The organism is Comamonas avium, assembly GCF_014836675.1.
GTDB classification, from domain to species: Bacteria; Pseudomonadota; Gammaproteobacteria; order Burkholderiales; family Burkholderiaceae_C; genus Comamonas; species Comamonas avium.
The window spans coordinates 115201-172871 of sequence record NZ_JACSQK010000004.1; the positions used below are offsets into that span (position 1 = coordinate 115201).

General features: G+C 58.1%; 50 protein-coding genes and 1 pseudogene (2 of these 51 only partly in view). 27 read left to right on the forward strand and 24 right to left on the reverse strand.

The genetic code is table 11. The features are described 5' to 3' along the window. Together mog and H9646_RS08285 are read left to right on the forward strand one after the other, a co-directional pair. Positions 1-148, forward strand: partial view of a molybdopterin adenylyltransferase gene (mog, locus tag H9646_RS08280; RefSeq protein WP_191722894.1) — the 3' portion only. Its footprint begins 446 nt before the window's first position; only the last 148 of its 594 coding nucleotides appear in the window; its start codon lies beyond the left edge, outside the window; the stop codon is at positions 146-148. Positions 149-245: 97 nt separating this feature from the next. Next, a complete protein-coding gene (locus H9646_RS08285) occupies positions 246-1445 on the forward strand; it encodes a multidrug effflux MFS transporter (RefSeq protein ID WP_191722895.1) in 1200 nt (399 codons plus the stop codon). Between the two features lie 302 nt (positions 1446-1747). On the opposite strand, the gene H9646_RS08290 is transcribed toward H9646_RS08285, so the two are convergent. From H9646_RS08290 to xseB, 5 genes are all read right to left on the reverse strand, one after another. Then, a complete protein-coding gene (locus H9646_RS08290) occupies positions 1748-2827 on the reverse strand; it encodes a TRAP transporter substrate-binding protein (protein WP_191722896.1) in 1080 nt (359 codons plus the stop codon). A 175-nt stretch (positions 2828-3002) separates the two neighbouring features. Then, positions 3003-4085 carry a type 2 periplasmic-binding domain-containing protein gene (locus tag H9646_RS08295; protein ID WP_191722897.1) on the reverse strand — a complete coding sequence of 361 codons (1083 nt, stop codon included), beginning with the start codon at positions 4083-4085 and terminating at the stop codon, positions 3003-3005. Positions 4086-4268: 183 nt separating this feature from the next. Then, a complete protein-coding gene (gene dxs, locus H9646_RS08300) occupies positions 4269-6173 on the reverse strand; it encodes a 1-deoxy-D-xylulose-5-phosphate synthase (RefSeq protein WP_191722898.1) in 1905 nt (634 codons plus the stop codon). Positions 6174-6271: 98 nt separating this feature from the next. Beyond that, positions 6272-7207: a polyprenyl synthetase family protein gene (locus H9646_RS08305; protein WP_191722899.1), complete on the reverse strand. Its 936-nt coding sequence runs from the start codon at positions 7205-7207 to the stop codon at positions 6272-6274. A gap of 10 nt (positions 7208-7217) precedes the next feature. Then, a complete protein-coding gene (gene xseB, locus H9646_RS08310; RefSeq protein ID WP_191722900.1) occupies positions 7218-7466 on the reverse strand; it encodes an exodeoxyribonuclease VII small subunit in 249 nt (82 codons plus the stop codon). Positions 7467-7819: 353 nt separating this feature from the next. On the opposite strand from xseB, the gene H9646_RS08315 reads away from it, so the two are divergent. From H9646_RS08315 to rpoD, 6 genes are all read left to right on the forward strand, one after another. Further along, positions 7820-8731 (forward strand): DMT family transporter, encoded by a 912-nt coding sequence (locus H9646_RS08315; protein WP_191722901.1) that lies wholly within the window; start codon positions 7820-7822, stop codon positions 8729-8731. A gap of 46 nt (positions 8732-8777) precedes the next feature. Further along, positions 8778-9680, forward strand: a complete 903-nt coding sequence (locus tag H9646_RS08320; RefSeq protein ID WP_191722902.1) for a sulfurtransferase — start codon at positions 8778-8780, stop codon at positions 9678-9680. A gap of 415 nt (positions 9681-10095) precedes the next feature. Beyond that, on the forward strand, positions 10096-10422 hold the full coding sequence (flhD, locus tag H9646_RS08325) for a flagellar transcriptional regulator FlhD (RefSeq protein ID WP_191722903.1): 327 nt from the start codon (positions 10096-10098) through the stop codon (positions 10420-10422). A 36-nt stretch (positions 10423-10458) separates the two neighbouring features. Beyond that, complete coding sequence (flhC, locus tag H9646_RS08330) at positions 10459-11004, forward strand: flagellar transcriptional regulator FlhC (protein ID WP_191722904.1); 546 nt, start codon at positions 10459-10461, stop codon at positions 11002-11004. Between the two features lie 114 nt (positions 11005-11118). Further along, positions 11119-13128, forward strand: coding sequence for a DNA primase (gene dnaG / locus H9646_RS08335; RefSeq protein ID WP_191722905.1), 2010 nt, complete (start codon positions 11119-11121; stop codon positions 13126-13128). 435 nt (positions 13129-13563) lie between these two features. Beyond that, a complete protein-coding gene (gene rpoD / locus H9646_RS08340) occupies positions 13564-16038 on the forward strand; it encodes an RNA polymerase sigma factor RpoD (RefSeq protein ID WP_191722906.1) in 2475 nt (824 codons plus the stop codon). A 147-nt stretch (positions 16039-16185) separates the two neighbouring features. Here the strand turns inward: rpoD and H9646_RS08345 are convergent, their stop codons facing one another. After that, on the reverse strand, positions 16186-17415 hold the full coding sequence (locus H9646_RS08345) for a CaiB/BaiF CoA transferase family protein (RefSeq protein WP_191722907.1): 1230 nt from the start codon (positions 17413-17415) through the stop codon (positions 16186-16188). Between the two features lie 327 nt (positions 17416-17742). Between H9646_RS08345 and H9646_RS08350 the strand changes: the two genes are divergently transcribed. The 3 genes and pseudogenes from H9646_RS08350 to H9646_RS18415 all read left to right on the forward strand — a co-directional run bounded on the left by H9646_RS08350 (position 17743) and on the right by H9646_RS18415 (position 18842). Further along, positions 17743-18048: a winged helix-turn-helix transcriptional regulator gene (locus H9646_RS08350; RefSeq protein ID WP_191722908.1), complete on the forward strand. Its 306-nt coding sequence runs from the start codon at positions 17743-17745 to the stop codon at positions 18046-18048. Between the two features lie 101 nt (positions 18049-18149). Beyond that, positions 18150-18494 (forward strand): annotated as a pseudogene (locus H9646_RS18410) (FKBP-type peptidyl-prolyl cis-trans isomerase); the annotation flags it as partial. A gap of 27 nt (positions 18495-18521) precedes the next feature. Further along, positions 18522-18842 carry an FKBP-type peptidyl-prolyl cis-trans isomerase gene (locus H9646_RS18415; RefSeq protein WP_225214099.1) on the forward strand — a complete coding sequence of 107 codons (321 nt, stop codon included), beginning with the start codon at positions 18522-18524 and terminating at the stop codon, positions 18840-18842. 82 nt (positions 18843-18924) lie between these two features. Here H9646_RS18415 and H9646_RS08360 read toward each other — a convergent pair whose 3' ends face one another. The 4 genes from H9646_RS08360 to ppsA all read right to left on the reverse strand — a co-directional run bounded on the left by H9646_RS08360 (position 18925) and on the right by ppsA (position 24383). Beyond that, the gene (locus H9646_RS08360) at positions 18925-19374 is read right to left on the reverse strand and encodes a hypothetical protein (protein WP_191722910.1); all 450 of its coding nucleotides are present in this window, start codon (positions 19372-19374) and stop codon (positions 18925-18927) included. A gap of 178 nt (positions 19375-19552) precedes the next feature. After that, a complete protein-coding gene (locus tag H9646_RS08365) occupies positions 19553-21643 on the reverse strand; it encodes a VC_2705 family sodium/solute symporter (protein ID WP_191722911.1) in 2091 nt (696 codons plus the stop codon). Next, a complete protein-coding gene (locus tag H9646_RS08370) occupies positions 21621-21953 on the reverse strand; it encodes a DUF4212 domain-containing protein (RefSeq protein ID WP_225214100.1) in 333 nt (110 codons plus the stop codon). The genes H9646_RS08365 and H9646_RS08370 overlap by 23 nt, the downstream gene beginning before the upstream one ends. 39 nt (positions 21954-21992) lie before the next feature. Then, a complete protein-coding gene (gene ppsA, locus H9646_RS08375) occupies positions 21993-24383 on the reverse strand; it encodes a phosphoenolpyruvate synthase (protein ID WP_191722913.1) in 2391 nt (796 codons plus the stop codon). Positions 24384-24600: 217 nt separating this feature from the next. Here ppsA and ppsR point away from each other — a divergent pair, with 217 nt between their 5' ends. Next, positions 24601-25434: a posphoenolpyruvate synthetase regulatory kinase/phosphorylase PpsR gene (gene ppsR / locus H9646_RS08380; protein ID WP_191722914.1), complete on the forward strand. Its 834-nt coding sequence runs from the start codon at positions 24601-24603 to the stop codon at positions 25432-25434. Between the two features lie 108 nt (positions 25435-25542). Here ppsR and H9646_RS08385 read toward each other — a convergent pair whose 3' ends face one another. The 7 genes from H9646_RS08385 to H9646_RS08415 form a co-directional block, all read right to left on the reverse strand. After that, the gene (locus tag H9646_RS08385; RefSeq protein ID WP_191722915.1) at positions 25543-26364 is read right to left on the reverse strand and encodes a heme ABC transporter ATP-binding protein; all 822 of its coding nucleotides are present in this window, start codon (positions 26362-26364) and stop codon (positions 25543-25545) included. Next, positions 26361-27419 carry a FecCD family ABC transporter permease gene (locus H9646_RS08390; protein ID WP_191722916.1) on the reverse strand — a complete coding sequence of 353 codons (1059 nt, stop codon included), beginning with the start codon at positions 27417-27419 and terminating at the stop codon, positions 26361-26363. Before H9646_RS08390 ends, H9646_RS08385 begins: the two co-directional genes overlap by 4 nt. After that, complete coding sequence (locus H9646_RS08395) at positions 27416-28297, reverse strand: heme/hemin ABC transporter substrate-binding protein (protein WP_404813095.1); 882 nt, start codon at positions 28295-28297, stop codon at positions 27416-27418. The genes H9646_RS08390 and H9646_RS08395 overlap by 4 nt, the downstream gene beginning before the upstream one ends. A 7-nt stretch (positions 28298-28304) precedes the next feature. After that, positions 28305-29387 (reverse strand): hemin-degrading factor, encoded by a 1083-nt coding sequence (locus H9646_RS08400; RefSeq protein ID WP_191722918.1) that lies wholly within the window; start codon positions 29385-29387, stop codon positions 28305-28307. 81 nt (positions 29388-29468) lie between these two features. Further along, positions 29469-31652, reverse strand: coding sequence for a TonB-dependent hemoglobin/transferrin/lactoferrin family receptor (locus tag H9646_RS08405; RefSeq protein ID WP_191722919.1), 2184 nt, complete (start codon positions 31650-31652; stop codon positions 29469-29471). Between the two features lie 157 nt (positions 31653-31809). Next, a complete protein-coding gene (locus H9646_RS08410; RefSeq protein ID WP_191722920.1) occupies positions 31810-33009 on the reverse strand; it encodes a sugar transporter in 1200 nt (399 codons plus the stop codon). Positions 33010-33108: 99 nt separating this feature from the next. Beyond that, positions 33109-33771 carry an NAD(P)-dependent oxidoreductase gene (locus H9646_RS08415; protein ID WP_191722921.1) on the reverse strand — a complete coding sequence of 221 codons (663 nt, stop codon included), beginning with the start codon at positions 33769-33771 and terminating at the stop codon, positions 33109-33111. Between the two features lie 110 nt (positions 33772-33881). On the opposite strand from H9646_RS08415, the gene H9646_RS08420 reads away from it, so the two are divergent. Next, complete coding sequence (locus H9646_RS08420; protein WP_191722922.1) at positions 33882-34793, forward strand: LysR family transcriptional regulator; 912 nt, start codon at positions 33882-33884, stop codon at positions 34791-34793. A 123-nt stretch (positions 34794-34916) separates the two neighbouring features. On the opposite strand, the gene ppk2 is transcribed toward H9646_RS08420, so the two are convergent. Beyond that, a complete protein-coding gene (ppk2, locus tag H9646_RS08425) occupies positions 34917-36080 on the reverse strand; it encodes a polyphosphate kinase 2 (RefSeq protein ID WP_191722923.1) in 1164 nt (387 codons plus the stop codon). Positions 36081-36274: 194 nt separating this feature from the next. Here ppk2 and H9646_RS08430 point away from each other — a divergent pair, with 194 nt between their 5' ends. Further along, positions 36275-36787 (forward strand): DUF4124 domain-containing protein, encoded by a 513-nt coding sequence (locus H9646_RS08430; RefSeq protein ID WP_191722924.1) that lies wholly within the window; start codon positions 36275-36277, stop codon positions 36785-36787. 3 nt (positions 36788-36790) lie between these two features. On the opposite strand, the gene H9646_RS08435 is transcribed toward H9646_RS08430, so the two are convergent. Then, on the reverse strand, positions 36791-37729 hold the full coding sequence (locus H9646_RS08435) for an SDR family oxidoreductase (protein ID WP_191722925.1): 939 nt from the start codon (positions 37727-37729) through the stop codon (positions 36791-36793). Positions 37730-37853: 124 nt separating this feature from the next. Between H9646_RS08435 and H9646_RS08440 the strand changes: the two genes are divergently transcribed. From H9646_RS08440 to trhA, 7 genes are all read left to right on the forward strand, one after another. After that, the gene (locus H9646_RS08440; protein WP_191722926.1) at positions 37854-38891 is read left to right on the forward strand and encodes a CDP-6-deoxy-delta-3,4-glucoseen reductase; all 1038 of its coding nucleotides are present in this window, start codon (positions 37854-37856) and stop codon (positions 38889-38891) included. A 223-nt stretch (positions 38892-39114) separates the two neighbouring features. Continuing rightward, positions 39115-40086 carry a Bug family tripartite tricarboxylate transporter substrate binding protein gene (locus H9646_RS08445; protein ID WP_191722927.1) on the forward strand — a complete coding sequence of 324 codons (972 nt, stop codon included), beginning with the start codon at positions 39115-39117 and terminating at the stop codon, positions 40084-40086. A gap of 230 nt (positions 40087-40316) precedes the next feature. Further along, positions 40317-40937 carry a plasmid pRiA4b ORF-3 family protein gene (locus H9646_RS08450; protein WP_191722928.1) on the forward strand — a complete coding sequence of 207 codons (621 nt, stop codon included), beginning with the start codon at positions 40317-40319 and terminating at the stop codon, positions 40935-40937. A 327-nt stretch (positions 40938-41264) separates the two neighbouring features. Further along, positions 41265-41720 carry an azurin gene (gene azu, locus H9646_RS08455; protein ID WP_191722929.1) on the forward strand — a complete coding sequence of 152 codons (456 nt, stop codon included), beginning with the start codon at positions 41265-41267 and terminating at the stop codon, positions 41718-41720. Between the two features lie 200 nt (positions 41721-41920). Next, a complete protein-coding gene (locus tag H9646_RS08460; protein ID WP_191722930.1) occupies positions 41921-42307 on the forward strand; it encodes a nuclear transport factor 2 family protein in 387 nt (128 codons plus the stop codon). A gap of 143 nt (positions 42308-42450) precedes the next feature. Then, positions 42451-42804, forward strand: a complete 354-nt coding sequence (locus H9646_RS08465; RefSeq protein WP_191722931.1) for a hypothetical protein — start codon at positions 42451-42453, stop codon at positions 42802-42804. A 219-nt stretch (positions 42805-43023) separates the two neighbouring features. Next, complete coding sequence (trhA, locus tag H9646_RS08470; RefSeq protein WP_191722932.1) at positions 43024-43656, forward strand: PAQR family membrane homeostasis protein TrhA; 633 nt, start codon at positions 43024-43026, stop codon at positions 43654-43656. A 34-nt stretch (positions 43657-43690) separates the two neighbouring features. On the opposite strand, the gene H9646_RS08475 is transcribed toward trhA, so the two are convergent. Continuing rightward, positions 43691-44428, reverse strand: a complete 738-nt coding sequence (locus H9646_RS08475; RefSeq protein ID WP_191722933.1) for a P-loop NTPase family protein — start codon at positions 44426-44428, stop codon at positions 43691-43693. A gap of 201 nt (positions 44429-44629) precedes the next feature. On the opposite strand from H9646_RS08475, the gene H9646_RS08480 reads away from it, so the two are divergent. The 4 genes from H9646_RS08480 to H9646_RS08495 all read left to right on the forward strand — a co-directional run bounded on the left by H9646_RS08480 (position 44630) and on the right by H9646_RS08495 (position 49062). Continuing rightward, entirely contained in the window at positions 44630-45271 is a 642-nt protein-coding gene (locus H9646_RS08480; protein WP_225214068.1) for an OmpA family protein, read from the forward strand. 286 nt (positions 45272-45557) lie between these two features. Next, complete coding sequence (locus H9646_RS08485) at positions 45558-46745, forward strand: GGDEF domain-containing protein (protein ID WP_191722934.1); 1188 nt, start codon at positions 45558-45560, stop codon at positions 46743-46745. A gap of 210 nt (positions 46746-46955) precedes the next feature. Beyond that, a complete protein-coding gene (locus H9646_RS08490) occupies positions 46956-47708 on the forward strand; it encodes an SDR family NAD(P)-dependent oxidoreductase (protein ID WP_191722935.1) in 753 nt (250 codons plus the stop codon). Positions 47709-48153: 445 nt separating this feature from the next. Continuing rightward, on the forward strand, positions 48154-49062 hold the full coding sequence (locus H9646_RS08495) for a type 2 periplasmic-binding domain-containing protein (protein WP_191722936.1): 909 nt from the start codon (positions 48154-48156) through the stop codon (positions 49060-49062). Between the two features lie 26 nt (positions 49063-49088). On the opposite strand, the gene H9646_RS08500 is transcribed toward H9646_RS08495, so the two are convergent. Then, positions 49089-49469, reverse strand: coding sequence for a RidA family protein (locus H9646_RS08500; protein WP_191722937.1), 381 nt, complete (start codon positions 49467-49469; stop codon positions 49089-49091). Between the two features lie 262 nt (positions 49470-49731). Here H9646_RS08500 and H9646_RS08505 point away from each other — a divergent pair, with 262 nt between their 5' ends. Then, positions 49732-50697 (forward strand): ornithine cyclodeaminase family protein, encoded by a 966-nt coding sequence (locus H9646_RS08505; protein ID WP_191722938.1) that lies wholly within the window; start codon positions 49732-49734, stop codon positions 50695-50697. A gap of 882 nt (positions 50698-51579) precedes the next feature. Here H9646_RS08505 and parC read toward each other — a convergent pair. From parC to H9646_RS08520, 3 genes are all read right to left on the reverse strand, one after another. Further along, positions 51580-53964 (reverse strand): DNA topoisomerase IV subunit A, encoded by a 2385-nt coding sequence (gene parC / locus H9646_RS08510; protein ID WP_191722939.1) that lies wholly within the window; start codon positions 53962-53964, stop codon positions 51580-51582. Positions 53965-54044: 80 nt separating this feature from the next. Continuing rightward, positions 54045-54917 (reverse strand): lytic transglycosylase domain-containing protein, encoded by an 873-nt coding sequence (locus H9646_RS08515; RefSeq protein WP_191722940.1) that lies wholly within the window; start codon positions 54915-54917, stop codon positions 54045-54047. Positions 54918-55044: 127 nt separating this feature from the next. After that, positions 55045-57024, reverse strand: coding sequence for a DNA topoisomerase IV subunit B (locus H9646_RS08520; RefSeq protein WP_191722941.1), 1980 nt, complete (start codon positions 57022-57024; stop codon positions 55045-55047). 210 nt (positions 57025-57234) lie between these two features. Between H9646_RS08520 and H9646_RS08525 the strand changes: the two genes are divergently transcribed. Continuing rightward, positions 57235-57671: the 5' end (the start) of an MFS transporter gene (locus H9646_RS08525; RefSeq protein WP_191723258.1), read on the forward strand. It continues 760 nt past the right edge of the window; only the first 437 of its 1197 coding nucleotides appear in the window; its start codon is at positions 57235-57237; its stop codon lies beyond the right edge, outside the window.

Below are 57671 nucleotides of genomic sequence, written 5' to 3' on the forward strand. Positions count from 1 at the left end.
AGATGCCAGCGGCCAGCAAATCGTCAATGGCATCTTTGCCGCTGTGCCCTACTGCATTGATCTGATTGGCGGGCCTTATCTGGAAACGCAGGACGCAGTGTGCAAGGCCTTTCGCCCCAAAAATGCCATCCGTGCGCCCAGGGTGTAAAACGTCCCATATCTTTGCAAGGCACATGCACCCCATGTGCCTTTTTTCATTCGGCTGAAGCGAAGTATCGCCACCTAACGCCGCATTTCAGGACTTCATGAAAAGCAATATTTCCCTGACCTTGATTCTGGCACTGTGCACCATGATGGGCGCACTGGGCATTGACACGTATCTGCCCTCTTTTCACGCCATTGCCCAAGAGTTTGATGTCGGCCCTACGGCTGTGCAGCAAACCCTGAGCGTGTATGTACTGGCCATGGCCATCACCATGCTGTTTTACGGCACGCTCAGCGACACCTTTGGCCGCCGCCGTGTGCTGCTGTTCTCTGCAGCCGGCTATGCACTGACCTCATTTGCCGCGGCCTTTGTCACCAGCATTGAGGGCATGGTGGTCGTGCGCTTTGCCCAGGGTGCCATGGCAGGCTCTGGCATGGTGATTGCCCGTGCGGTGGTGCAAGACCGTTTTCAAGGTGCCGATGCCCAGCGCATGATGAGCATGGTCATGTTCTGCTTTGGCCTGGCACCAGCCATTGCGCCAGTGTTTGGTGGCTGGCTGCAAGCCCATGGCGGCTGGCGCTCCACGTTTTTCTTTCTGGCCGGTTTTGGTGTTTTACTGGCCCTGCTGTGCTGGCGCGCACTGCCAGAGACCTTGCCGCCCGCCAAGCGCATGCCTTTGAAGATGAGCGTGATTGCAGCCAACTACCTCAGTGCACTGCGCAATGGGCAGTTTCGCCTCATGGTGCTGGGCATGGGTCTGATGGCTGCGGGCACCGCCATCTACATCAGCTCGGCCGCTGAATTCATCATGGGCATTCTCAAGATGAGCGAAACCTCATTTGGCTGGCTGTTCATTCCAATGATTGGCGGCTCCATGGTGGGTTCTGCCATTTCAGGGGTGCTGGCCAAACGAATTGCCCAGCGCATACAGCTGCGCATTGGCTATGGCTGTATGGCACTGGGCTGCAGCGCCAACGTGCTCTACCACGCTCTGACGGACATGCCCGTGGTGCCCTGGGCCGTACTGCCCATTGCCTGCTACACGCTGGGTATTTCGCTGCTGACGCCAATTTTGTCGCTGCAAGTCATGGGCATGTTCCCGTACATGCGCGGTTTGGCGTCCTCGCTGCAGGGTTTCACGCAAATGGGAATTTTTGCCATCATGGCGGGGGCCGTGGTGCCCCAGCTGTTTCACAGCGGTCTGGCACTGGCGCTGGGCCAGATGGCCACCGTCGTGCTGGGCATGCTGATCTGGTGGTGGTCCACACATTACACGCCACTCAGGGCGGAGAAAAAATAATAAGAGCTATCAGCGTTTAGCAGTCAACGACTTCAGATAGCTTTCATACTGAAACGCTTATGTATAAAGCGCTAACAGCTATGCTTTATTAATCACCGTGTACCCATCACTGCGCGCACCAGCCAGTCACCCCAAGGCAAACGCTAGCAGCCAAGCCGCAACGTTGCAACGATTACGCGGGCTTGGCACAAGCAGCTAAACAATGGTGCATTGAAGACGCTCTGCATCGCTCGCAGTGCCTCTGAACTCATAAAAAAAAGGCAGTCAGATGACTGCCTTTTTGCTGCCTGAACCCAAGGGCTTCACAGCTTCTGGGTGGACATGAAGTTGTCGAAACGACCTTCGGCAAAGCGAAACCACAGCACCTGATCGCGCTGGAAGTTGCGATAGTCGGTGTAAACCTTTTTCCAGTCCGGATTGCTTTTGTCCAGACCCGCATAGACCTCCATCGATGCTTTGAACGATGCATCCATCACTTGCTGAGGGAAAGGCAGCACCTTGGCACCCGCAGCAACCAGCTGTTTCAAAGCGGCAGGGTTGCGGGCGTCATAGCGGCCCTGGCAGGTAACGTGTGCCTCGTGTGCAGCCGCCTTCACAATGGCTTTGTACTCATTGCTCAGGCTATTGAAAGCCTTGTCGTTGATGTAGAAAGACAGGTTCAGCGAGCCTTCCCACCAGCCTGGGTAGTAGTAGAAAGGCGCCACCTTGTTCAGACCCAGCTTCAGATCGTCGTAAGGGCCAATCCACTCTGCGGCATCGATCGTGCCTTTTTCCAGCGACTGGTAAATTTCACCCGCAGGAATGTTCTGGGGTACAGCGCCCATCTTCTCCAGCACCTTGCCCGCAAAACCACCCACACGGAATTTCAGGCCCTTGATGTCTTCGGTGGTCTTGACTTCCTTGCGGAACCAGCCACCCATCTGCGCACCCGTGTTCCCCCCCAGCATGGGAACAATGTTGTATTTGGCGTAGAACTCGGTCATCAGCTTGGTGCCGTTGCCGTCCACCATCCATGCGGTCAGTTGGCGTGAGTTCATGCCAAATGGAATGGCACCGCCAATGGCAAACACTTCATTTTTGCCAAAGAAGTAGTAAGGCGCTGTGTGGGCCATTTCCACCGTGCCGCTTTGTACGCCATCGACCACATTGAAAGCGGGCATCAGCTCGCCAGCCTGGTGCACCGACACGTCGAACTTACCACCCGTCATCGACTTGACCGCGTTGGCAAACACGTCAGCAGAGCCGTAAATGGTGTCCAGCGACTTGGGAAAGCTAGAGGCGATGCGCCAGCGAAGTGCAGGTTGTGCATGCACCGCCGGGGCTGCAGCAGCAGCCAGAACACCGGCGATACCGGCATTTTTAAGCATGGAACGACGATCCATTGAGGGTCTCCTTAGGGGTTTAAAAACTAACCTCTCCCTCCTGCCCCGCTTCGATGGCGGCTTGCAGGCACAAAAAAGCCGGTGCGCTGAGCGTTCACTGCTACACACCGGCCTTATCTGACGCTGTGCAAACATGGGGGTACATGTCCGCACAATGACTCCATTGACTTACAACTTACAGCTTGACTGAGCTCATGTACTGGTTGAAGCGCAGTTCAGAGAAACGCTCCCACAGCAGCTGGTCACGCTGGAAAGCACGCATGTCCTGGTGGATCTTCTTGAACTCTGGCGACTTGGCTTCGTGCTCGGCAAAAACTTCCATCGAAGCCTTGAACCCGGCATCCATCACATCTTTAGGGAATGCCTTCAGCTGGGTCTTGTCGGCCACCAGCTTCTTGAGTGCTACGGGGTTAAAGGCGTCGTACTTGGCCGTCATGTCGCGCGCGGCCACACGGGTCGCTGCATCCACAATGGCTTTGTTTTCTGCCGACAGTGCCGCGTAGGCCTTGGCATTGACGAAGAACTCCAGCTCAGCGCCACCTTCCCACCAGCCTGGGTAGTAATAGAAAGGCGCAACCTTGTTGAAGCCCAGCTTCTGGTCGTCGTGCGGGCCAACGAACTCGGTGGAGTCGAGCGTGCCTTTTTCCAGTGCCTGGTACACATCGCCAGCAGGCATGTTTTGCGAGACCACGCCCAGCTTGGCCATGGCTTCACCGAACAAGCCGCCGCCCAGACGCATCTTCAGGCCTTTGAGGTCAGCCACAGACTTGATCTCTTTGCGGTACCAGCCACCCATCTGGGTGCCGGTGTTGCCAGCGCTGTAGCTCTTGATGTTGTAGTTGGCGCAGAACGCGTCAAACAATTTACGGCCGTTGCCGTGTTCCATCCATGCATCCATCTGGCGTGCAGTCAGCCCAAAAGGAACCGCGCAGCCAAATGCGAAGATGGAGTTTTTGCCCGTGAAGTAGTAAGGCGCGGTCTGCGCCATTTCAACAGTACTGTTTTCCAGCGCATCGACCACGCCAAAAGCGGGCATCAGCTCGCCTGCGGCGTGCAGTGACACTTCAAACTTGCCGCCAGAAAGCGCCTTGACGGTTTGCGAAAATTTTTCGGCACTACCAAAAATGGTATCGAGGGATTTTGGAAAGCTCGAAGCCAGACGCCAACGCACGGCAGCTTGCGCATGAACTGCGGGTGCCACTGCAGCAGCCAGTACACCAGCAATGCCAGCATTTTTGATCAGGGAACGACGGTCCATTTTTTCTCCTTAAATATTCACACGCGGCGACCACCAGGTCAGCCTTGCCCCTCAGGAATAACACCCAGAGAGATTTGTAAAATTTTAGGAATGGAAGATGTAAAAACCGTCGGGGGTTTACCCCTGAAACCCGGCCGCCTTCAGCGAAATGTCAGACAGCCTTGCGGCTGCCTGAACCTCTGATCACTGCGATGGGTTCAAAAAACGCTGTCGAATGGAGCGTTCAATGCCTGCAGCATCCAAGCCCTCCAGAGCCATCAGCTTGGCGGGGTCTCCATGCTCAATAAACTTGTCTGGCAAACCCAGGTGCAGCACGGGCAATGTGATGGCCGCTTGTGACAGTGCTTCAGAAACAGCTGAACCCGCACCACCGGCGATGCAGCCATCTTCTACCGTCACGAATGCATCATGTGTGGCTGCCAATTCGCGCACCAGTGCTGCATCAAGCGGCTTGGCCCAGCGCATATTGGCAACTGTGGCATCCACAGCCTCGCCCACTTGCAGCGCGGGGTACAGCAAAGTGCCAAACGACAAGATCGCAATACGTGGCTTGGTGTTGCCGTTTTCGCCAGCACGCAGAGCCGTACTCTGGCGGCGCACTTCACCCTTGCCAAAAGGCAGGCTGGACAAATCTTGCAACGGCTCTACACCCACGCCTGCACCACGGGGGTAGCGCACGCACACAGGGTGATCTTGCTCATGGGCGGTCGTCAGCAACTGGCGGCACTCACGCTCATCTGCAGGTGTGGCCATGCTCATATTGGGAATGCAGCGCACAAAAGCGATGTCATACGCACCGGCGTGCGTTGCACCGTCTGCACCCACCAGCCCTGCACGGTCCAGCGCAAAAACCATGGGCAGGTTTTGCAGCGCAACGTCGTGAATCAGCTGGTCGTAGGCGCGTTGCAAAAAGGTGGAATAAATTGCCACCACAGGCTTGACGCCTTCACAAGCCATGCCAGCGGCAAAGGTTACGGCATGCTGCTCAGCAATACCGACGTCGTAGTAGCGATCTGGGAAACGCTTTTCAAACTCCACCATGCCCGAGCCTTCGCGCATGGCCGGTGTAATCGCCACCAGGCGCTTGTCCTGCACGGCCATGTCACACAGCCACTGGCCAAACACTTGTGTAAAGGTGGGTTTGCTTGGTGCGCTCGATTTCACGATACCAACAGCAGGGTCAAACTTTCCTGGGCCGTGGTATGTCACCGGATCAACTTCGGCCAGCTTGTAGCCATGGCCCTTTTTGGTCACCACATGCAAAAACTGCGGGCCTTCCAGGCTGCGGATGTTTTCCAGTGTGGGGATCAGCGAATCCAGATCATGCCCATCAATCGGGCCGATGTAGTTAAAGCCAAAGTTCTCGAACATGGTGGCAGGCACCACCATGCCCTTTGCATGTTGCTCCAGGCGCTTGGCCAGCTCCAGCAAAGGCGGCACTTGCTTGAGTACGTTCTTGCCCACATTGCGGGCAGTTGCATAAAACTGACCACTCATGAGCTGTGCCAGATAACGATTGAGTGCGCCCACAGGAGGGCTGATGCTCATATCGTTGTCATTCAAGATGACAAGCAAATTGCCATCGAGCACGCCCGCATTGTTCATGGCCTCAAACGCCATACCTGCGGTCATTGCGCCATCGCCAATCACAGCAATCGCGCGGCGTTCTTCACCTTTGCGCTTGGCCGCCATCGCCATGCCCAGTGCGGCGGAAATACTGGTCGATGAATGCCCCGCGCCAAAGGCATCGTGCTCACTCTCAGTGCGCAGCGGAAAGCCGGAGATACCGCCCAGCTGGCGCAGCGTTGCCATGCGCTCACGCCGGCCTGTGAGAATTTTGTGGGGGTAGGTCTGGTGTCCCACATCCCAGACCACACGGTCATAGGGTGTGTTGAAGACGTGGTGCAAAGCCACGGTCAGCTCCACCGTTCCCAAATTGGAACTCAGGTGACCGCCAGTCTTGGACACGCTGTCCAGCACGTAAGCACGCAATTGTTCAGACAGCGCTTTGAGGTCGCTGCGCGACAGATTACGCAGATCCGAAGGGGCATTGACTTTGTGCAGCAAAGGGTAAGCGTTCGTGGTCATCAGCAAATTATGGAAAGCGGGTTGGCAGTTGTGAACAGTGTGTATTCACAACTGCCAACCAAGCAATAGGAAAAATTCGACAGTCTTGCAAGCATTCATCAATGCGAGCGCGACACCACCATGTGTGCTAATGCAGACAAGGCACGAACATCGGGCAGATCACTGTCATCCAATGCCTGCAATGCTTGCTGCAACAAAACATTGGCATAGCTGCGGGCGCCATCCAGGCCCATCAAAGAGACGAACGTGGGCTTGTCATTGGCCGCATCCTTGCCCGGAGTTTTCCCCAGAGTGGCGGCATCGGCAATCACATCCAGTACATCGTCCACCACCTGGAATGCAACACCCAACGCTGTGGCATAGCGGCTCAGTGCCTGCTGCACGGGCGGTGTCACTGCGGCACATGCCACGCCCATGGCGACGCTGGCCTCCAGCAAAGCCCCTGTTTTCAGGCTGTGCATACGGCGCAGCTGCTGCTCATCCAAGGCCTTGCCAACGCTGGCCAGGTCAATGGCTTGCCCACCGGCCATGCCCTGTGCACCCGCAGCTTGCGCCAAAACGCGACAAAGCTTGGCTTGAATGGCGGGTGGCACCATGTCATCCGCTGGGGTGAGCAGCTCGAAAGCCAGCGCTTGCAAGGCATCGCCAGCCAGCAGCGCACGCGCCTCACCAAACTGCACATGCACGGTCGGCTTGCCACGGCGCAGCACATCGTTGTCCATGCAGGGCATATCGTCATGCACCAGGGAATACGCATGAATCAGCTCAACCGCACAACCAGCGCGCATGGCGGCATCGGGCAAGCCCTGCACAGCCTGTGCAGCCGCCAGTACCAGCAAAGGCCGAAGACGCTTGCCGCCATCCAATACGGCATACCGCATGGCCTCACCCAGATCAGCTGGTGCATTCACACCTACCCACAATGACAGCGACTGCTCGGTGCGTTGTAATTGCTCCTGCATCCATGCATTGAAATCAAACTGGGGGGCAGAAGGCGCGGAAGTATTCGGTGTCATCAAAATCTGAGATTCCATGTCGACCCACTTAATCCTGCGACCATTGCTTGATCTGCCCTTCATCCAGCGCACGAATTTGCGCTTCCACAGTGTCTAGCTGCTGACGACAGAACTCCAACAGGAAAGAGGCACGTCGGTAGCCATTCATCATGTCGGTCAATGGCAACTGGCCAGACTCCATCGCCACAGCCAGCTCCTCCAACTCTGCCAAAGCCAGCTCGTAGCTCTCTGGGGGTTGGGAAATGTCGGAGACGGCTTTGGTTTTGGCCTTAGGCATGCGAGTGCTCGTGGGGGTTGGGGAATCGATGATTTTAGGCTGTGCTGACCACCCGCTTGCTTAAGCGGCCTTGACTTAACCAGGCGTTACCTAATTTAGGGGCATATGCGCCCATTCATTGCAATGCATACCCAGCGCCGCCGCATCAGGCAATGCACACCCGGGACACATAAAAGAAGGCATTCAGCATTCCCATGGCGGGTATCGCCAGACAATAGGAGCAAGCCACGCTTGGCAACATGCTTGTTTGCTACGCTCTAGAGAGCTGTCAATGGCCGGTGAATGCGGGCTGCAAGCTCTTTTGTTTTGAAATACAAAAAAACCAGATAACAAAGTCAATCAGGGACAAAACCATGCAAGTGTTATGGATGGTGGTAGGCGCATTCTTGTTTGCCACCATGGGTATGTGCATCAAATATGCAGCCCCTTATTTCAATACCGCGGAAATCGTTTTCTATCGCGGCCTGATTGGCATGCTGGTGCTGTGGCTGCTGAGTGCATCGCAAGGCGTATCGCTGAAAACCGCACATCCATGGATGCATACCTGGCGCAGCTTGGTAGGCGTCACTGCCATGGGCTGCTGGTTTTATGCCATTACGCAAATGCCGCTGGCCAGCGCCATGACGCTCAATTACATGAGCAGTATCTGGATTGCGGTTTTCTTGCTGGCAGGCGCGCTGTGGTCGCTGCACCCCAAGAGCGGCAAACCCCGGCAAGCTCTCAACACCCCCCTGATTGCCACTATCTTGATTGGCTTTGCAGGTGTTGTGCTCATGCTGCAGCCCAGCTTTGCACAAGAAGAAAGTGCAGCTGCCTTCATCGGGCTGGCCTCAGGGCTGCTGTCGGCACTGGCATATATGCAGGTGGTTTCGCTCTCGCGCATTGGAGAGCCCGAATCGCGCACCGTCTTTTTCTTTGGTCTCGGCTGTACGCTGGTGGGGCTGATCGCCAGCTGCGTGACTGGTTTTTCTCAATGGCCGGGCTGGGAGGCCGCCTGGTGGCTCATTCCCATTGGCCTGCTTGCTGCAGGCGGCCAGTTGTGCATGACACGCTCTTACGCCAGCGCCAAAACTGCGCGAGGCACGCTGGTGGTGGCCAATCTGCAGTACTCGGGCATTGTGTTTGCGGGTCTGTACAGCCTCTTTCTGTTCAACGACCGCCTGGGATGGGAAGGCTGGCTGGGCATGACCTTGATTGTGGTGAGCGGGATTGCTGCCACCATCTTTCGCGCACGCGGCGCTGCAGCAGCCCCTGCCAAACCCTAGGTCACTGGTTCACAATGCAAGGAGATTGAACTCTCCTTGCATGGCCATGACTTACACCACCCTGATTTCTCCCGCGCAGCTGCAAGCACTCCAGTCCAGTGGACAGCCTTACATGGTGTTTGACTGCAGCTTTGATCTGGGCAACCCCTCTGCAGGTCGCCAGCAATATGCGCAAAGCCACATTGCAGGGGCCGTCTACGCCGACCTGGATCAGCATTTGAGTGCCCGCCACGGAGCCCCAAGCAAAGACGGTGTCGTGCTTACCGCGCAAACAGATCAACCAGCATCCGGAGGCCGTCACCCACTGCCCAGCCGCGAGCGCTTTGCACAATGGCTGTCTTCGGTCGGTTTTCGCAATGACATGCAAGCCGTGGTCTATGACCGCCAGGGCTGCAACTTTTGCGGTCGTCTGTGGTGGATGCTCAAGTGGGCTGGCCACGATGCCGTGGCAGTACTGGACGGCGGACTGCAAGCCTGGATGGCCTTCAATGGAGCTACCAGCGAGGGCGAAGAGGCGTCGCACTTCCAGTCGAACTTCGAATTGCACGACAGCTTGCGCCAGCTGGTCACAGTGTCGCAAGTCGAGGCACGCTTACAACAAGCAGATGCCCAGACCATTATTGATGCCCGCGCTCCCGCTCGTTACCGTGGTGAAGTGGAGCCGCTGGACCCTGTGGCAGGCCATATTCCCGGGGCGCTGAATCGTCCCTTCACCGAAAACATTGCCTTGGATGGACGATTCAAACCCCCAGCATTGCTGCGTGCAGAATTTGAAGCGCTCTTGCAAAACCGCAACCCATCCACCGTGGTGCACCAGTGCGGCAGCGGTGTCAGTGCCTTGCCTAACCTCATCGCCATGGAGGTTGCGGGTTTTGCACCTACACAGCTTTTTGCAGGCAGCTGGAGTGAATGGTGCAGCAACCCTGAACGGCCGGCCGTCAAAAGTTAACGATCTTTTCCGCCGAGAACAAAGGGGGTTTTGCACCTTTTTCAGGAGCATTAAGCGCCCTGATTTAAGGCATCATGCAGACCATGCACTGAAGAAGTGGCCTGTGCTGAACAAGCCGGGATAAGGCGGGTTTTTCACCCCTTTGACCGGCTGTTCAAATTGTTACAAAACGGTTACATTTAAAACCATGCAAGCAATGCAACGTTGCTTTTGTAGGTAAAAGCCTTACATGGTGTTAGAGGCTGCCAGACAAAACTGCGCGTGCGCACAGACAACACGCACCGGCGCACCCCGACTCAACTTTCTGCATCGTCCACCCCACAATCCATTCCATCAGATCGCCGCTTGCACTCCAAGCCACAGCGACACCCCACGAGCTAACGCTCGATTTAGGACACTGGAAAGGACGAGAACCATGAATGACGAACAACTGCTTGCTGAGATCCGTGAAGCCAATCTGACATACCTGATGCTGGCACAGACACTGATCCGCAAAGACAAGGCCGAAGCCGTTTTCCGCCTGGGTCTGAGCGAAGAAGCATGCGACATTCTGGGCACCCTTTCCGCAGCCCAGGTGCTCAAGATTGCCTCCCGCAACACCATGCTGTGCAGCTTCCGTGTTGACGATGAACTGGTCTGGAACCTGCTGACCAACCACAGCAGCAACAAGATCGGCAACGAAGCCACCAACACCCTGCACGCCAACATCCTGATGGCCAGCCGCGTCTCCGAAGTGCTTTAAGCCCTTGTCGACTTAAGAATTCCCACGGAGTACACCATGGCCACCGCAGCAACCAAAAGCGTTCTGAACGAATCCAAGCAAATCGAACGAGCAGCCATGCTCATTCAAATGGGCGCACGCATGCAAGTGCTGGAGTCAGAGACCACGCTGTCTTACGAACGCTTGATTCGCCTGTACAAAGAAATCGCAGGCAAGTCTCCTTCCAAGGGCCAATTGCCCTTCTCGACCGACTGGTTCCTGACCTGGCAAGAAAACATTCACAGCTCGCTGTTTCTGAACATCTATGAATACCTGTCCAAGGGTGTAGATGCAGATGCCGTAGAAGTGCTGACCAAGGCTTACCGCCTGTACACCGAACAGATCACGGCCTCCCAGCTGGACTGCCTGCTGTCTTTCACCCGCGCCTGGCGCCTGGTGAAATTCGTAGACGCCAACATGCTCACCCGCACCAAGTGCAGCAAATGCAGCGGCATGTTTGTCTCGGAGCTCTATGAAAACGCACGCCACTTTGAATGCGGCCTGTGCACCCCGCCCGCCCGTGCTGGCAAGAGCAAAAATGCCGGCGCATTGATGCTGCATTAAGCGGCCTCCTACTTTCACGTCCTATTCATAGCCCGCTAGGTTTCTAGCGGGCTTTTTTGCATCCGAACACACCGCGTCAAAGCCGGACTTCAGAAAGCGAAGAAAATAGCCACCGTGTCCATTCCTCAATCCTTCATCCAAGAGCTTCTCGCCCGCATTGACGTTGTTGATGTGGTGGGCCGTTACGTCCCCCTGAAAAAGGGCGGCGCAAACTTCATGGGCCTGTGCCCATTCCATGGCGAAAAGTCTCCATCCTTCAGCGTCAGCCCTACCAAGCAGTTCTATCACTGCTTTGGTTGCGGAAAAAACGGCAATGCCATCAGCTTCCTGATGGAGCACACCGGCATGGGCTTTATTGAAGCGGTGAATGATCTGGCAGGCCAGGTCGGCATGGTGGTGCCGCAAGAAGACATCAGCCCCCAGGAGCGCGAGCGCCAGGCCGCCGCCAAAGTCAAGCAGGCCACACTCAACGATGTGCTCGAGCGCGCTGGCAACGCCTACCGCAGCCAGCTCAAGGAACACGCCCACGCGGTGCAATACCTCAAGCAACGCGGCGTCTCTGGCAGCATCTCCAGCAAATATGGCTTGGGTTACGCCCCACCTGGCTGGCGCAATCTGGCCAGTGTCTTCCCCGAATACGACGATCCGCAACTGCAAGAAAGCGGCCTGGTCATCGTGGGCGAAGACGAAGACAAGCGCTACGACCGCTTTCGCGATCGCATCATGTTCCCCATCCGCGATGTCAAAGGCATGTGCATCGGTTTTGGCGGACGTGTACTGGGCGATGAAAAGCCCAAATACCTGAACTCCCCTGAAACCCCGCTGTTCCACAAGGGCCGGGAGCTGTATGGCCTGTTTGAAGCACGCGATGCGCTGCGCAGCATGGGCTACGTGCTGGTCACCGAAGGCTATATGGACGTTGTGGCACTGGCGCAATTGGGCTTTCCCAACGCCGTGGCCACACTGGGCACCGCCTGCACGAATGACCACGTGCAAAAACTGTTTCGCTTCACCGAATCCGTGGTCTTCAGCTTTGACGGCGACAGCGCAGGCCGACGCGCCGCGCACAAGGCACTGGAAGCCGCCCTGCCCCATGCCACAGACACGCGCAGCATCAAATTTCTGTTCCTCCCATCCGAGCACGACCCCGACAGCTTCATCCGTGAACACGGCAGCGATGCCTTTGCGCGCCACGTCGCCAACGCGCTGCCGCTCAACGATTTCTTGATTGAATCGGCCAGCGTGGAATGTGACCTGGGCCAGGCCCAGGGCCGCGCCAAGCTCTCCAGCCAGGCGCGTCCGCTGTGGAACCTGCTGCCCGATGGCGCATTCAAGCGCCTGGTGCTGGGCGAGCTGGCCGACAAAATTCAGATCGACACGCGCGAGCTGTCAGAGCTGTGGACGCAGGCCGAAGCGCAAGAAAAACGCTACCAGCGCGGCGCCAGCAAGCCCGCACCCAGCTACGACGCAGCGCCGCCCGCATCCTCCATGCCGCCCGACTGGGTCAGCGAATATGCCCCCAGCAATCACAGCGCACCTTACGGCGAACGCTGGCAAGGCAACTCTTCTGGGCGCGGAGAATGGAAAAGCGATTGGAAAAGTGACTGGAAAGGCAAAGGCAAATTTGGTCGCAAAGAGCAGCGTCCGCCCATGCCCGGCGGACCGCGCGTTGCACCCTCCACCGCACCTGACCAAGCCACGCGCCTGCTGTTGTCACAAATGGCGTTCATGGAACGCCTGGACAACGACGACCTGGACACACTCGTGCACCAGCCAGCGCCGCATGGGCCACTGTTTGCGTGGATTGAAAGCCAATTTCAAGAAAACGGCCCCCAAGCCTGGGCTGTGCTGAAAGAGCGCATCGCCAGTACAGAGCACGCGCACTTTGCGCTGCAGCTCATGAACGGCCCCCACGGCCACCCCGAAGGTGAAAAAGAAGAGCAATTTCAAGAGTTGCGCAACATTCTGGGTCCCATGATGGCTGAGCGCATCGGCACCTTGGCCACCGAAGCGCTCAAAACCTATATGGCCAACCCCAGCGATACCGCAGCCAAAGTGCGCTACCAAAGCCTGATTGAGCGACGCAACCGCTTGCTGGCAGCACCCACATCCAGCGGAAATTAAAAACAAGAGCATCTAACGCTTACCAGCAAAGCATTTCAGATATAAAACTATCTGAAACTCTTTACACAAAAGCGATAGAAGCTATTATTTTTAAATAATCAGCGTCCACAGGCTTATCTGGCAAGGCTTTGCGGGTCGTTTGAAAATATTTACTAAAAAAACGCATTTACCTCTTGCAATTTCTGGCAAACGCTATAATTGATTAATTCTTGGCAAGAGCGACAGCAGCACCTCCGGCCCGGGCACCGTGATGGAATCACGTGTTTAGCAGCAATTGCTAGCCCAATATCCGCAAGGACTGCACTCCAAATGATCGCCCATACATCTTGCCAATGGAGCTTATTCGCTCCTGCATGCCTTTGGCATGCTTTTGCGCCGGGCTAGGTGGCGCTTGCGTTTTCCCCTTTGTGTGTTCGCTTTTGACCGAGAGGTTTTATGCCCGTTTCAAAGTCCGCGAAGTCCAAGCAGGCGCCCGACGCTACCGCGAAGCCCAAAACTTCCAAAACCACGGCTGTTGCCAGCGCTAAAGCGCCCGCGCCCAAAGCTGCTGCAGCAGCAGCCGTGAAGAAGCCGTCTGCCACGACATCCAAGGCAGCCGCTTCCAAGAAAGATTCCGATATGGCGACCCTGTCCCAAGCCGAACTCAAAGCCATGGCCGATGCGCTACTGGCTGATGCTGCTCCCAAGCGTGCCCGCAAGAAAGCGGACGCTGACGAAGCACCTGCCGCCAAAAAGCCCGCTGCCAAAAAGGCGGCTGCGTCTAAAGATGCGGAGCCCAAAGCTGCTGTAGCCAAAAAAGCTCCTGCAAAGGCGGCCAAGGTCACTGAAGAAGCAAAGACCCCTGCCAAACGTGGCCGCAAGCCCAAGGCCAAGGAAGAGTCTGGCGACGACGAAGACATGGGCGACTTTGATGCCGACCTGGAAATCGAAGCCGACGCTGAACCTGAAGCCGAGACAGCTGCTTCAGACACGGCAACCCCTGAAAAGGTCAAGCCCCTGCGCATGAAGATCAGCAAGGCCAAAGAGCGCGCCTTGATGAAGGAATTTGGTCTGGACGAAACCGTTCTGACCGAAGACGAGCTGAACACCCGCCGTCAGCGCCTGAAGATGCTGATCAAGCTGGGCAAGACACGCGGTTACCTGACCCACGCTGAAATCAACGACCACCTGCCCGATAAGCTGGTGGACGCTGAAACGCTGGAAGTCGTGGTCTCCATGTTGAACGACATGGGTGTTGCGGTGTACGAGCAAACGCCCGACGCCGAAACCCTGCTGCTCAACAACACCGGCCAGTCAGCCACCACCGAAGAAGAAGCGGAAGAAGAAGCCGAAGCCGCTTTGTCCACCGTGGATTCCGAATTTGGCCGCACCACCGACCCTGTTCGCATGTACATGCGCGAAATGGGTACGGTTGAGCTGCTGACGCGCGAAGGCGAAATCGAAATTGCCAAGCGCATTGAAGGCGGCTTGATGGCCATGATGGAAGCGATCTCTGCATCGCCAGCCACCATTGCTGAAGTGCTGGGCATGGCCGCTGACATTCGCGAAGGCAAGGTGGTTATTTCGACCATCGTTGACGGCTTTGTGAATGCCAACGAAAACGATGACTACGTGGCCGAAGAAGACTTCGACGAATACGACGAAGAAGACGACGACGACGGCAAGGGTGGCTCCAAGGCACTGACCAAGAAGCTGGAAGAGCTCAAGAACGAAGCCCTTTCGCGCTTTGACAAGATTGCCGAGAACTTCGAGAAGCTGCGCAAGGCCTACGACAAGGATGGCTGGGGTTCGCCCACCTATAACAAGGTGCAAAAACTCATCACTGAAGAGCTGATGACCATCCGCTTCACCGCCAAGACGATTGAAAAGCTGTGTGATCTGGTGCGTGCGCAAGTGGACGATGTGCGCAAGAAGGAACGCGAGCTGCGCAAGATCATCGTGGACAAGTGCCGCATGCCACAGGAAACCTTTATCAAGGAATTCCCACCGAACCTGCTCAATCTCAAGTGGGTGGAAGAGCATGCCAACGCCGGCAAGCCATGGAGCAATGTGCTCAGCCGCAATATTCCACCAGTGCAAGAGCTGCAGCAAAACCTGATCGACCTTCAGTCGCGCGTGGTCGTGCCCTTGGAAGAGCTCAAGGGCATTAACAAGCGCATGAACGAAGGCGAACGCAACAGCCGTTTTGCCAAGAAGGAAATGATCGAGGCCAATTTGCGCCTGGTGATCTCGATTGCGAAAAAGTACACCAACCGTGGTCTGCAGTTCCTGGACTTGATTCAGGAAGGCAACATCGGCTTGATGAAGGCCGTGGACAAGTTTGAATACCGCCGCGGCTACAAGTTCTCGACCTACGCCACATGGTGGATCCGCCAGGCCATTACCCGCTCGATTGCGGACCAGGCCCGCACGATCCGTATCCCTGTGCACATGATCGAGACCATCAACAAGATGAACCGCATTTCGCGCCAGCACTTGCAAGAGTTTGGTTTCGAGCCCGATGCATCCATCTTGGCCGAGAAGATGGAAATTCCAGAGGACAAGATCCGCAAGATCATGAAGATCGCCAAGGAGCCCATCTCGATGGAAACTCCGATTGGCGATGACGACGACAGCCATCTGGGCGACTTCATCGAAGACCAGGCCAACACGGCCCCTATCGAAGCCGCCATGCAAGCCGGCCTGCGCGATGTGGTCAAGGACATCCTGGATGGCCTGACCCCCCGTGAAGCCAAGGTGCTGCGCATGCGTTTCGGTATCGAAATGTCTACCGACCACACACTGGAAGAAGTGGGCAAGCAGTTTGACGTAACGCGCGAGCGCATCCGTCAAATAGAAGCCAAGGCGCTGCGCAAGCTCAAGCACCCCAGCCGCTCGGACAAGCTGCGCAGCTTTATCGATTCGCTGTAAGGCTTGCCACCTGCCTGCCAAGGCAGGTCAGTGCAGCTACAAAAAAAGGAGACCCAGCGGTCTCCTTTTTTTATTTGTCTTTCCAAAACTCCTGAAATTCAATCCCTGCAAGCGCTTTTGGCGTCAGCGTCAAAACGCATCCTCATTTCAGGCAATCGCATTCGATTGCAGCAGTGCATCAATCTCTTGCTGCGTGTAGCCCAAAGACTGCAACAGCACTTGCGTATGCTCTCCTGGCTTGGGCGGATTGCTGCGCACACCCAAACGCTCTCCATCCATGCGAATGGGTAGCAGCGTGGTCTTGGCCGTCTGGCCCGCCAGATCACCATCGCTCAGCACGACATCCGCCAAGCCCCCCGTCGCCAGCAAATGTGGGTCATCCAGCAATTGCTCAGGCCGCGAGATAGGCGCAAATGGCAGCTGGTGCGCTTCAAACACTTGCGCCAGATGCGCTGCGCTCAGGCCCTCAAGGCGGCGGCGCAGCTGTGGCATCAGCGTGGCGCGTGCCCGCACACGGTCATTATTGGTTTGCAGCAATGGGTCTGCCGCCATATCTTCAAAACCCAAGGCGGTACAGAAAGTACGCCACTGAGCATCGCTGACAGCCGCCAGGAAAATCTGCTCGCCGTCTTTGACGCTGAACACGTCGTACAGGCCCCAGGACGAAATGCGCTCCGGCATCGGTGCCGCTGGCTGACCCGTGACTGCGTACTGCATCATGTGCTGGCCCACCAAGAACACATTGTTTTCAAACAACGCCGAATCAATCTCCTGCCCTTTGCCAGTTTGCGCACGCTGCATCAAGGCCGCCAAGGCACCAATAGCCCCAAACATGCCCCCCATGATGTCGTTGACACTGGAGCCTGCGCGCAAGGGGTCTCCGGGCCGACCCGTCATGTACGCCAGCCCACCCATCATCTGCACCACCTCATCCAGCGCAGTGCGGTGTTCATAAGGTCCGGGCAGAAAACCAGTGTGGTTCACATAGATCATGCTGGGATTCAACTTCGACAGCGTGGCGTAATCCAGCCCATACTTTTTCATCACTCCAGGCTTGAAGTTCTGCAGCACCACGTCAGCGGTGGATGCCAGGCGAATAGCAGCCTGCAGCCCTTGAGGCTGGCGCAGATCAATCGCAACGCTTTTCTTGTTGCGGTTGAACATGGGGAAAAAACCCGCACCTGCCCCCAAGAGGTTGCGCGTCAAGTCGCCCGCCAGGGGCTCCACCTTGATGACCTCAGCCCCTAAATCGGCCAGAACCATGCCACAAGCAGGTCCCATCACCATATGGCTGAATTCCACGACACGAATGCCTTGCAACGGTAGTGATTTAGAGGGGCTGGAAACGGGAATATCGGAAACAACGGGGTCGGTCATGGTGGCAAAAAGCTTCAAACAGCGGCACTGGCACGCGATCAGGGTTTCCCCTGTCAATCCACAATTTTAGAAAGCTACGCTGTAGCCGCCACCCATGCATTCGCTAGTCCGGCCATCCCCGAAGATGAGTGCCCAGCCTTTAGAACGTGGCTGCGCAGCAACAAAAGCATGTTATTTGACGATTTTCCGGCTTTACAGCCTAGCGATTCTTAGCGACGAGCTACTAAACTTGTAGCAGACAAGATTCAAAGCTATAGTCCAACCAACTTGGTTCGGTGCCTAATGCGGCCCGCTCCATCCCCCATCTCAGCGCAAGGAGAAGCGTCCATGAGCTCTAAGGAAAACGCCGCTATCAATCAGTTGCTCGAAAAACTCGAGCGCCGCTACGCACTGCGCGTACTGTGGGCACTGCGTGATGGCCACCCCCAGACCTTCCGTTTGTTGCAAGACAGCGTGGGCGGTATCACTCCCAATACTTTGAACACCCGCATCAAAGAGCTGCGTGAAGAGGGTTTGATGGAGCATGGCAATGACGGCTACACCGTCACCCCATCGGGACAGGATTTGCTCAAGCGCCTTAGCGATCTACAGGCTTTTGCCACACGCTGGGCAGCCGCCCGCGCGAAGAAGTAATCTAGGCACCAGCCTCGTGGCAGCACCTTTGCTGCCACCCACTCAAACAGGCACTCACAGTGCCTGTTTTTATTTGAGAACTCTGAACAAGGAACCCTCCCATGGCACTGACCACCACTGCCTCTGGCCTGCAATACGAAGATACCGTTGTCGGTGAAGGCGCCGAAGCCATCAGCGGCGCTGATGTAAAGGTGCACTACACAGGCTGGCTCTTTCAAGACGGCCAGCAAGGCGCCAAGTTTGACTCCAGCAAGGACCGCCGCGAGCCTTTTGAGTTTTCGCTGGACGAAGGCATGGTGATTCGCGGCTGGGATGAGGGCGTGCAAGGCATGAAGGTCGGTGGCAAGCGCACCTTGATCATCCCAGCACAACTGGGCTATGGCGCTCAAGGCGCAGGCGGTGTGATCCCTCCTCACGCCACGCTGAAATTTGAAGTGGAACTGCTGTCCACCAAAGCAGCCCCCGTTTTGCAGATGGAAGACACCGTGGTCGGTGAAGGTGCTGAAGCCACACGCGGCAAGCGCGTCACTGTGCACTACACCGGCTGGCTGTACAAAGATGGCCAGCAAGGTGCCAAGTTCGACTCCAGCAAGGACCGCAACGACCCCTTCGTGTTCACCTTGGGCGCCGGCATGGTCATCAAGGGCTGGGACCAAGGTGTGCAAGGCATGAAGGTTGGCGGCAAGCGCACGCTGATCATTCCTTCAGAGCTGGGCTATGGTGCCCGCGGCGCTGGCGGTGTGATTCCCCCCAACGCTACGCTCAAGTTTGATGTGGAGTTGCTGGCCGTCTAAGCCCCAGCGATCCATCATTGCCAAGTAAAAGCGGCCTGTCTGAGACAGGCCGCTTTTGTTTTTTCTGGCATTGCACTCAAACTCAAGCAAACAGCGCCTGCTCCAGAGATACATACGCTTGCTGCCCAACCGCTTCTTTGATTTTGGGCGCCACTGCCGCCAGTGCTTCATAACCGGTTGCACCTTCCACCGATAAATTAAGACGGAAACCCGACAAGCCCAGCTTGCCCGTCAAGGCCACTGCCAAAGGATAGGCATCGCGGTAGCGCTCCTGAGGGGTGCGCAGCTTGGCCAATGCCACTGGTTCCAGCTCGGCTGGCAAGGGCTGCATGGCAGCGAGCAGGCCCGCTTGCTGCAGGGCATCAATATCTTGCAAAGTCACGCCCAGCCCCTGCGTGGCCTTGAGGACATCTTGCACCGTACGCTGCCCATCAAACAGCAAGTATGCCGAACGTAACTTCCCCGCCAACTGCGCGCTGCGTGCCTTAAAAGCTTGCTGACCTTGCTCCGTCTTGATCAAAAGCGCGTTCATGTGCTCGTCCCTTTGCTTGTTTGAAATCAAGCATCGCATACATCATGTGCAGCCAGCATTGGGGCAATCCATGTTGGGAAGGAATCCGTCAGACTATTATCTATAGCATTCAACGCTTTATCAGCAATGATTTCAGATAGTTTTATATTTGAAACACAAGTGGATCAAGCGATAACAGCTACTTCTTTTGATATGAATGGGCTGTCAGCATACTCACTGATACCGTCACGATCACACCCAGAAACACGCCAAATACGCCAGCCGAAATAGGCTGCAGCCCCCACCACAGACCATCTGCCAGCAACATGCTGGGCACCCACTGCTGAACCAGTTTTGCGTGTGAAAGCATGTAGTAAAGGGTGATACCCAGCCCTGCCAGCATGCCAAAGACGGCGCCACAGCGCGTCACACCGCGCCAAAAAATTCCCAGGACCATCGCCGGTACAAATGCAGAAGCTGCCAGAGAAAATGAAGCTGCCACCATCGGCAAAATGTCTGAAGGCCGCTGTCCGGCCACCCAGGCGGCCAGCAAGGCCACCGCCATCAACACAAATTTCGACAAAATCACCCGCTGCTCTGGTGACGTCCTGCCAGAGCGTTTCTGGAAATTCAGGTCACGCACCAGCGCGTTGCTGATGGTGAGCAGCAAGCCATCCGCCGTAGACAGCGCCGCAGCCAGCCCCCCGGCAGCCACCAAGCCCGCAATCACATAGGGCAGCCCACCAATTTCAGGCGTGGCCAGCATGATGAGGTCGGCGCCCAGACGCAGCTCGCCAAACTGCAAAATCCCGTCGTGGTTCACATCTTCCACAGACAGCAGCGACGCATCCACCCGCGCCCACTGGGCAATCCAGCTGGGCAGTTCATCAAAGCGCACACCCACCAAATTGTTCATCACCTCCAGCTTGATGAGGGCCGCCAGGGCCGGCGCCGACAAGTACAGCACGCCAATAAAGAACAGCGTCCATGCCACCGAGGTGCGCGCGCCCGAAACCGAGGGCACGGTGTAGTAGCGGGTGAGCAAATGCGGCAAGCCTGCAGTGCCCAGCATCAGGCAAAACATCAGTGCCAAGAAATTATTACGTTCATCATTGAACTGCTTTTGCTCTTGCTCCGTGCCATCAGGATTGCCCCCAAACGGCTGGCTGTGGCGTGGCAAACCCGACAGCGGCTGGGCACGCTCCCGGTACTCCTGCAGTTGCTGGCGCCACTGCTGTTCAGCCGTCTGTGCGTTGCGCGGCAAATTGGCATATTCACGGCTGGTTGCCACGATTTGCCCCACATCGCTGTTGACCGAGCGCAGGTAGCGGATGCGTTCATGCAACACCAGCCGCTCACGCTCCAGGGCCAGAGGCACATCCTGCAGCTTGGCCTCCAGCATATCGGCGCGGTCGCTGTACGCTTGCTGCACAGCCAGTTCTTCGGGTGATACCAGCAGCCGCTCTTCCAGTTCCGCAATTTTTTGCAGCTGTCCTGCATAGGCCACAGCCGCCACCGGGTTGCCCAGCTGCTTGTACGCGAGCCACGACACCGGAATCAAAAATGCCAGCAGAATCACTACGTACTGCGCCACCTGTGTCCAGGTCACCGCACGCATGCCCCCTAAAAAAGAGCACAACAGTACCCCGCCCAGCCCCAGCATGATGCCAATTTCAAACTGCACCCCCGTCAGGCGAGATGCGATCAGGCCAACGCCATAAATTTGTGCCACTACATAGGTAAATGAGCACACGATCGAAGCCAGGGCGGCAATGATTCGCGGCCAGTGCCCGCCAAAACGCTGCTGAAAAAAATCTGGCAGGGTGTAGAGATTCATCGCCCGCAAATGCGGTGCAACCAGCATGGCCACCAGACAGAATCCCCCGGTCCACCCCAGTAGATAGGCCAGCCCTCCCGGCTGCCCGCTGGAGCCGCCAAACCCTTGCAGATACAAAGCCCCGGACAAACTGATGAATGAGGCGGCGCTCATCCAGTCTGCAGCGGCGGCCATGCCGTTGTACATGGGAGGAATACGGCGTCCCGCGACGTAATACTCATCGGCATCGCTGGTGCGCCCCCACACCCCGATGGCGGCATACACCATGACCGGTATAAACAGAAAGATAGGGCCGATCCAATGGCGCGAGAGTCCTTGCCGCTCAGCCCAGTACATCAGCAGCAAAAATGCAATCACGCACAGGCAATACAGGCCTACCAGCCGGTGAACACGCCACAAATAGGCACGAGCGCGAGAAGAAGAGGCGTTGCTAGCGCCGGTCAGAATGGACATGGGGAGTGTGTGTGGCGATCAAATCTTCCTGGCTGTTTTGTGCACCCGTGCGCTCAAAAGCATCCATCACCACACAGTAAACCAGCACGATCAGCATGAACATCAGGACTGCCCCTTGGGCGGCCATCCAGTAGCCCAGCTGCCAGCCTTGCGCCCATGCCTGCAAGTCCCGTGCAAAAAAGCACACACCAAAAGAAAACACCACCCAGACCGCCAGCAAAACTGCCTTGAGCCACAGGTGGTGTGTGTCGTGCAAGTCGGGTGGCATCTGCCCCCCGCTTACAGAGGTTGACTGAGGCCCGTCATGCATATCGTGTTCAGACAGCTGCATCACAGGCCTTTCACTGGTTTAGCCAGCCAGATTTTGCCAGGTGTCGATCACGGTGTCGGGATTGAGCGAAATCGACACAATGCCCTTGTCTGCCAGCCACTTGGCGAAGTCAGGGTGGTCCGAAGGGCCCTGTCCGCAGATACCCACGTACTTGCCCTTGGCCAGACAAGCGTCAATCGCCAGCTCCAGCATCTTCTTGACCGCAGGATCGCGCTCATCAAAGTCTTGCGCCAGCAATTCCAGACCCGAGTCACGATCCAGACCCAGCGTCAGCTGCGTCAAGTCGTTGGAGCCGATCGAGAAGCCGTCGAAGAACTCCAGGAACTCATTGGCCAAAATGGCGTTGGAAGGCACTTCGCACATCATGATCAGCTTGAGCTCGTTCTCACCGCGCTTGAGGCCGTTTTCGCCCAGCATGGTGGTGACGCGCTCAGCCTGCTTCAAGGTACGCACGAAAGGAATCATGATCTGCACATTGGTCAGACCCATGTCTTCACGCACGCGGCGCAGGGCTTCGCATTCCATCTTGAAGGCCTCACCGAAGTCTTCAGAGATGTAACGTGCTGCACCACGGAAACCCAGCATCGGGTTCTCTTCCTCGGGCTCATAGCGGCTGCCACCGATCAGCTTGCGGTATTCGTTGGACTTGAAGTCCGACATGCGCACGATCACCGGCTTGGGCCAGAACGCTGCAGCAATGGTGGCCACACCTTCAGCAACCTTGTCTACATAGAACGCACGCGGAGAAGCGTGGCCTCGTGCCACCGATTCCACGGCCTTCTTCAGGTCAGGATCCACCGCTGGGTAGTCCAAAATAGCCTTGGGGTGCACACCAATGTTGTTATTGATGATGAACTCCAGACGAGCCAGCCCCACGCCCTGGTTGGGCAACTGTGCAAAGTCAAAGGCCAGCTGGGGGTTGCCCACGTTCATCATGATCTTGGTGCTGATCTCAGGCATTTCGCCGCGCACCACTTCAGTCACTTCGGTTTCGATCAAACCGTCATAGATCTTGCCGGTATCGCCTTCAGAGCAAGACACGGTCACCAAGGTGCCGTCCTTCAAGCGGGCAGTGGCATCACCACAGCCCACAACAGCAGGAATCCCCAGTTCACGCGCAATGATCGCCGCGTGGCAGGTACGGCCACCGCGGTTGGTCACGATGGCGGCAGCACGCTTCATCACGGGCTCCCAGTTGGGGTCCGTCATGTCGGTCACCAGCACGTCGCCAGCCTGTACCTGGTCCATCTGCGCAATGTCAGACACCAGACGCACGCGGCCAGTACCAATCTTTTGGCCAATGGCGCGGCCTTCGGCCAGCACATTGCCTGTGCCCTTGAGTTTGTAACGCAACTCAGCCTGACCCTTGGCCTGGCTTTTCACGGTTTCAGGGCGGGCTTGCAGGATGTAAAGATGACCGTCGGTGCCGTCTTTGCCCCACTCAATGTCCATGGGACGGCCATAGTGCTCTTCAATGACCAGCGCGTACTTGGCCAGTTCTTGCACGTCAGCATCGGTCAGCGAATAACGGTTGCGCAATTCGGGAGCCACGTCCGTGGTCTTGACCAGCTTGCCCGAAGCGGCTTTTTCTTCCGGTGTAGAGAACACCATCTGAATCAGCTTGGAGCCCAGGTTGCGGCGGATCAGCGCGTTATTGCCAGCCTTGAGCATGGGCTTGTGCACGTAGAACTCATCGGGGTTCACGGCACCTTGCACCACGGTTTCGCCCAGGCCATAGCTGGAAGTGATGAACACCACGTCTTCAAAGCCAGATTCGGTGTCGATGGTGAACATCACGCCAGCTGCGCCCAGGTCAGAGCGCACCATGCGCTGCACACCTGCAGACAGGGCGACCACATCGTGTTCAAAGCCCTTGTGCACGCGGTACGAGATGGCGCGGTCGTTGTACAGCGAGGCAAACACTTCCTTCATCTTGTGCAGCACATCTTCAATGCCCACCACGTTCAGGAAAGTTTCTTGCTGACCGGCAAACGAGGCATCGGGCAAGTCTTCTGCAGTGGCTGAAGAGCGCACCGCAAACGAAGCCGCTTCATTGCCACCGTGCAGTGTGATGAAAGCGGCGCGGATAGCGGCTTCCAGATCTGCAGGGAAAGGCTGGGCTTCCACCAGCGCACGGATTTCTGCACCCACCTGAGCCAGTGCACGCACGTCTTCAACATCCAGTGCTGCCAGCTTGGCCGAGATTTTGTCAGCCAGCCCTTCAAAAGCCAGAAACTGGCGGAAGGCATGGGCGGTGGTGGCAAAGCCCGTAGGCACACGCACGCCCTGTGGCAGTTGGGAAATCATCTCGCCGAGGGAGGCGTTTTTACCGCCAACAACCTCAACGTCGCTCATGCGCAAGTTTTCGAAAGGAACGACCAAAGCGGCCGCTTCAAATCGGTTAGACATGGGAAGGCTCCAAAGTTAAAAACCGGACGCTCCAGCAGCCTGCCCAACAAGCACGCTCACTGGTGATCTCACATGTTTTCGACGACAACTTGGATGTTCTGGTTGTCGGTCATCGATCAGCATGCGAGCGAAATTGGGAATAATGGGCGCTATTGTAGGCCCGGTCGGAGTTTTTCACCGTAACACCGGGGTTTGATTTAAATGGAATTGCTTACCCATGCACACGCGCACCGTATTCGTTATTTCTGATGGCACCGGGATCACCGCCGAGACTTTTGGTACGGCTTTGATGACCCAGTTTGACATCAAGCCACGCATCGTGCGCATTCCCTTTGTAGATACGGTAGACAAGGCCCATCAGGCGGTGCGCCAGATCAACCACACAGGCGAAGTGGAAGGCAAAAAGCCGATTGTCTTTAGCACTTTGGTCAATCAGGAAGTGGTGACAGTGATTGCCGATCACTGCAAAGGCTTGCTGATGGACATGTTTGGCACCTTTGTACAGCCGCTGGAAGAAGAGCTGGGCATGAAAAGCCAGCACCGTGTGGGCCGCTTCAGTGATATCAGCCAGAGCAAGGAATATCTGGACCGCATGGAGGCCATTAACTACACGCTGGCCCACGATGACGGTCAGACCAACCATGACCTGACGGGCGCAGACGTGGTGCTGGTTGGTGTGAGCCGCTCGGGCAAGACCCCCACCAGCCTGTATCTGGCCATGCAATTTGGTCTTAAAGTAGCCAATTACCCGCTGATTCCTGAAGACTTTGAGCGCAAAAAGCTGCCTCCAGCGCTGGAGCCCATCAAGAAAAAGCTGTTTGGCCTGACGATTGACCCCGTCCGGCTGTCTACCATACGCAACGAGCGCCGTCCCAACTCACGCTACGCCAGTCTGGAAAACTGTCGCAGCGAAGTGCATGAAGCCGAAGCCATGATGCGCCGCGCAGGTGTCAGCTGGCTGTCCACCACCACCAAATCCATCGAAGAAATTTCGACCACCATCTTGCAAGAGGTGCTGCCCCACCGCCTGGGCATGGGCATGCACGGCTGAGCACGAGCCTCGATACATCGCTGTTGAGCAAGCAGCTTTTCGTTCAAAAAACCGCCAAATTAGCTTCTACCCCTTACTGCGTAAAGGCTAGAAGCTTTTTTTTCGCGTTCATGCCGCCGCTGCAGGCGCTGCGCCAAACACATACTGCTGCACACCATCTTGCATGAGCAGCAACTCTCCACGCACCCCCCACACTTGCTCAATGCACTGAGGTGTCAGCACATCCTGGCACCGCCCCATGAGGACGGCCTGCCCGCCCCCCGGTACCACCACCACATCGTGGGCATAACGCAGTGCCAGATTCAGGTCATGCAGCACGGCCACCACCCCAAAGCCCTGGTCGGCACGCTGGCGCAGCAACTGCATGCAGGCATGCTGGTGCTGCAAATCCAAAGCCGCCGTGGGCTCATCGAGCAACAGCCAGCGCGCGCTGCCGTCGGGCAAAGGGTGCCACGCCTGAGCCAGCGCCCTTGCCAGATGCACTCTGGCACGCTCGCCACCTGACAAGGTAGCCACCTCCCGGTCTGCCAGATGCATCACACCCGTGGCTTGCATGGCGCACTGCACGACGTGTGCTTCGTCCGCTTTGGGGTGATGGCGGTGCGGGTAGCGCCCCATCTCCACCACCTCCTGGCTGGTAAAGCTGAATGCCACCTGCGTGTCTTGCGCCATGAACGCCATGTGCTGGGCCAAAACGGCTGCCGGCCATTGCTGCAGCGCACGCCCTTTGAATACAACACGGCCTGCCGAGGGCTTACGCAATCCCACCAAGATGGACATCAGGCTGCTTTTACCAGCCCCGTTAGGCCCCAAGATGGCAGTAAAACGCCCAGACTGCACGCTGGCATGCACCTGTGCCAGGGTATCGCCCTGCGCGTGTGCAGTGACCTGCAGGTGCTCGCAGCACAAACTGTTCACGGCATCGGTCATAACTTGTTCCTGAACTGGCGCAGCATCAGCAAAAACAGGGGTACTCCAATAAAAGCCGTCAGCACACCCAATGGCATTTCTGCCGGCTGCACGACCGTGCGCGCCACCGCATCAGCCACCAGCACCAAGCTGGCCCCCAGCAAGGCAGAGCCTGGCAATACCAAGCGATGATCCGGCCCTGCCACCAGGCGCACCCAATGCGGTGCCACCAACCCAATAAAACCAATTACGCCGGTGGCAGATGTGACCGATCCCACTGCCAGCGCAGTCACCACAATGGCATAGCGTTTGGTGCGCTCCACGGGCACCCCCAGCAACTGCGCCTGCGCTTCACCCAGAGCAATGGCGTTGAGCGGGCGGGCCAGTGCCATGGCCGCCACGGTACACAGCGCAACCACACAGCCCACCAGCCAGACAGTCGCCCAGCGCGCATGGCCCAAGCTGCCCATCAGCCACAGCTGCACGTTGCGCAATTGCTCGTCATTGGAGATATAGCTCAGGAACCCCAGGCCAGCACCTGCCAGCGCATTCACGGCAATGCCTGCCAGCAGCATCAACCCCACACGCGTGCCGCCAGACGATTGCGCCAGCCCATAAATCAGCAGCGTTACCGCCGCCCCTCCGATGAACGCGCTGACGGCCAGCGTCCAGCTTCCGAGGGTGAATCCCAAAGAGGCAAACCACAGCGGTCCCAGCACAATGGCGCAAGCTGCTGCCAGCGCTGCACCACCACTGACCCCGATCAAACCGGGGTCTGCCAGAGGATTGCGGAACATGCCCTGCATCAACGCCCCCGCCAGGCCCAGACCTGCACCTGCCACCAGCCCAAGCAGGAGACGTGGCAGGCGAATGTTCATGAAGACCAGATGCTCGGTGCTGGACGTGCTGCCCCCCAGTAGCCCATTGCACAGCACAGAGAGCAACTGAGAGGGAGCAATCGCGTAAGCGCCCTGTGTGCTCCCCAGAATCAATGCCAGCAACGTCACTACAACCCCACCGCCAATGACCACCTGAGGATGCAGGCGGCCACTGGGCAAGCGCCAGAACGATGTCATGCCGTGGCTTTCAGCATCTGGCTGTGCAGCTGAGACACCGCTTCAGGCAGACGAGGTCCAAATCCCAGCAGCTGGCTCGCCTCCATCATCACCAGCGCCTTGCGGGCAAAGGCCGGGGTCAACGCCAGTTCTGGCCTGCGCCAAAAAGCATCCACACCACCCAAGGCTTCAATGCCCTGGGTGCTGTTGACCAGCACATCTGGTGCAGCGGCAGCCATGGCCTCCGCCGTCAGTGGCCGGTAGCCCTCAAACTGCTGCACCACATTCTGGGCCCCCGCCAAGCTCAGCAAGGCGTGGGCAGCAGTGCCCCGGCCAGCCACCAACGGGGCACCACTGTGCGACAGGATGAACAAAGCCTTGGGTTTGCGCTGAGCCTGTGCCACGGTGCTTTGCACCTGTGCCCACTGCGCTTTCAACTGCGTGGCCAATGTTTGGGCCTGCCCCTCACGCCCAGTAATACGGCCCACGGTTTGTACCTTGCGCAATACTTCTGCAAAGCTATGGTCTGCAGCAATCAATTCCACACGCACCCCTGCCGCCCTGACTTGCTCCAGCACAATGGCCGGCCCTGCCTCGGCGGCCCCGACGATGGCATCGGGTCGCAGTGAAAGCAGCCCCTCTGCAGACAATTGCCGCAGATATCCCACCTTGGGCGTGCGGTTCGCAGCTTCCGGGTACAGGCTGGTGGTATCGGTTGCCACCAGCAAAGACTGAGCGCCCAAAGCGTAGACAACTTCAGTGACAGCACCGCCCACGGTAATCAGGCGCTGCACCGGACGCTGGGCAGACTGTGCCCAGCCTGCGGGCAACGACAGGGCGCTACCTGCACCAGCTGCCAGTGCCAGCCATTGGCGACGAGAGAGTTCTGCAGCCATCACTGTCTCCTCAGGCGCGTGGCAAGTTTTCGGCCAGATCACGCCATGCTGTCAGCTCTGGCTCGCCCGGGTGGCGCACACCAAAGAACATGGCCACCACATCACCACTGGCATCAAACAGCTCGACCGAAGTCACAATGCCGTCCGATGTCGGCTTGCGCACCAGCCAGGCACTGGTGATCAGGTCACGGCGCAGATGCAGGCTAAAGCCAGGATCCAGCACATTGATCCAGTCCGCGCCGCCCGCAGACTGCATGGGCCTGACCTGCTTGACAGGCCCGGAATGAATCTGGATGCACCCCTTGCTGCCTACAAACACCATGATGGGCAATGCTGTTGCTGCGGACTGCTCCAGCAGGGGTGTCACGGCATTCAGATGCAATGCCTCGCTGTACAGCCCCTGCGTCAACCGGAAACTTTGCTGGCGCTCACAGCCAAATTTTTTGAGCATGCCAAAGAAGTCGTGTGTGTCCTGCATGGCAGCCCATGCCGTGCGCAGGCCTTCGGCGTCCATGCTGCTGTCATCAGCAACCGCCGCCGGGGCGGCGGCTGGCACGAACTGGTAATCCGCCCGCGCATCCACAAAGCGGGTGACTACGGCCTCCAGTGCCTGCAGGTTGGTGGCCTCGCGTGCATAAATTTTATGTACCGCCACACCGTGCTTGTTAAAAAACTGCAGGCTGCGCATCACCTTGCCATCACGCCCAGTCTCGGTCACGTAAAAACCAGCGTGCCACTGGAAAAAGAAAATACGCAGATCAATGTCATCGTTGTTGCACAGAGCAACCTGGCCTTCGCGGCTGAAGCCTTTGTAGACCCCATCTTTTTCGTGCACTACCGATTCATTGCGGGTCAGTGCCATCAAGTCGCCACAAGGCTCCAGCGCCGACAAAATTTCAAACCACTCTGGCTTGAGCGCCTGGGCTTTCAGCGGCTGCTCATGCTGGCCCACATGGGCGGCTATCACAGCGCCTTCGCTCGAGCCGATGGCTTGGGCTGCATCTTTGGCGCGCAAGCCATTGGCACGTGCCTGAACAAAAGCACAACGGATGGCTGCGTGATCAGCCAAAGAAGAATCAATCATGGCGTTCATTGCGTAGCTCCTGATTAGAAAATAAAGCAAACAAAAAGCGCTCGCACTCAGTGGCTGAGAGCGAGCGCTTGGGCACACACCTTAGAAATCCAGCACCATCGAGACGCGTACGTTGCGCCCTGGCTGGCTGTAGGCATCAATCGCAGCGCGCTCAGCCGCAGCTGTCACACCACGCACATCCGACCAGTTCCAGTACTTTTTGTCGGTCAGGTTGTACAGCCCCACGTTCAGGCGCAAGTCTTTGCGCAGCGCCACCTGTGCGGTCCAGTCCAGCACGGTGTAGGAGGGGCTCAGGAACAGGCTGCGCGAGCCTGTGGGTAAATCGCTCTTCTTTTTGCCTGCACTGTGGCTGGCAGCCAGCTCCCAGCGCCAGTTGGCTGCCTGCTGGCCCACGCCCAGCTTCAACTGGTGCGGGGCAATGCTTTCCAGGCCGCTGCCATCCTCGCCCGTACCCTTGGTGTAGCCATAGCCGCCATGCACCTGCCACACACCGCCCCAGGACTGGCCCACTTGGGCCTTGCCTTTGAGCTCAAACCCTTTGATGGTGGCTTTGGCCTGGTTGCGCGATTGCTGCAGGGTCACGGCCGGATTGCTGGGCAGCGTGCCGGCATCGGCGTAGCGCTCGATGAAGTTGCGATAGCGACCATAGAAAGCCGAGGCCTCCCACTGGAAGAGGCCCTCTGCATCGCGCAGGCCCAGCTCAAAGTTGTTGCTGGTCTCAGCCTTCAGATTGGGGTTGGGCAGGATGTAGTAGCCATAAAACGGCGTGATGTTGCCGAAGTAATTGTTCATCTCCCCTGACGACGGAGCACGGAAGCCACGCTGGTAATTGGCAAAGGCCTGCACCCCGCCCCCCAGCTTCAATTGCGTACCCAACTGAGGCAGCCACGCGCTGAAACGCTTGCTGGCCAGCGTGGCACCCGATGCTCCGGTGTTGATGCTGCCAGCATCCGGGTCTATCTTGACCGACTCATAGCGCAGGCCTGGCTTGACCATCCAGTCATCCCATTCGATGCGATCCTCTACAAAAACGCCCCATCGTGTCGTGCGGCTGTCCGGGCCTTTGGGCACCGAAGTCGTCACACCCGCATCTGTTGACAGACTGCTGGTTTCGTTGTCCATGCGCGCCATATCCATGCCGTACTGCAGGTGGTGCATGCCCAGCGCCTTATAGGCCTGTACCCCCGCTTGCAGCATGCTCTCGTCGTAGGCATGGTCGCGCACGCGCATGCGGTTGGCGGTGGTGGTATCCAGCGCAAGCAGTTGCCGGTTGCTGCTGTCCTGCCAGGCCAGATAGGTGCGTAGCGCATCGGCGGCTGGAGCGTTCAGCGCAAAATCCGAGCGCAAAGAAACACGCGTGCGGCGGCTGTCCGTAGACTCAGTGTGCGACCGGGTCGTGCCGTTGTTGAAGTCGTGCAAGTTATTGATATCGGTGTCCTGGCGGCGATGCTCCACCGTGAACACATGGGTCTGACTGCCATCGGGCTTGAACACCAGCTTGGCCAGCGCCGAGCTGCGCTGGCTGTCTTCTGGGTTGGCCTTGGTACGGGTCAGCCCAGTGCCCCCTACCTTGCCCATGGTTCTGACTTCGTCACTCCAGTCGCCATTGAGTGCAACCAGCCACTGCAACTGCTCTGAAGCCTTGCCCGCCAGCGCCAGCCCCAGCGTACGCCCCTGGTTTTCGCTGCGCCAGCCCAGCAGGGCGCGGCCTGCAAAATCTTTGCTGCCACCCAGCAAGTCATAGGGCGACAAGGTGCGCATATTCACCACGCCTGCAATGCCGCCTGCTGGAAAACTGACATCGCTGGCGCCTTTATGCACCTCAATGCCAGCCAGCGTCAGCGGGTCGACATAGTCGCGCCCAAAGCTGTGGCTGTTCATGAAACTATCGGATTCGGGCTGAGGAATGCCGTCCACCAGGGTCTGCACACGGTTGCCGCCCAGACCACGGATTTCAAATCCTGTGTTGCCTTCACGCCCTGCCGTGCCACCGATGCCCGAGCCGCGGCGCGCCGCACGAGGCACTTCCACATTGATCATGTCGCGAACTGCGTCGCGAATATCCAGGATTTGTTTGCGCTCAATGTCCTCTTTGGTTACCACCTCCGTGGCGTAAGGGACAAGGGCAGGATCCAGTGCTTCCTGTGCCTCTTGCACCGTCACCGACGGCAAGACGGGATCAGCAGCATGGGCAGTAAACGACCACAGACAAGCCAACATGGCAGCCGCAGCCACAGGGCGCACCCCCACAGACATTCGTTGCATAACGCGTTCTCGGATAAAAAGTTCGTGACATGGCTGGCGAACCTGGACCAAGAACGGTCTGGGGATAGCTTGCAGGATTGAAAATTATATGAGAATAGTTATCATTTGATAAGCATCAACATGTAAACCTCATTCCTGGTGCGCAATTTTCCTTGTGCTATTGCGTGGCACCTGCCCCGGCAGCCCTGCCCCAGCGCCGCTGGGCAAACGCACACCACACACACGCGGCGCTGGCCAATACGCCGCCTACCCAGCCGATGTGCTGCATGCCCGCATGCAGACTCACCTGGCTACCCAGCAGCGCACCGGCCCCAATGCCGATATTGAAGATGCCGGAAAACAGTGACATGCCGACGTCTGTGGCGTCATGCGCCTGCGCCAGCACCTTGGCCTGCAGGGCCAGCACCATGCACATCATGGCGCTGCCCCAGACCAGGCACATTGCATACAGCGACATTTCATGCTGGCTGACTGGCAGCAGCAGCAGCAAGCTGGCAGCCATGGCCGCAATCGATACCAGCAAGAACCCTTTGGGAAAACGCGCGCCATACACACTGAACAAGACACTGCCAACAATGCCCATGCCGCCAAACAGCAGCAGCACCACGGTGGTCACATGCGCACTCAAGCCTGCCACCACCTGCACAAAAGGCTCGATATAGCTGTAGACGGTGAACTGCGCCGTCACCACCAAAATCAGCAAGGCATAAATGGCCATCAGCGCAGGGCGGCGCAGCAGCACGGGAATGCTGGAAGCAGAGCCTGAATTTTCACTGGGCAGCAAAGGCAGCAGTCTGGACAGCACCAGCATGACCACGACGGCCAGAGCGCCAATGGCCCAAAACGTTGTGCGCCAGCCCAGCCAGTCGCCCACCACGCGCCCCAGGGGAATGCCCATCACCATGGCCAGCGTCGTGCCCGTGGCCAGCATGCTCAGCGCCTGCGCTTTCTTGCCCACCGGGGCTATGCGTACCGCCAAAGCCGCCGTGATGGACCAGAACACCGCGTGTGACAGTGCCACGCCAATGCGGCTGGCCATCAGCATCTCAAAACTGCTCACCATGCCCGAAGCTACATGGCTGACGATGAACAGCGCAAACACGCCCATGAGCAGCCTGCGTCGCTCTATCTTGCGCGTCAGCAGCATCATCGGCAGCGAGGCCAGTGCCACCACCCAGGCATAGATGGTCAGCATCAGCCCCACGTGCTCGGTTGGCATGCCAAAGCTGGCACCAATGTCGCTGAGCATGCCCACAGGCACAAACTCGCTGGTGTTAAAAATAAAGGCACCCATGGCCAGCGCACTGACGCTCAGCCACGCACGAAAATTAGAAGAAGCAGTATTGGAAGCAGCCATACCCGAACAAAAAAAGAGCACAGCCTAGTGACTGTGCCCCTGTATTGTTGCCGCGTCTTTCAAAGGGCTGCAGCTGCGCTGCACTTGCCCCTTTAGCTGTCAGTACGCAACTGTGAAACGCTGACGCACGTGCAACTGGCGCTCCAGCGCATCGACCAGCGCTACCGCCAAGTCCTGGACAGAAATATCACCCAGCTGCCCATCCTCCTGCATCAACGGAGCATCACTGCCAGTACGGTACTGTCCGGTGCGACCACGCGCCTGGGCTGCAGAGCCTGCGTGAAAGCCCGCCGCTGGGCTGAGCAGAGTCCAGTCCAGGGTGTCTTCTTTTTGCAATTGCGTGAGCATGTCGCGCGCGGCAGAAGCGCCCGGGTAGATGGCTGCAGGAAATTCGGGTGTATCTACCAGCTGCACACCTGGTGCCACATACAGACTGCCCGCACCACCCACCACCAGATAGCGCTTTACACCTGCCGCTTTCACACCCTGCACGATGGCCGCTGAGCCACGCATAAAATCGTCGTAAATATTGGGATTGTTCCAGCCCGCGTTGTAGGTGCTGAGCACGGCCTGCGTGCCACGCACCGCCTGCTGCACGGCGGCTGCGTTCATTACGTCGGCCTGCACCACCTGCACACCCGCCTGTGCGGGCAGCTTGGCTGGATCGCGCACCAGCGCCACCACTTCATGACCGCGTTGCACCAGTTCCTGCAAAACAGCAGCACCTACAAAACCTGTCGCTCCAATCAACGCTACTTTCATGTCGAAACTCCTTGTATGGGGAAGTAATTGCTGAAGCTTAAGACGCAATACCGGCAAAAAATCACGCAGTTTTCACCAACACTTTGAAGCTGCACTTCACAATAGAGCGCATGGACGATCTCAAACGCATGGCAGTTTTTGCCACCGTCGTGCAGCACGGCTCCATGACTGCGGCTGCACGCAGCCTGGGCATGAGCCCTTCTGCCGTGAGCCAGCACATCCGTCAGCTGGAGCGTGAAGGCGGCGTCACGCTGCTGCACCGCTCTACCCGGCAGATTTCCCTGACCGATGCAGGCCAGCGCTTTTATGTGCAGTGCGCCACGCTCAGTGCTGCAGCCGAACGCGCACGCGCCGAACTGGCCGCCGAGCAGCAAGTTCCCAGTGGCGAGCTGCGTCTGGCTGCGCCCGTGGGCTTTGCCCACCATACCGCCCCGGCGCTGGGAGCCTGGCTGGCGCGTTTTCCGCAACTGCGGCTGCGCTTGCTGCTGGACGATGTGCCCATCGATCTGATTCAGGCGCGTGTCGATCTGGCCCTGCGCTTTGGCCCGCAGGCCGACTCCAACTGGGTGGCTCGCAAACTGGCCAGCACACCCAACTGGCTGTGCGCTGCCCCTGCATGGATACATGCACGCGGTGGAGTTCCTCAGCACCCCGCACACCTGGCGCAAGACACCTGGCTGACGCTGAGCCACCGCGACCAACACCAGCTTGCGCTGATCTGGCAGCATCTACACAGCGGTGAGCGCTTTACCGTACAAGCCATGCCCCGTGCCTTGAGCAACCACCAAACGGCCGTACAAGCCCTGTGCGAAGCAGGCCTGGGCGTAGCGGTGCTCTCGGCCATGGATGTCACCGAGAGCGTGCAAAGTGGCCGCCTGGTGCAACTGCTGCCAGAGTGGGACATGGGCCTGCTGGACATCTGGGCCGTCACCCCGCAGCGCGATGCGCAACCTGCCAAGGTGCGGCAGGCCATTGAAGAGCTGCAGGCCTACTTTGCCACCCTGCATGGCGTGAACCCATAAAAAAAGCAGCCCGCCATGGTGCTGCTTTTTAAATTTAATAGCTACTAGCGCTTACAGGCTATTGTTTTCAGATACAAAAGTATTTGAAAACAAGTAGCAGCAAGCGCCAGTAGCTCTTATTTTTTATTCTTCACTGGATTTTTCAGACTTTGCTTCAGGCTTTTCGCCACGTTCGTAAATGGCCGATGCACGGCCCACAATCAGCGAATCGAGCCGGCCCACCTTGTCCATGTCGCGGTTCTTGTAGGGCAGCTTGTTGAGCACATAGCGAATGGCATTCAGGCGTGCGCGCTTTTTGCAGTCGCTCTTGACCACCGTCCACGGTGCATCGGCCGTGTCGGTTTCAAAGAACATGGCTTCTTTGGCGCGGGTGTAGTCCTCCCACTTGTCCAGTGACGCCTGGTCAATGGGCGACAGCTTCCACTGCTTGAGCGGATGCGACTCGCGCTCCTTGAAGCGGCGGCGCTGCTCTTTGCGGCTGACGCTGAACCAGAACTTCACCACATGCACTCCGCTGCTGACCAGCATGCGCTCAAACTGCGGTGCATCCTGCATGAACTGCTTGTACTGCGCGTCGGTGCAAAAACCCATCACGCGCTCCACACCAGCGCGGTTGTACCAGCTGCGGTCAAACAGCACGATCTCGCCGGCCGTGGGCAGGTGCTGCACATAGCGCTGAAAGTACCACTGCCCCTGCTCGGTGGGAGACGGTTTTTCCAGCGCCACCACGCGCGCGCCACGGGGGTTCAAGTGCTCCATGAAACGCTTGATGGTGCCGCCCTTGCCTGCCGCATCACGGCCTTCAAAAATGATGAGCACGCGCTGGCCCGACTCTTTCACCCAGGCTTGCAGCTTGAGCAGCTCCACCTGCAGTCGGAACTTGTCCTTTTCATAGACCGAGCGGCGCAGCAAGTTGGCATAGGGGTAGCCGCCGTCCTTCCAGTCCTTGCTCAACTCTTCATCGGGATTGGCTTTGGCCGTGGCCTCGTTGCCCCCCAGCCGGTTGAGCGCCTTGCGCAGGGCCTTCTGGTCTTCGGGGTCTGAACCCTCGATCAAGGCACGCAGCGCCTTGGCGCGCTCTTTGTCACTGCCCGGCTGGTCCAGCACACTCAGCACCGCCGCTACACGGCTTTTCTGCGCAGCCTGTGTAGCCTGACCTGCTACAAACTTTTCAATGGATTTTTCATCCTTGCCCATTGCAACATCGCCTGCGCTGGCCTTGCGTGTGCCATGGCCGGCACTACGGACGCTCTTTTTGGTATTGCTGGGGGTGGGCTTATCAGCCATGCACGAAAACTCCTTGCCGCGCACGCCATCCAGGGTGCACAGACTAAAAAAACGTCACTAGGAAACACATAAAGATACCATTGCGCGACAAGCGGGCAGTGCAAGCACCTGACAAGCAATGCGGCCCTTTGCACTTGACCTGCACTGCTTTTTCCGTTGAAAGTTGCTCCACCGATCTAGATAAGCCTGCAGTCATGACCACTTGTCGCCACTTCTTCGCTGCGTTGATCACATGCCTGTACACCGCAGGCATCGCCCATGCCCAGGTCATACGCTGTGTGGATGCCAGCGGACACGTTACCTATACCGATGGCACGTGCCCCAACAGCAAGCAAGTGCAAGAAATCTTGCCGCCCCTGACCGCACAGGAGCAGGCTCAGCACGAAGCCCAGTACCAGCAAGCGCTGGAACGCAAACGCGCCGCCCAGCAACTGCAGGCCGAGCGCGAGGCGGCCCAGCAAAAAGCCGATGCCCAACGCGCTGCCGCACTGGCAGCCCAGCGCCCAGTGCCACCCGTGATCGTGCAGGTGCCCCCCAGCGACCCCATCACCACCTATGTGCCGCTGTACCCGCCCCGCCCACCGCACATCCGTCCGCCGCACATCCGCCCTCCACCCCCCATACGCCCCCAGCCCGACACTGGCAGCTACAACTGCAATGTGTTTCGCTGCTATGACGGCAAAGGCAATACCTGGAGCCGCCCCTGATCTTCAGGCCACCAGGCCCTGCAGCACCGTGGGGTAGCGCAGGCGCACACGCAGCTCCTGCTTGATACGCGCATTGCGCATGCGGCGTGACTCGCCCATGAAGCTGAGCATGGTGGGCGCCAGCATTTGCTGCGCTGCATCCCGCGTCACACGCGGTGGTCGGGGCATGCCATACAGGTCGGCAGCCAGATCGAAATACTCGCCCATGCGCATCTGCGTGTCATCACTGGCGTGATAGACCCGTTGCGGTTTGCCACGCCACATGGCGGCAATGGCAATGCGCGCCAGATCATCAGCGTGAATGTGGTTGGTATACACATCGTCTTGTGCATTCAAGACTGGCAAGCCTTTGAGCAATCGCCCGCGGGGCGTGCCCCCCTCCCGGTCGGGCGCGTAAATACCGGGAATACGCAGCACCTGCACCCGCAGACCACTGTGCTGGCCAAAGTGCAGCAAGCGCTGCTCGGCATCGACACGCCGGCGTGCACGATCGGTTGTGGGGTTCAGCGTGCGCGTTTCATCCACCCATGCCCCGTCGCAATTGCCGTAAACACCCGTGGTAGAGCCATATACCAGCGCCTTGGGCAAGCGCCCCTGGCGCAGTACACGCACCACATGCGCACTGCGCGTATCAAAGGCCCCCTGCCCCGGCGGAGGTGCCATGTGAATGACACGATCCGCCAGCCCGCGCAAACGGCGCAGGCTGGACAGATCATCCAGATTCCCGACCAGCGGCGTTATGCCCAGCTGGCGCAATGCCGCTGCTTTCTCGGGCGACGACGTCAACGCCAGCACCTTGGGACCGTGCTGGCGCGTCTGCGCAGCCACCAGCTGCAGCGCCTGTGCAATACGCTGGCCCACATCCCCACAGCCAATGATGAGCACACGCGTTCGGCGAAACCTTGCTGGCAAAGCACCGCGCGGGATTTGGATTGAAGGCAAAATCGGGTATCCCCATTGAATACTGTTGTGCAACGGGCCACTTTGTGCAGCCCATTGCCTGTGCTGCGCCACGCCTGCCCTGCAGGTCAGCGCACATTGAGAAACCGCCAAGGATAGCTAGAAGATGACCGCCCCCGCATTCCAGATCACCGTTGAACCCAGTGGTCGCCAGTTTTCCGCCAGCAGCAGCGAGACCATTTTGGCTGCAGCCATCACTGCCGGCGTTGGCCTGCCCTACGGCTGCAAAGACGGAGCCTGTGGCTCATGCAAATGCAAGAAACTCAGCGGAGAAGTCACGCACGAGAGCCACTCCGACAAGGCTTTGACACCCGCTGAGCTGGAGGCTGGCTTTATTTTGACCTGCCGCGCAACAGCACACACCGATGTGGTGCTGGAGTCGCGCCAAGTCACCGACGCCCACGCTTTCCCCATCAAAAAAATGCCAGTGCGCGTGGCCGCTTTCGAAAAGCTCTCGCACGACGTCATGCGCGTTCAGCTGCAATTGCCCGCCAACACCGTGTTCCAGTATTTTGCGGGCCAGTACATTGAATTTATCTTGCGCGACGGAACACGCCGCGCCTACTCCATCGCCACAGCGCCCCATGTGCAGGAAACGGCTCCCGGTATTGAACTGCACATCCGCCACATGCCCGGCGGGGTGTTCACCGACCATGTGTTCGGTGCGATGAAGGAAAAGGAAATTTTGCGCACTGAGGGCCCTTTTGGCAGCTTCTTCCTGCGCGAAGACTCCGACAAGCCCATGGTGTTCCTGGCCTCTGGCACCGGCTTTGCCCCCATCCAGGGTTTGCTGACACACATGCAGCACAAGGGCATTACCCGTTCTGTCAGCCTGTACTGGGGCGGTCGCCGTCCAGAAGATCTGTACCAGGATGCATGGGTCAAGCAACTGGCTGCGCTCATGCCCAATCTGCGCTACGTGCCTGTCGTGTCAGATGCTCAGCCCACCGACAACTGGACAGGCCGCAGTGGCTATGTGCACCAGGCGGTGCTGGATGACTTTGCTGATCTGTCGGGCCATGAGGTCTACGCCTGCGGCGCTCCCGTCATGGTGGATTCGGCCCGTACCAGCTACACCAGCCAGCGCGCTCTGCCAGAAGAAGCGTTCTTTGCCGACGCATTCACCAGCGCAGCAGACAAGTAAACGCGGCACTGCCCGCACGAGGCCGCCTTGCGCGGCCTTTTTTACGGCTGCTTACAAAGCCCTGTACTGGACAAAAAAATCTCTTGGGTGTACCACGCACAAAAAATGCGCACTCGCAACAGACACGCCGCATTCTTCAACGAACAAAGCGAATCACGCTGCAAATACCTCGAACTCAGCGCATACCCAAGTCCATCCAGACGAATCTTGCACAATACTTGCCATGAACCGTCGAAACATCTTGCTGTCCTCCGTTGTCTGTGCCGTGGCACTGGCATCTCCTTTGGCTCAAGCTGCTGAGCAGCCCATCCGCCTGATCGTGCCTTATGCACCTGGCGGCCCGCTGGATGTCACATCCCGCATACTGGCTGAGCGCGTGCGCGATAGCCTGGGCACCGTGATTGTGGAGAACAAGCCCGGAGCGGGCGGCAACATTGGAGTAGATGCCATTGCCAAGGCGGCTCCAGATGGCAAGACCATCGGACTGGCCGCTGTAGCCACCCACGCCGTCAATCCATGGCTGTACAAGAAGCTGCCTTTCGATGCTGATAAGGACTTTGCGGCCATCACACAGATGGTGCGCGTGCCCAACGTGCTGGTGCTCAATACGCAAAAGGCCAAAGAGCTGAACATCAACTCGGTCGCAGACCTGGCTGCCTACGGCAAGGCCCACCCCGGCAAGCTCAGCTATGGCAGCGGCGGCAATGGCAGTGCGGGTCATCTGGCTGGTGAAATGCTGCAGCAGGGTCTGGGCTTTACAGCCGTACATATCCCTTACCGCGGTGCAAGCCCAGCCCAGTTGGCGCTGCTGGCCGGTGAGGTTGATTTCAACATCGACAACCTGGCTGCTGCATCCAGCAACATTCAATCGGGCAAGCTCAAGGCTCTGGCCGTCACCACCCCCGACGAAAGCAAGCTGCTGCCCGGCGTGCCTCCACTGTCCAAGAACATCAAGGGCTTTGCCATTGATACATGGTGGGGCCTGGTCGCACCAGCGGGCACACCTGCCGATGTACTCGAAAAACTCAACAAGGCATTCACTGACGCCCTCAAGGACCCCGAAACGCAAAAACGTTTTGCCTCTTTGATGGCCGAACCCGTGCCCACTACGCCCAAAGAGTTCCAGGCATTCATGGCTGCAGAACGCAACAAATACGGCCCTGTGGTCAAGGCCTCAGGCGCCAGCGTTGATTGATATCACGGCATGCCGCATGCTGTTTTAAAAGGCACCTTCGGGTGCCTTTTTCATGTGCAAGCACAAATCGCCGTCGCTTTCAGGCTGCCCGCCAATCCCCTGCACACAGACAGTCAGTACTTACCCGCAGCCGCTACGTGCAAAGAACAGCTGCGCTACAAACAAGTGGCCATGCATTGAGATAACTGCGCTTGACGCAGGTTTGTGATTGACCCCGGGAGGAGACCACCATGCCCAAAATCCGCTGCAGCTACCAGCTTCACATCCAGTTGAACGAAAGCAAGCCCGCCATCTGGCGCCGCCTAGTCGTGGCAGACAGCACCAGCCTTGCCCAATTGCATCGCACCATTCAGGCAGCCATGGGCTGGGAAAACCGCCACGGCTACGCTTTTGAAATTGCGGGACAGCGCTACGGCCAGCCCAATGCCGACTTGCCCGAAGACCCCACCATGGATGCACGCCGCTACACCCTGAGCCAGCTGCTGCAAGGCCAGGCCCTGGCAGTGCGCTACCTGTATGACTTGAACGCAGGCTGGCAACTGCGCATCAAACTGGAGGCCTGCACCCCCATTGGCAGCCCTGAAGCCTTGCACAGCCTGCCCATTTGCCTGGGCGGGCGCAACGCATGTCCACCAGAAAACTGGAGCGGCGGCATGTCCGCATTTACAGATTTTGTGCAGGCTATTCAAGACAAGCAGCACCCGGGCCACCATGCAGCATTGCGCCTGCACCCAGCTGATTTCGATGCCAAGCTTTTTGATCTGCCAGCAGCACAAGCCCGCATTCACGCCTTGCAGTTACTGCGGCCAAGCACATCGGCAGCAGTTAAGCCAGAAACCGCATTTCTATAGAGACTTTTCAAAATAAAGAGCAGCTAGCGCAGGCGATTAAAGGCTTTCGAAGGCCAATGACTTCAAAGGTGCCAAAAACAAAGCGCCATCTGCTCTTTTTTCAATCATTTCAAACGGTTATCCAGCGCAATTGCACATGTTTTATTGATCCGCGTCATGCCTGAATACAAAATGCTCTCCGTTAGCTCGGAGAAAGTTTGAATTTCACAAAAGTCTGAAAGTTCAGGATCACAATATCGGCCAACTGGACAGTTAGACCCGTTCTAAGGTTCGTGACTGCCGAGCAACTCTCTCTTCACAACGATTTGTTTCGTAAGGATTTGCGCTATGAAAAAAACTCTGATGACGCTCGCCCTGCTGGCTGCTGGTGGCATTGCTGCTCCAGCTATGGCTGCTGACTGCGCTATTACCGTTGAAGGTAATGACCAAATGCAATTCAGTGTGAAGAACATTGAAGTGCCCAAGTCCTGCAAGAACTACACCGTTACCCTCAAGCACGTGGGCAAGATGCCCAAGTCCTCGATGGGCCACAACCTGGTACTGACCACCGCAGCTGACGCCACCGCCGCTGCTGCAGATGGCATGAAGGCAGGCGCAGCTGCTGACTATGTCAAGGCTGGCGACACCCGCGTCATCGCACACACCAAGGTCATTGGTGGTGGTGAATCGACCCAGGTTGTGATCGATGTGGCCAAGCTCAAGGCTGGCACTGACTACACCTACTTTTGCTCTTTCCCCGGTCACTCCTTCATCATGAAGGGTGCGCTGAAGCTGGGCGCTTAATCCACGCTGACCGCCGGTGCATGCGCCGGCATCTCTTCAAAAAGCCCCGGGCATTGCGCCCCGGGGCTTTTTTGTTGCCTGCCTGGCTCCAAGACTTCTGTGTTCGATAAACACCTGTGACCTGCGCACATGCAATCTCTCGACAGCTCACCGCTAGCATGCGGCAGCGATCACCCAACAACACACCGAGGAGCCAGCGCATGGACCACACAGCACACCAGACCCCACACCCCGAAGAAGGCGCCGTTCGCCAGCCTCTGGAAATGTACATGCGCGGCCATGCAGAAGACAACGCCGAGCACATGCGCGCTGCCTTCCTGCCCACTGCCCGCCTGGAAAGCGTGCGCGAAGGTCCTCTGACGTCCTGGGATCTGGACTTTTACTGCCTGCGTTTTACCAATACACCTGCACCCGACGAGTCCACGCGCCGCCGCAGCATTGACTGGCTGGACATCACCGGCACCTCGGCCATGGCAAAAGTTACGCTGGTCCATGGCAGCGTCACCTTCACAGACTATTTTGTGCTGCTCAAAACAGAACAGGGCTGGAAGATAGCAAACAAAGCATTTCACGCACAGCCGCAATAAGCGGCCTCTTTTGATACCCCCAAGCCCAGCCATGCTGGGCTTGCTTGTTTGGGAGTAAAAATTACTGGCCATGTCTGCTTAAAGTCTTTTCAGCACAGCGCACAATGCCCTCTTTTTCATAGCACTCAAAAACGCTCCAGACCATGACTCAGCAAAGCATTGCAACCTCGTTTTTCACCATCGGCGAATTCCATGCTCTGAGTGGTGACGAGATCACACGCACCGCCCATATCGATGTGCCAGCCGAGTGCCTGCAGGTTGCGACCACCTTGCAATCGGCACGCCAATGGCTCAATGAGCAGCACGCAGGCATCGATATGGAATGCGCTGCCGAGCTGCCTTTGCGCGGTTATTTCTCGTTCCAAAGTGAACAATCCACGCAAGGCTTTCACGTAGAAAGTGCGCAGTTGATTGCCATGGATGAAGGCTTTGTTGTGCGCGCCAGTCTGGACAACGGCGTGTGCGTAGAAAGCGACTGGCTTGCCATTGCGTTGTAAAAAATCATAAAAGCTAACGCTCTAACGCACACCCAGAAATCGTTAAAAGCTATATTTTTAAAACCACGCACCAGCACTTCACACCACAGCACAGCCCGCGGACATGCGGGCTTTTTAATGTCTGTCCCTTGTTGCTGCACGCTCATTCGCTGCGCTCTGACACGTTTGCTTGCTTTGTTCTGGCTTGCAAGCGGGTGTAGATCGCCCAATATGGGAGCCATGTACTACGGTGAACGCTTTAACGCCTGGACGCATCTGGTTGGCGCCCTGTTTGCGCTGACGGGCGCGACATGGCTGATCGTGGTCACCAGCCTGCGCGCCGACGCACAGGCCATCACCAGCGTCAGCATCTATGGCGTTGCCATGGTGTTGCTGTATGCCACCTCAACCCTCTATCACAGCGTGCGCGGCCCGGCCAAACGCATCCTGCAAAAGTTCGACCACCTGAGCATCTATCTGATGATTGCAGGCAGTTACACGCCGTTTTGCCTGATCAGCCTGCGCGGTGCATGGGGCTGGAGCTTGTTTGGTGTCGTCTGGGGCCTGGCCCTAGTGGGCATGCTGCAAGAGATCAAGCCCCGCAATGAGGCACGTGTGCTTTCGCTCATCATTTATGCGGTGATGGGCTGGGTGGTGGTGGTGGCTACAGGGCCGCTGCTTGAGGCACTGGGCACTGCTGGCTTTATCTGGCTGGCTGCAGGCGGCCTGCTCTATAGCGTAGGTATCGTGTTCTTTGTGCTGGATGGCCGTGTGCGCCATTTTCACGGCATCTGGCATCTGTTTGTGATTGCAGGCAGCTTGCTGCATTACGTCACCATCATGCGCTACGTCTTGCCCAGCGCTGTGGTTTGATGAAGGCTTCCCCGACGTCCCACCAGCCCTGCGCTCACAGCAGGTCTTGCTGAACGGGCAAGGTCTGGGGACTCTCTTCAGGCGCATCTGTGGTGTTAGTCAATGGCGGTGGAGCCAGCACTTCATCCCATGTCACGCCCGCCAGCGGCTCCCAGTGCGCAACCATGATCCAGCGCAGTATTTGCGGCGCACTGGCCAGCTCTTCACCCAGAGCATCCAGGGCCTGACAAAGATAGCGAATGCTGCTGCGATCCAAGGCCGCAACGGGCTCTTCAATGAGCGTCAGGCGTGCACCGCTGGCCAAGGCAGCGGCGATGCCCAGCTTGCGCAGGCACCCGGTAGACAAATGCCACAGGGGTTTGGACAAATGCTCTTGCAGGCCAAAGCCCTGGCAATGGCGGCTCCAGGCGGCCTCGCTCCAGGTGGGCCAACGCTGCGCGACTTCTTGCACCCATTGCTGGGCAGACATTTCACGCTCGTGCATTGCCGCACGTGGATGGTGCCAGTACACCTGCGCCACGTACGCCGCACTGTCTGCCTGACTGCACAGACCCGCACACTGCACACGACCACGCCCCGCAACAGCATGCCCGGCCAGCACCGCCAGCCATTGCTGCGCTTCTTCGCCAGATTCATCGACCACCACGCAGATGCCAGGCTTCAACTGCTCGCTCCAACCTTTGGCTGGAAACTGGATGCCTTGTGGCCACAAATCGGCCCAGACCATCAGTGGTTTGTGCAACTCCTCGCGTTCATGTATGGCATTGGGCACAGGCCACCTTTTCCTTTCTTGTAACCAGCTTCATCACACCAGGGCTGACATCCCAGCCAGCAACTGTCAGCAGCGGCCTGCACAAGGCAAGCACATTCAGTGCCTGCTCGCGCACGGGGTAAGCCGGCAAATCAGACTTTGTTTGCCGGGGGTGACCATAAACCGCTATACATTTTGCATGTTTGTTACAGGGAGAGAACATTGCAAATCAAAACTACGGCCGTCTTGACACTCACCGCTGCTCTGGCTTTGACTGGCTGCGAAACCATGACCGAAACCCAGCGCAACACAGCCCTTGGCGTGGGCGTAGGTGCTTTGGCAGGAGCAGGCATTGCCAAAGCCACAGGGGGAAAAGCCGGTAAAGGGGCTTTGATTGGTGCAGCAGTAGGCGGCGTGGGCACCTATGTCTGGTCGGCCAGCATGGAGCGTCAGCGTCAGGAATTAGAAGCTGCAACCCGTGGCACGGGTGTGACAGTGTCGCGTACCAGCGACAACCAGCTCAAGCTGGCCATACCGTCGGACATTTCGTTTGACAGCAACAGCGCCTACATCAAGAGCCAGTTTCGCCCCGTGCTTGACAGCTTTGTAACCAGTCTGCGTCGCAACCCTAACACCCACGTCATCATCGTGGGACACACCGACAGCACGGGTGGTGCGCACATCAATGACCCCCTGTCGCTGAGCCGCGCCAACGCCACACGCGACTACATCTTCAGCCAAGTGCGTGGCCCGCGCATCCAGACCGAAGGCCGTGGCGCACGTGAACCTGTTGCCTCCAACGACAGCGCCTGGGGCCGCGCTAAAAACCGTCGCGTTGAAGTGTTTGTGGCCGCCGCACAGTAAAAATAAAGCAGCACCTTCAATAACAGAAACGCAATCCACGCCTGGATCACAAGCGCTGGCTGCGTTTCTGTCGTGCCCTGCTTCAGTGTCAGGGCCGCCATGCAGACAGTGGCCTGCGTGTTCACCTACACAGGGTTGAGGACTTCTACCACTCGATGCCAATTGACACATTTGGTAATGACTTCTATCTTTTTGCAAGCGTCCCAATGTGCCGCTTTGCAGCCACGGTCGTAACGTCAGCGCAGCACCCTTGTCTTGCCGACGTCTTCAGCGAACGGAGGGGCACATGCCCGACCTCACGACCATCGCTTTAATGATTGCCCTGTCGTCTGGCTCCTCGGCGATCAGCGTGATATTGACCGGCCGCACCCACTGGCGCGAGGGCAGCCTGCTCATGGCCATGACGATGACGTGCTACGGCCTGTCCTATGTGTGCATCAGCTTCATGGCATCGCCCAACCCCACGCAGTGGTTCATGGCGGCCTACGCAGTGTTTGCATGCGGGCAAAGCTGCTGGCTCGCCACCATCTATCGCTTCTACCAAATTCGCCCGCCTTGGTGGCTGCTGCTGTGCCTGCCTCTTTGGGCATTGCTGCTGTTTACGCTAGCCATCAACCAGCCTGAACTGCGCGTGCGCCTGGTCAGCGGGCTGTTTCTTTGCAGCGAGATCTGGGGGCTGCTGCTGCTGGCACGCCGCCGCAGCGAGCCTTTGAATAAAGGCAGCGTCGTGCTGGTGGTGGGCGTGCTGATGTTCTGTAGCGCCATGCTGCTAAGGGTGTTTCTGCCCAACGCTTCACTCACGCTGCGCGACCCGGCCTCATCCAGCACGCACCTGCTCCTTTCATTCACCATTTTGTTCATCGCCATGCACCTGAAATCGACCGGTTTCTTGCTGCTTTGCTCAGGCCGCCAGCACAACCGGTTGCAGTACATGGCCAATATGGACGTACTGACCGAGTTGCCCAACCGCAGAGCCTTGATGCAATCGCTGGAAATAATGTGCGGACAGGCGCAGCTGTACCAGACCCCTTTCAGTCTGCTGATGATTGATGTGGACCATTTCAAGCGCGTCAACGATGCATGCGGCCATCAGGAGGGAGACAGGGTACTGACTCAGATCGCCCATTTGCTGCAAACCCATGTACGCCCTCACGACATTGTCGGGCGCTATGGAGGAGAAGAATTTGTCATTGCATGCCCCAACACCGACACGCTGAACGCCAGCTTGCTGGCTGACCGGATGTGCCATGCGGTGCGCAGCGCAGTAGCCGCTCACCACGCACAGGAAACATGGCCCGTGACCATCAGTGTTGGGCTGCATGTGTGCTATCCCGCAGAGGCTCAGACGCTGGATCACGCCTTGCTGTGTGCCGATCAGGCCCTGTACCAGGCCAAAACCAACGGGCGCAACCGGGTCTGGCAGCAAGACTCCACGCATGCTTCGCCCGCAGCCACGGCGTCCGTTGACGCATAAGACCACACGCACCGAAACCATGGCTCCAGCCACCCGGGATGGTCCAAGCGGGACTGGAAAACTTTCTCAGGTACTGCGCTGCACTGAACAAGCCCCTGCCCCAGCACGGTGGTAGCAATTGCGCATCAAGACGCCTGCGTACTTGCCCAAATACACAGCCTCTGGAGACAATGCCCCATTTCCCCGGTATTGAAGAGAAAGAACCACATCATGATCGTTTTAATCACTGGCGCATCGGCGGGTTTCGGTGCGGCCATGGCGCGCAGTTTTGTACAGGCAGGTCACCACGTCATTGCCACCGCTCGCCGCAAAGACAAGCTGGCGGCTCTGGCTGCCGAACTGGGTGAGCGCCTGCTGCCTGTGGAGCTGGATGTGACAGATCGCGCAGCAGTTCAGGCGTTGCCCTCCCAACTGCCTGCCGCCTTTGCTGAAGTGGACGTACTCATCAACAACGCCGGCCTTGCTCTGGGTCTGGAGCCAGCACAGCGTGCCGATCTGGACCAGTGGCAAACCATGATCGACACCAACTGCACCGGTCTGGTCACCATGAGCCGCACCTTCCTGCCAGGCATGGTGGAGCGCAAGCGCGGTCATGTCATCAATTTGGGGTCGGTGGCTGGCAACTGGCCTTATGCGGGCGGCAACGTCTATGGCGCTACCAAGGCCTTCGTGCAGCAGTTCAGCCGCAACCTGCGTGCCGACCTCAGTGGTACCGCCGTGCGTGTGACCAATGTTGAGCCGGGCATGTGCGGCGGCACCGAGTTTTCCAATGTGCGTTTTGGCGATGCAGAAAAAGCTGCCAAAGTCTACGAAGGCGTGCAATTTCTCACCCCCGAAGACATCGCTTCCACCGTGCTGTGGATTGCCCAAAGCCCCAAGCACATGAACATCAACGCCATCGAAATCATGCCTGTACAGCAAAGCTTTGCCGGCCTGTCCGTGCACCGCCAGTCGGTCTGGTAAATGCCCGTTGCGCAGTGACTCAGCCGACTGCGCAAAGCCGTGTTGCCTATGGTCTATCCCCCTGCGCCTTGCCCGCAAGCGCGGGGGGTGGGGGCACTTGACGCACAGCCAACCTCGCACAAAGCCAAGTCAGCGCCCCAAATAAAATTGCAAGACCATTGATCACTAAATCACCAATCTAGCGGCTCTTTCCTACAAGAAGCTGCGCTAGACATACTGACCGCATCCTCAGCCACTGCGGCACAGGCCGCCATGTGATTGTTTCGCTACCCATCAGCGCGCATGTTTTTGCGCGTCGTTCCATGCGTTATCTGTCAGAGAGGCTTGCAACATGTCACCCTGCCACCATGCTCTCCAATGGTTTTGTGTATGGATTGCCGCGTTGCTACTGAGCGCTCCCTTCGCTTTGGCGGCCACCCCGCCAACTGCTGTCCCATGGAAAATAGTGGCCTCTCCCTTCCCGCTGGCGCAGGTCTACATTGATTCTTTACGCAGCCAACTGCAAGAACAGCTGCAAGCCCCGGTGCAATTGCAGTTTGATGACCCTAGCGAAGGGCTGGTGCCCCCCAAGCCCGGCAGCGATCCCAAGCTGGCACAGCGCGCCATCTGGCTGGTCTCTGAAGGCAATAGCAGCCTGACCGGCAACCCCGCACAAAACCCCAGGCATCTGGCTAACTTTGAGCCACTGGTCATCTTCATGGAGATACCGTGGTGCCTGTTTGCCCTCAAAACCTCGCCCGCACATGAGCAAAAAGATCTGCTCGCCTGGCTGTCCAGCCTGGGGCGGCCCGCCCAGATTGGCGTAGGGGCTTACAGCGGCAGCCCCATCATGTGGGTGCATGCACTGGCCAGCAGGGCTAAAAACAAAAGAAAAACAGCAGATCAGCGGCCACTACAGGTGCAGGCCCAGCCGTTTCAGGGTGCTGAAATGCTCACGCCCATGCTGGAGAAAAGCGTCGATCTGGCCATTTCGCGCTGCTCACACATGCGCAAAATTGGCAACGATGTGGCCGTGGTGGCCAAATCGCACAACGAAACCATTCGCTACGTGCCAACTGTGCCCACCTTTACCGAACTGGGCCTGCCACCGCTGGGCCGCGGCTGGCACGGTGCGTTTGTGCCACGCAACATGGCGCAAGCCGACAAGCAAAAGCTGATTGCAGCTTTTGAAACCATCACCACGTCGGCAGAAACCCAGAAAGCCATCCTCGACATATGGCAAATCCCGTTGCGCATAGATCACGCAACATCGCAGCGCTACATCCACCACTATATCCAGACATGGCAAGCCATCTTTGAGCTCATGGAGCGCAATACACAGGAAGAGACTACTGCGGCAAAAACCAGCAAATAGCCCGCAAACACCGTGTTGACCCCCATCTAATTCGCGGTGATCAGCGCACCAGTCACGATGACTTCAATCAGGTACTTGGGGTTGATGGCCGGGCCAATCACCGTCGCACGCGGTGGCGTGTGTCCGGGCACTACCCACGCATCCCACACCTCGTTCATCACCACAATGTCAGCCGCACTGCGAATAAAGATCTGGCACGACAGAATGTGCGCCTTGCTGCTGCCTGCGGCGCTCAGCAGCCGCTCCACATGGCCCAGCACCTCCTGCGTTTGCGTGCGCATGTCGCCGTCTGGGTTGTTCTCAGGAATCTGCCCGGCCAGATAGACCGTACCGTTGTGGATAGCCACTTCCGACAGGCGCTTGCCCACATGGTGACGGGTGATGGAGTCAGAGGTCGAGATGGTCATAAATCAATGCACCGGAGCAAGTGCTGAAAGCTTTTGGCGAACAGTCCAAGCGTAAAGCGCTTAGGCTGGCATTTTTTAATTGTGAGTGTTTTTGGCCTGTAACGCTTGTGCAGTCAGCGCATACAGCTACTTTTTATGCAGGGATGAACGACCTTGCGCAGCACTTCGCCCCAAGTACGCAGGGACAACGCCCATTCCTCTCGTGCAGCCGGGCTCCTACCATTTATCCATCTCCCATTTGACTTGCCCCCTCAGAGCCTGCATGCAGATCATCTCCCAGCCCAGCACCGAACAACACCTTCCCTTCTCCACCCTTTTGCCCGCCTTGGAGCGCATGTTCATTGACGGTTGCCAGGTACCGCTGCGCCACAACCACGCCATCCCCGGCAGCACGGACGATGACAACGGCATCATGCTGCTGATGCCAGCCTGGCAAACCGGCCAGCATCTGGGCGTCAAAACCGTCTCGATCTTCCCCGGCAACCACCGCAAGGGCTTGCCCGGACTGCACTCGGTCTACATCCTGTACGACGCCAGCACGGGCCAGCCTCTTGCCGTGCTGGATGGCGACACCATCACCTCGCGCCGCACTGCTGCCGCGTCAGCGCTGGCTGCCCGCTGGCTCAGCCGCCCTGATGCCAAAAAGCTGCTGGTGGTGGGCACCGGCCGCGTCGCCAGCCTGCTGCCCCACGCCTACCGCTGCGTGCGCGAGCTGCAAACGGTGGAGGTGTGGAACCGCAACCCCGCCAGTGCCCACGCACTGGTCGAACGCCTGAACGCCCAAGGTATTGCCGCAAAGCACGCTCCTGACCTGGAAGCCGCCGTGCGCCGTGCCGACATCGTCAGTTGCGCCACGCTGGCCACTGCCCCACTCATTCGCGGTGAATGGCTGCAGCCCGGCACGCACCTGGACTTGATCGGCAGCTTCACCCCCGCCATGCGCGAGAGCGACGGCGACTGTCTGCGCAAAGCCAGCGTGTTTGTAGACACCACCGAAGCCCTGCTCAAAGCGGGCGACCTGCTAGGCGCCATCGACGAAGGCGCATGGGCCAAAGAGCAACTGACTGCCACGCTGGAGCAACTGTGCCGTGGCCAGCACGCAGGCCGCCGCAGCGCGCAGGAAATTACGCTTTTCAAATCAGTAGGCAGCGCGCTGGAGGATTTGGCTGCTGCGTCGCTGGCATATGGTGCATGGGAAGGGGCGGCTGCTGTGAATGGGCAGGGGTAAGGCACTGGATGGCAGAGCTGCGCCATACAAGTGCTTATGTTTTCTGTTTATATGGGTTTTGGCTATTAGCGCTTATGGGGTGCCCGTTGGTAGCTATTTATTTTTTATGCTGCACTGGCTTTGAGGGCAGGGGTCGGTTTGTCGCACCGACGGGCGAGTCGCTTTCTTGTTCGCGACAAGAAAGTGACCAAAGAAGCGCGTCTGCCGACGGCTTCCGGCGGAACTCGCTACGCGCTGGCAGCGCTGCGCTCAGACAGCCGCCGGAAGTTTGAGGGACTTCCTTTGCTCAACATCCACGGGCACGCCAGTCCTTCGGCTGGCGTGCATTGCCAGTATTGCGCCTCTTGATGCGGGGAAGTAGGTGGCACTGCCGTGTTTACGTCTTTGAATGATTCATAGTGTTTTCGGCTGGCAGCTCTTATGGAATTTGCGTTAGTAGCTATTCATTTTTTAGGCTGCACTGGCTTTGAGGGCAGAGGTCGGTTTGTCGCACCGACGGGTGAGTAACTTTCTGGCTTCGTCCAGAAAGTCACCAAAGATACGACTCTGCCGAGGGCTGTCCGGCGGAACTCGCTACGCGCTGGCAGCGCTGCGCTCAGACAGCCGCCGGAAGTTTGGGGGACTTCTTTTTCTGAACAGCCACGGGCACACCAGTCCTGCGGCTGGTGTGCATTGCCAGCATTACGCCTCTTGATGCAGGTAAGTAGGTGGCACTGCCGTGTTTACGTCCTTGAATTATTCATAGGGTTTTGGGCTCAAAGCGCTTTCAAAAACATGAAGCACAAATTAAAAAGTCTGCTAACTCCAACTAAAGAGTTAACAGCCTTTTCAGCCTCTAGCGCTTACCCAGCAAGCGCTAAAAGCTATCAAACCCTCAAAGCATCACTCCACGCGGAACACACCATTGGGCTTAAACGTCCACCCTGTCGTCTTCCCCTTGGACGCCCGTTTACCCAAAGCAGCATTCAAAGACCGAATCTCCAGCGATTCTTCCTTGACCTTGCCACCGCGCCCCACACCCGTGATGCGTACCGAGTGGGTATAGGCCGCAGCGCCTGCCAGCGCATCGCCCTCGTCAATCTTCATCAGTTGCAGGCCACGCCCACCGGACATGAGCTTGAGCTCTGACAAGGCATAGCTCAAAACATTGCCACTGGTGCTCACGCACGCCACGTGCGTGGCTTCAGGCAGATCCACGCTGCCGTTGGTGCCACCAATCACCGATGGTGCGCACAGGGTTTCGCCGTCTTGGATGGTGACAAAAGCCTTGCCCGCCTTGTTGCGGGCGCACATGGATTCCAGCTTGGCAATAAAGCCGTAGCCGCCGCTGCCACTCATCAGCAGTTGCGCGGTCAGGGGGCCAGCAAAGTAGCTGGCAATGGTGGTACCGGCTTCCAGATCAATCAGGGTGTTGATGGGCTGACCATCACCACGGCCACCGGGCAGGCTGGCCACCGCCACGCTGTACACACGGCCGTTGTTGCCAAAGACGATGAGCTGATCGACCGTGCGGCACTCGAACGTGCCCCACAGCGCGTCACCCGCCTTGAAACTGAAGTTGCCCGCCTCATGACCATGGCCCTTGTGGGTGCGCACCCAGCCCTTGTCAGAGACGATGACGGTGACGGGTTCGTCCGGCACCTTGATCTCGGCGGTGACTTTCTTTTCCTCCTGGATGAGCGTGCGGCGCTCGTCGGCAAAGGTCTTGGCGTCGGCTTCAATCTCTTTGACCATCAGGCGCTGCAGGCTCTTGGGGTTGGCCAGAATGTCTTGCAGCTTGCCTTCTTCTTCGCGCAGCTCTTTGAGCTCTTTCTCGATCTTGATGGCTTCCAGCCGGGCAAGTTGGCGCAGGCGGATTTCCAGAATGTCTTCGGCCTGCCGATCTGAAAGATCAAAGCGCTCAATCAGCGCGGCCTTGGGCTCGTCGCTGCCCCGGATGATGGCAATCACCTCGTCGATATTGAGCAGAACGATCTGGCGGCCTTCCAGAATGTGGATGCGGGCCTGCACCTTCTCCAGACGGTGCTGCGAGCGGCGGGTAATGGTGCTCTGGCGGAAATCAATCCACTCTTCCAGCATGCGGCGCAGCGACTTTTGCACGGGCTTGCCGTCCAGACCGATCATGGTCAGGTTGATGCTGGCGCTGGTCTCCAGGCTGGTGTGGGCCAGCAAGGCGGTAATCAGGTCTTGCTGTGGCGTTTTGCCGGTCTTGGGCTCTATCACCAGGCGCACGGCGGCGTCTTTGCTGGATTCGTCGCGCACACCGTCCAGCACCGAGAGGATGGTGGCCTTGAGTTGCTGCTGGTCCTGCGTGAGCGCTTTCTTGCCGGTCTTGACCTTGGGGTTGGAGAGTTCTTCGATCTCTTCCAGAATTTTTTGCGACGACACACCGGGCGGCAGCTCGTTGACCACCATTTGCCACTGGCCGCGCGCCAGCTCTTCAATGCTCCAGCGGGCGCGCACCTTCAGGCTGCCGCGGCCCGTGGTGTAGGCGTTGCGAATGTCTTGCGCGCTGCTGATGATCTGACCGCCGCCGGGGTAGTCGGGGCCGGTGATCAGGGTGTACAGCTCGTCATCGCTCAGCGTGGGTTTTTTGACCAGCGCCACGCAGGCATCGGCCACTTCGCGCAGGTTGTGGCTGGGGATTTCGGTGGCCAGACCCACGGCAATGCCGCTGGCGCCGTTGAGCAGCGAAAACGGCAATCGGGCGGGCAACTGCTGTGGCTCTTGCGTGCTGCCGTCGTAATTGGGCACAAAGTTGACCGTGCCTTCGTCAATCTCATCGAGCAGCAGCGTGGTGATTTTGGACAGCCGCGCTTCGGTGTAACGCATGGCGGCTGCGCCGTCACCGTCGCGGCTGCCGAAGTTGCCTTGCCCATCCACCAGCGGGTAGCGCTGCGAAAAATCTTGCGCCATCCGCACCAGCGCGTCGTAGGCTGACTGGTCACCGTGGGGGTGAAAACGACCAAGCACATCACCCACCACACGGGCTGATTTGACGGGTTTGGGGGCGGTGTTGTTGTTAGGGCCGCTAAAGCTCAGGCCCATGCGATCCATGGCGTACAGAATGCGGCGCTGCACGGGTTTCATGCCGTCGGCCACATCGGGCAGGGCGCGGCCCTTGACCACGCTCAGTGCGTATTCCAGATAGGCACGCTGGGCGTACTGGCCCAGCTCCAGGGCGTCCCCTGACGCCTGGGTGGCTAAATCCAACAAAGGGGCTGCGGGCTGCTGGCCAGGTACTTCGACTTCGGGTTGATCGCTCATGGTTTCTTAGTTTTTGACAGCAGTGGCGGGCGTCTCCTCCAACGCGTACGCCCTGCTGGATTGTTGTGCGGCAGGCGATGTCAGTTGTTCACATCATCAGCGGCCGGAATGGTCATGCGAAAACGGTTGCTGTCCGTAGGGCTGCGTGTCAGTTGTGCACTGCCCCCATACAGGCCCATACCGTTGTTGGCAATCAAATTGGGTTGCAGGCTAGCGTACAAGGTCATCACCGTTTTGACGTAGTTCTGGGTTTCTTTGTAAGGCGGAATTTTGTTGCCATAGCGCTGCACCGCGCCTTCACCCGCGTTGTAGGCGGCCACAACCAGGTCGGTACGCCCCGGAAATAGACCCTGCAGGTAGCGCACATAACGTGCACTGACAGGCACGTTGATGGCCGGGTCCTTGAGCTTTTGCACGATGGAGCGCTGCTTGTCGCCCTCCAACCCAAAGCGGGCTGCCGTATCTGGAATCACCTGCATCAGGCCAATCGCACCCTTGGGCGATACCGCCGTGGCGTTAAAGCCCGACTCTGCTGTGGCAATGGCCTTGAGCAGTTGCTCATCAACACCCAATTTCGAGGCCGCCGCACGGATGTGCTTGGCGTGGAGTTTGTAGCCACTGCTATTGGCAAAGTACCGGGTGGCGGCGCTACGATCTTTTTCGGAGGCTTCTGCTAGCCGGTAGGCTGCAGCGCGTATATCGACAAACAGGGGGCCATCGCCGGGCTCCAGGTCATTCATTGAAAAGCGGTGATAGCGCTCGTCCACGCGTTCATTGGCGTAGTGCAAAACACCGTTGTCCTCGACGAAAAACCAGGTATCAGCATGGGCCAGTGACACGCTGAACAAACCCACAGCTGCACTCACGGCGCGCAACCAGTTGCTGTGCAGGCACGCTGACGCAGACTGGGTGCCATTGCGCTTGGCTATAGGAGACTGAATCGTGTTAGTCATCACTCACATTTAACACGGGGCTGGCGATGTCTCCAAGCCCCATGCGTTAAAACCGCGTGGGGATGTCGCCCATCGCGCCCCTGTGCTGAAGATGCCGTCAGACGAATGCGCATGCACATGGCAGACGTTAAATATCCACCTCGACCGCATCACCGTGCAGCTCCATCAGCTCTCGGCGGGCAGCCGCTTCTCCTTTACCCATAAGCTGGCCAAAGATGTGGGCAGATGCCTCAGCGTTCAGACTTTGAACCTGCACCGGCAGCAGACGCCGGGTGTCGGGGTTGAGCGTGGTTTCCCACAATTGCTCAGCGTTCATCTCGCCCAGGCCCTTAAAGCGGCTGATCTGACATTTCTCGCGCGGAACGCCTTCTTTGGCGGCCTTGTCGAGAATGGCGTGCAGCTCGCCATCATCCAGCGCATACACCTTGGTCGCTGGTTTTTTGCCACGCGCAGGCACATCCACCCGGAACAAGGGAGGCAGCGCAATGTGAACGTGGCCCGCTTCGATCAGCTTGGGGAAATGCTTGAAGAACAAGGTCAGCAGCAGCACCTGAATGTGCGAGCCGTCCACATCGGCATCACTCAAGATGCAAATCTTGCCGTAACGCAGGCCAGACAGATCAGGCGTGTCATTCGGGCCGTGGGGGTCCACGCCGATGGCCACTGAAATGTCATGAATTTCGTTGTTGGCAAACAGGCGGTCGCGATCCACCTCCCAGGTGTTGAGCACCTTGCCGCGCAAAGGCAGCACGGCCTGCGTCGCTTTGTTGCGCCCCATTTTGGCGGAGCCACCGGCAGAGTCACCCTCCACCAGAAACACTTCGTTGTCGGCCAGATCACGGCTTTCGCAGTCGGTCAGCTTGCCGGGCAGCACGGCCACGCCAGAGCCTTTGCGCTTTTCAATCTTCTGACCAGCCTTCTGGCGAATTTGCGCAGCCTTGATGGCCAGTTCGGCCAGCTTCTTGCCATGTTCAACATTGGCGTTGAGCCACAGCTCCATGGCGGGCTTCACAAAACCCGAAACCAGACGCACGGCATCACGGCTGTTGAGCTTTTCTTTGACCTGACCCTGAAACTGCGGATCAAGCACCTTGGCGCTCAAGACAAAGCTGGCACGCGCAAATACGTCGTCCGGCATGAGCTTGACGCCCTTGGGCAGCAGCGCATGCAGCTCGATAAAGCCTTTGACGGCCTGAAACAAGCCATCGCGCAGGCCGCTTTCGTGCGTACCACCCGCCGTGGTGGGAATCAGGTTGACGTAGCTCTCGCGCACGGGGGCACCCAGCTCCGTAAAGGCCAGGCACCAAGCGGCACCCTCACCTTCGCTGAACGTATCGCTGTGCTTGTCAGCAAAGCCTTCGCCTTCAAGCAGCGGAATGACGGGGTCAGCCACCAGCGTTTGCGAAAGGTAGTCTTTAAGACCGCCCTTGTACTGCCACTGCTGAACGTCTTTGTTCTTTTCGTTGGTCAGTGTCACGCTGACACCGGGCATGAGCACGGCTTTGGAGCGCAGCAGGTGCACCAGCTCGCCCATGGGCAAGTGGGGGCTGTCAAAGTATTTGGCATCTGGCCAAGCGCGAACGGTGGTGCCCTGCTTGCGGTCACCACTGGCCATGGGGCGTACGCTCAAAGGCTCGATCACATCGCCGCCCGAGAAAGTCAGACTGGCGACTTTCCCGTCGCGAAACACGGTCACTTCCAGCCGCGTGGACAGCGCATTGGTCACCGAGACGCCCACGCCATGCAAGCCACCAGAAAAGCTGTACGCTCCTCCGTTGCCCTTGTCGAACTTGCCGCCCGCATGCAGGCGGGTAAAGACCAGCTCGACCACAGGGGCACCCTCTTCAGGATGCAGGCCAAAAGGAATGCCACGGCCATCGTCTTCCACACTGACGGAGCCGTCGGTGTGCAAGGTGAGTTTGATTTTTTTGCCGAATCCGGCCAAAGCCTCGTCGGCGGCGTTGTCAATCACCTCTTGCAGGATGTGCAAGGGGTTGTCGGTACGGGTGTACATGCCGGGACGCTGCTTGACGGGCTCCAGGCCCTTGAGCACGCGGATTGAGCCTTCCGAATAAGCGGATGCAGGAGTAGAGGGTTTAGCTGCCATGGGGGCGGATTGTAATTCCGGCCACAGCTCAGTGCTGGATAAATTCACAGTAACCAAGACTAGACTCCGTGTAGCGAAGGCGGCATCGTGCCATCCGAAGGCTGGAATATGCAATCCATATCGCACATGTTGCAGCTTTTACCGACGCATTTCGCTACATTGTTTGGCATGCAAAACAACACACAACAATCATCCACCCAGCAATTGCCCATGCTGCAAGTGCTGCTGTGCGGGGGCATGGTCGTCACACTGGCCATGGGCATACGCCATGGTTTTGGGCTGTGGTTGCTGCCCATCACCCAGGACATGGGCTGGACGCGAGAGAGTTTTTCGCTGGCCATTGCGATTCAGAACCTGTCGTGGGGCATTTTTGGCATCTTCGTGGGCATGATTGCCGATCGCATTGGCGCCTTCAAGGTGCTCATTTGCGGCTCCGTCCTGTATGCACTGGGGCTGATTGGCATGGCCCTGTCGCCCAGCACCCTGATGTTTGCACTGACGACCGGCGTGGTTATTGGCGCAGCACAGGCAGGCACAACGTATGCGGTGATTTATGGCGTGCTGGGGCGGCAAATTCCTGCGGCACGGCGCAGCTGGGCCATGGGGGTTACGGCTGCAGCCGGATCATTTGGTCAGTTTTTCATGGT

Excerpts from the sequence above, each read along its gene's own strand:
- H9646_RS08285 (WP_191722895.1), top strand. The coding sequence starts at position 246 with ATGAAAAGCAATATTTCCCTGACCTTGATTCTGGCACTGTGCACCATG.
- H9646_RS08290 (WP_191722896.1), bottom strand. The coding sequence starts at position 2,827 with ATGGATCGTCGTTCCATGCTTAAAAATGCCGGTATCGCCGGTGTTCTG.
- H9646_RS08295 (WP_191722897.1), bottom strand. The coding sequence starts at position 4,085 with ATGGACCGTCGTTCCCTGATCAAAAATGCTGGCATTGCTGGTGTACTG.
- dxs (WP_191722898.1), bottom strand. The coding sequence starts at position 6,173 with ATGACCACGAACGCTTACCCTTTGCTGCACAAAGTCAATGCCCCTTCG.
- H9646_RS08305 (WP_191722899.1), bottom strand. The coding sequence starts at position 7,207 with ATGGAATCTCAGATTTTGATGACACCGAATACTTCCGCGCCTTCTGCC.
- xseB (WP_191722900.1), bottom strand. The coding sequence starts at position 7,466 with ATGCCTAAGGCCAAAACCAAAGCCGTCTCCGACATTTCCCAACCCCCA.
- H9646_RS08315 (WP_191722901.1), top strand. The coding sequence starts at position 7,820 with ATGCAAGTGTTATGGATGGTGGTAGGCGCATTCTTGTTTGCCACCATG.
- H9646_RS08320 (WP_191722902.1), top strand. The coding sequence starts at position 8,778 with ATGACTTACACCACCCTGATTTCTCCCGCGCAGCTGCAAGCACTCCAG.
- flhD (WP_191722903.1), top strand. The coding sequence starts at position 10,096 with ATGAATGACGAACAACTGCTTGCTGAGATCCGTGAAGCCAATCTGACA.
- flhC (WP_191722904.1), top strand. The coding sequence starts at position 10,459 with ATGGCCACCGCAGCAACCAAAAGCGTTCTGAACGAATCCAAGCAAATC.
- rpoD (WP_191722906.1), top strand. The coding sequence starts at position 13,564 with ATGCCCGTTTCAAAGTCCGCGAAGTCCAAGCAGGCGCCCGACGCTACC.
- H9646_RS08345 (WP_191722907.1), bottom strand. The coding sequence starts at position 17,415 with ATGACCGACCCCGTTGTTTCCGATATTCCCGTTTCCAGCCCCTCTAAA.
- H9646_RS08350 (WP_191722908.1), top strand. The coding sequence starts at position 17,743 with ATGAGCTCTAAGGAAAACGCCGCTATCAATCAGTTGCTCGAAAAACTC.
- H9646_RS18415 (WP_225214099.1), top strand. The coding sequence starts at position 18,522 with ATGGAAGACACCGTGGTCGGTGAAGGTGCTGAAGCCACACGCGGCAAG.
- H9646_RS08360 (WP_191722910.1), bottom strand. The coding sequence starts at position 19,374 with ATGAACGCGCTTTTGATCAAGACGGAGCAAGGTCAGCAAGCTTTTAAG.
- H9646_RS08365 (WP_191722911.1), bottom strand. The coding sequence starts at position 21,643 with ATGTCCATTCTGACCGGCGCTAGCAACGCCTCTTCTTCTCGCGCTCGT.
- H9646_RS08370 (WP_225214100.1), bottom strand. The coding sequence starts at position 21,953 with ATGCATGACGGGCCTCAGTCAACCTCTGTAAGCGGGGGGCAGATGCCA.
- ppsA (WP_191722913.1), bottom strand. The coding sequence starts at position 24,383 with ATGTCTAACCGATTTGAAGCGGCCGCTTTGGTCGTTCCTTTCGAAAAC.
- ppsR (WP_191722914.1), top strand. The coding sequence starts at position 24,601 with ATGCACACGCGCACCGTATTCGTTATTTCTGATGGCACCGGGATCACC.
- H9646_RS08385 (WP_191722915.1), bottom strand. The coding sequence starts at position 26,364 with ATGACCGATGCCGTGAACAGTTTGTGCTGCGAGCACCTGCAGGTCACT.
- H9646_RS08390 (WP_191722916.1), bottom strand. The coding sequence starts at position 27,419 with ATGACATCGTTCTGGCGCTTGCCCAGTGGCCGCCTGCATCCTCAGGTG.
- H9646_RS08400 (WP_191722918.1), bottom strand. The coding sequence starts at position 29,387 with ATGAACGCCATGATTGATTCTTCTTTGGCTGATCACGCAGCCATCCGT.
- H9646_RS08405 (WP_191722919.1), bottom strand. The coding sequence starts at position 31,652 with ATGCAACGAATGTCTGTGGGGGTGCGCCCTGTGGCTGCGGCTGCCATG.
- H9646_RS08410 (WP_191722920.1), bottom strand. The coding sequence starts at position 33,009 with ATGGCTGCTTCCAATACTGCTTCTTCTAATTTTCGTGCGTGGCTGAGC.
- H9646_RS08415 (WP_191722921.1), bottom strand. The coding sequence starts at position 33,771 with ATGAAAGTAGCGTTGATTGGAGCGACAGGTTTTGTAGGTGCTGCTGTT.
- H9646_RS08420 (WP_191722922.1), top strand. The coding sequence starts at position 33,882 with ATGGACGATCTCAAACGCATGGCAGTTTTTGCCACCGTCGTGCAGCAC.
- ppk2 (WP_191722923.1), bottom strand. The coding sequence starts at position 36,080 with ATGGCTGATAAGCCCACCCCCAGCAATACCAAAAAGAGCGTCCGTAGT.
- H9646_RS08430 (WP_191722924.1), top strand. The coding sequence starts at position 36,275 with ATGACCACTTGTCGCCACTTCTTCGCTGCGTTGATCACATGCCTGTAC.
- H9646_RS08440 (WP_191722926.1), top strand. The coding sequence starts at position 37,854 with ATGACCGCCCCCGCATTCCAGATCACCGTTGAACCCAGTGGTCGCCAG.
- H9646_RS08445 (WP_191722927.1), top strand. The coding sequence starts at position 39,115 with ATGAACCGTCGAAACATCTTGCTGTCCTCCGTTGTCTGTGCCGTGGCA.
- H9646_RS08450 (WP_191722928.1), top strand. The coding sequence starts at position 40,317 with ATGCCCAAAATCCGCTGCAGCTACCAGCTTCACATCCAGTTGAACGAA.
- azu (WP_191722929.1), top strand. The coding sequence starts at position 41,265 with ATGAAAAAAACTCTGATGACGCTCGCCCTGCTGGCTGCTGGTGGCATT.
- H9646_RS08460 (WP_191722930.1), top strand. The coding sequence starts at position 41,921 with ATGGACCACACAGCACACCAGACCCCACACCCCGAAGAAGGCGCCGTT.
- H9646_RS08465 (WP_191722931.1), top strand. The coding sequence starts at position 42,451 with ATGACTCAGCAAAGCATTGCAACCTCGTTTTTCACCATCGGCGAATTC.
- trhA (WP_191722932.1), top strand. The coding sequence starts at position 43,024 with ATGTACTACGGTGAACGCTTTAACGCCTGGACGCATCTGGTTGGCGCC.
- H9646_RS08485 (WP_191722934.1), top strand. The coding sequence starts at position 45,558 with ATGCCCGACCTCACGACCATCGCTTTAATGATTGCCCTGTCGTCTGGC.
- H9646_RS08490 (WP_191722935.1), top strand. The coding sequence starts at position 46,956 with ATGATCGTTTTAATCACTGGCGCATCGGCGGGTTTCGGTGCGGCCATG.
- H9646_RS08500 (WP_191722937.1), bottom strand. The coding sequence starts at position 49,469 with ATGACCATCTCGACCTCTGACTCCATCACCCGTCACCATGTGGGCAAG.
- H9646_RS08505 (WP_191722938.1), top strand. The coding sequence starts at position 49,732 with ATGCAGATCATCTCCCAGCCCAGCACCGAACAACACCTTCCCTTCTCC.
- parC (WP_191722939.1), bottom strand. The coding sequence starts at position 53,964 with ATGAGCGATCAACCCGAAGTCGAAGTACCTGGCCAGCAGCCCGCAGCC.
- H9646_RS08515 (WP_191722940.1), bottom strand. The coding sequence starts at position 54,917 with ATGACTAACACGATTCAGTCTCCTATAGCCAAGCGCAATGGCACCCAG.
- H9646_RS08520 (WP_191722941.1), bottom strand. The coding sequence starts at position 57,024 with ATGGCAGCTAAACCCTCTACTCCTGCATCCGCTTATTCGGAAGGCTCA.